At 58.4% G+C, this 56705-nt stretch carries 59 protein-coding genes, 5 tRNA genes and 2 rRNA genes (2 of these 66 only partly in view); 3 read left to right on the top strand and 63 right to left on the bottom strand.

Features of this window, described 5'->3' with window-relative positions:
- Positions 1-355, top strand: the final stretch of a protein-coding gene (locus QCL51_RS02335) for an asparaginase (protein WP_021783908.1). It extends 644 nt beyond the left edge of the window; the window shows 355 of its 999 coding nt (coding positions 645-999); its start codon lies off the left edge, out of view; its stop codon occupies positions 353-355.
- Between the two features lie 83 nt (positions 356-438).
- Here QCL51_RS02335 and QCL51_RS02330 read toward each other — a convergent pair.
- The 9 genes from QCL51_RS02330 to QCL51_RS02290 all read right to left on the bottom strand — a co-directional run bounded on the left by QCL51_RS02330 (position 439) and on the right by QCL51_RS02290 (position 11344).
- Positions 439-534: transfer RNA gene (locus QCL51_RS02330), tRNA-Sec, on the bottom strand.
- A gap of 6 nt (positions 535-540) precedes the next feature.
- Positions 541-2463, bottom strand: a complete 1923-nt coding sequence (gene selB / locus QCL51_RS02325) for a selenocysteine-specific translation elongation factor (RefSeq protein ID WP_021783907.1) — start codon at positions 2461-2463, stop codon at positions 541-543.
- Positions 2460-3887 carry an L-seryl-tRNA(Sec) selenium transferase gene (selA, locus tag QCL51_RS02320; RefSeq protein ID WP_021783906.1) on the bottom strand — a complete coding sequence of 476 codons (1428 nt, stop codon included), beginning with the start codon at positions 3885-3887 and terminating at the stop codon, positions 2460-2462. Before selA ends, selB begins: the two co-directional genes overlap by 4 nt.
- Positions 3888-4025: 138 nt before the next feature.
- Positions 4026-4952 carry a formate dehydrogenase accessory protein FdhE gene (gene fdhE, locus QCL51_RS02315; protein ID WP_021783905.1) on the bottom strand — a complete coding sequence of 309 codons (927 nt, stop codon included), beginning with the start codon at positions 4950-4952 and terminating at the stop codon, positions 4026-4028.
- 4 nt (positions 4953-4956) lie between these two features.
- Positions 4957-5613 carry a formate dehydrogenase subunit gamma gene (locus tag QCL51_RS02310; RefSeq protein WP_021783904.1) on the bottom strand — a complete coding sequence of 219 codons (657 nt, stop codon included), beginning with the start codon at positions 5611-5613 and terminating at the stop codon, positions 4957-4959.
- Entirely contained in the window at positions 5610-6560 is a 951-nt protein-coding gene (gene fdxH, locus QCL51_RS02305; RefSeq protein WP_021783903.1) for a formate dehydrogenase subunit beta, read from the bottom strand. The genes QCL51_RS02310 and fdxH overlap by 4 nt, the downstream gene beginning before the upstream one ends.
- Positions 6560-9628: a formate dehydrogenase-N subunit alpha gene (gene fdnG, locus QCL51_RS02300; RefSeq protein ID WP_338444574.1), complete on the bottom strand. Its 3069-nt coding sequence runs from the start codon at positions 9626-9628 to the stop codon at positions 6560-6562. Before fdnG ends, fdxH begins: the two co-directional genes overlap by 1 nt.
- Before the next feature lie 147 nt (positions 9629-9775).
- Positions 9776-10537, bottom strand: coding sequence for an SDR family NAD(P)-dependent oxidoreductase (locus QCL51_RS02295; RefSeq protein WP_103443401.1), 762 nt, complete (start codon positions 10535-10537; stop codon positions 9776-9778).
- A gap of 21 nt (positions 10538-10558) precedes the next feature.
- On the bottom strand, positions 10559-11344 hold the full coding sequence (locus QCL51_RS02290; RefSeq protein ID WP_103443400.1) for a TSUP family transporter: 786 nt from the start codon (positions 11342-11344) through the stop codon (positions 10559-10561).
- A 200-nt stretch (positions 11345-11544) separates the two neighbouring features.
- Between QCL51_RS02290 and QCL51_RS02285 the strand changes: the two genes are divergently transcribed.
- The gene (locus QCL51_RS02285; protein WP_103463376.1) at positions 11545-12927 is read left to right on the top strand and encodes a PLP-dependent aminotransferase family protein; all 1383 of its coding nucleotides are present in this window, start codon (positions 11545-11547) and stop codon (positions 12925-12927) included.
- A 90-nt stretch (positions 12928-13017) separates the two neighbouring features.
- Here the strand turns inward: QCL51_RS02285 and QCL51_RS02280 are convergent, their stop codons facing one another.
- Positions 13018-13560, bottom strand: coding sequence for a single-stranded DNA-binding protein (locus QCL51_RS02280; RefSeq protein WP_021783897.1), 543 nt, complete (start codon positions 13558-13560; stop codon positions 13018-13020).
- A gap of 9 nt (positions 13561-13569) precedes the next feature.
- A complete protein-coding gene (locus tag QCL51_RS02275) occupies positions 13570-14964 on the bottom strand; it encodes an MFS transporter (protein WP_021783896.1) in 1395 nt (464 codons plus the stop codon).
- A 129-nt stretch (positions 14965-15093) separates the two neighbouring features.
- Between QCL51_RS02275 and uvrA the strand changes: the two genes are divergently transcribed.
- Positions 15094-17928 carry an excinuclease ABC subunit UvrA gene (uvrA, locus tag QCL51_RS02270; RefSeq protein ID WP_028697804.1) on the top strand — a complete coding sequence of 945 codons (2835 nt, stop codon included), beginning with the start codon at positions 15094-15096 and terminating at the stop codon, positions 17926-17928.
- A 72-nt stretch (positions 17929-18000) separates the two neighbouring features.
- Here the strand turns inward: uvrA and bfr are convergent, their stop codons facing one another.
- The 52 genes from bfr to QCL51_RS02010 form a co-directional block, all read right to left on the bottom strand.
- A complete protein-coding gene (gene bfr / locus QCL51_RS02265; RefSeq protein ID WP_003255449.1) occupies positions 18001-18465 on the bottom strand; it encodes a bacterioferritin in 465 nt (154 codons plus the stop codon).
- Between the two features lie 163 nt (positions 18466-18628).
- Positions 18629-20068 (bottom strand): catalase, encoded by a 1440-nt coding sequence (locus tag QCL51_RS02260; protein ID WP_021783894.1) that lies wholly within the window; start codon positions 20066-20068, stop codon positions 18629-18631.
- 172 nt (positions 20069-20240) lie between these two features.
- On the bottom strand, positions 20241-20627 hold the full coding sequence (rplQ, locus tag QCL51_RS02255; protein WP_003255451.1) for a 50S ribosomal protein L17: 387 nt from the start codon (positions 20625-20627) through the stop codon (positions 20241-20243).
- Between the two features lie 42 nt (positions 20628-20669).
- The gene (rpoA, locus tag QCL51_RS02250; protein ID WP_003255452.1) at positions 20670-21671 is read right to left on the bottom strand and encodes a DNA-directed RNA polymerase subunit alpha; all 1002 of its coding nucleotides are present in this window, start codon (positions 21669-21671) and stop codon (positions 20670-20672) included.
- Positions 21672-21693: 22 nt separating this feature from the next.
- Entirely contained in the window at positions 21694-22314 is a 621-nt protein-coding gene (gene rpsD / locus QCL51_RS02245; protein ID WP_003255453.1) for a 30S ribosomal protein S4, read from the bottom strand.
- A 15-nt stretch (positions 22315-22329) separates the two neighbouring features.
- A complete protein-coding gene (rpsK, locus tag QCL51_RS02240) occupies positions 22330-22719 on the bottom strand; it encodes a 30S ribosomal protein S11 (protein WP_003255454.1) in 390 nt (129 codons plus the stop codon).
- An 18-nt stretch (positions 22720-22737) separates the two neighbouring features.
- Positions 22738-23094 (bottom strand): 30S ribosomal protein S13, encoded by a 357-nt coding sequence (gene rpsM / locus QCL51_RS02235; RefSeq protein WP_012316515.1) that lies wholly within the window; start codon positions 23092-23094, stop codon positions 22738-22740.
- A 131-nt stretch (positions 23095-23225) separates the two neighbouring features.
- Entirely contained in the window at positions 23226-23342 is a 117-nt protein-coding gene (gene rpmJ / locus QCL51_RS02230; protein ID WP_002555468.1) for a 50S ribosomal protein L36, read from the bottom strand.
- Between the two features lie 28 nt (positions 23343-23370).
- Positions 23371-24702 carry a preprotein translocase subunit SecY gene (gene secY / locus QCL51_RS02225; protein WP_003255459.1) on the bottom strand — a complete coding sequence of 444 codons (1332 nt, stop codon included), beginning with the start codon at positions 24700-24702 and terminating at the stop codon, positions 23371-23373.
- The gene (gene rplO, locus QCL51_RS02220) at positions 24703-25137 is read right to left on the bottom strand and encodes a 50S ribosomal protein L15 (RefSeq protein ID WP_003255461.1); all 435 of its coding nucleotides are present in this window, start codon (positions 25135-25137) and stop codon (positions 24703-24705) included.
- 3 nt (positions 25138-25140) lie between these two features.
- Positions 25141-25317, bottom strand: coding sequence for a 50S ribosomal protein L30 (gene rpmD, locus QCL51_RS02215; protein WP_003255463.1), 177 nt, complete (start codon positions 25315-25317; stop codon positions 25141-25143).
- 2 nt (positions 25318-25319) lie between these two features.
- On the bottom strand, positions 25320-25820 hold the full coding sequence (gene rpsE, locus QCL51_RS02210) for a 30S ribosomal protein S5 (RefSeq protein ID WP_003255465.1): 501 nt from the start codon (positions 25818-25820) through the stop codon (positions 25320-25322).
- A gap of 3 nt (positions 25821-25823) precedes the next feature.
- Positions 25824-26174: a 50S ribosomal protein L18 gene (gene rplR / locus QCL51_RS02205; protein ID WP_003255467.1), complete on the bottom strand. Its 351-nt coding sequence runs from the start codon at positions 26172-26174 to the stop codon at positions 25824-25826.
- Positions 26175-26184: 10 nt separating this feature from the next.
- Entirely contained in the window at positions 26185-26718 is a 534-nt protein-coding gene (gene rplF, locus QCL51_RS02200) for a 50S ribosomal protein L6 (RefSeq protein ID WP_003255469.1), read from the bottom strand.
- Between the two features lie 12 nt (positions 26719-26730).
- On the bottom strand, positions 26731-27123 hold the full coding sequence (gene rpsH / locus QCL51_RS02195) for a 30S ribosomal protein S8 (RefSeq protein ID WP_003255471.1): 393 nt from the start codon (positions 27121-27123) through the stop codon (positions 26731-26733).
- Positions 27124-27331: 208 nt separating this feature from the next.
- Positions 27332-27637, bottom strand: a complete 306-nt coding sequence (gene rpsN, locus QCL51_RS02190) for a 30S ribosomal protein S14 (protein WP_003255472.1) — start codon at positions 27635-27637, stop codon at positions 27332-27334.
- A 13-nt stretch (positions 27638-27650) separates the two neighbouring features.
- Positions 27651-28190: a 50S ribosomal protein L5 gene (gene rplE, locus QCL51_RS02185; RefSeq protein ID WP_003255474.1), complete on the bottom strand. Its 540-nt coding sequence runs from the start codon at positions 28188-28190 to the stop codon at positions 27651-27653.
- A 20-nt stretch (positions 28191-28210) separates the two neighbouring features.
- A complete protein-coding gene (gene rplX / locus QCL51_RS02180; protein ID WP_003255476.1) occupies positions 28211-28525 on the bottom strand; it encodes a 50S ribosomal protein L24 in 315 nt (104 codons plus the stop codon).
- Between the two features lie 11 nt (positions 28526-28536).
- Positions 28537-28905 carry a 50S ribosomal protein L14 gene (gene rplN / locus QCL51_RS02175; protein ID WP_002555479.1) on the bottom strand — a complete coding sequence of 123 codons (369 nt, stop codon included), beginning with the start codon at positions 28903-28905 and terminating at the stop codon, positions 28537-28539.
- A 23-nt stretch (positions 28906-28928) separates the two neighbouring features.
- The gene (gene rpsQ, locus QCL51_RS02170; protein ID WP_003255478.1) at positions 28929-29195 is read right to left on the bottom strand and encodes a 30S ribosomal protein S17; all 267 of its coding nucleotides are present in this window, start codon (positions 29193-29195) and stop codon (positions 28929-28931) included.
- 2 nt (positions 29196-29197) lie between these two features.
- On the bottom strand, positions 29198-29389 hold the full coding sequence (gene rpmC, locus QCL51_RS02165; protein ID WP_002555481.1) for a 50S ribosomal protein L29: 192 nt from the start codon (positions 29387-29389) through the stop codon (positions 29198-29200).
- A complete protein-coding gene (gene rplP, locus QCL51_RS02160) occupies positions 29389-29802 on the bottom strand; it encodes a 50S ribosomal protein L16 (RefSeq protein WP_003255479.1) in 414 nt (137 codons plus the stop codon). The genes rpmC and rplP overlap by 1 nt, the downstream gene beginning before the upstream one ends.
- A gap of 12 nt (positions 29803-29814) precedes the next feature.
- Complete coding sequence (rpsC, locus tag QCL51_RS02155) at positions 29815-30501, bottom strand: 30S ribosomal protein S3 (protein ID WP_003255481.1); 687 nt, start codon at positions 30499-30501, stop codon at positions 29815-29817.
- A gap of 13 nt (positions 30502-30514) precedes the next feature.
- Positions 30515-30847, bottom strand: a complete 333-nt coding sequence (gene rplV / locus QCL51_RS02150) for a 50S ribosomal protein L22 (protein WP_003103908.1) — start codon at positions 30845-30847, stop codon at positions 30515-30517.
- A gap of 11 nt (positions 30848-30858) precedes the next feature.
- Positions 30859-31134 carry a 30S ribosomal protein S19 gene (gene rpsS, locus QCL51_RS02145; protein ID WP_003255482.1) on the bottom strand — a complete coding sequence of 92 codons (276 nt, stop codon included), beginning with the start codon at positions 31132-31134 and terminating at the stop codon, positions 30859-30861.
- Between the two features lie 16 nt (positions 31135-31150).
- Complete coding sequence (gene rplB / locus QCL51_RS02140) at positions 31151-31975, bottom strand: 50S ribosomal protein L2 (protein WP_003255483.1); 825 nt, start codon at positions 31973-31975, stop codon at positions 31151-31153.
- 14 nt (positions 31976-31989) lie between these two features.
- Positions 31990-32289 carry a 50S ribosomal protein L23 gene (rplW, locus tag QCL51_RS02135; protein WP_003255484.1) on the bottom strand — a complete coding sequence of 100 codons (300 nt, stop codon included), beginning with the start codon at positions 32287-32289 and terminating at the stop codon, positions 31990-31992.
- Positions 32286-32888, bottom strand: coding sequence for a 50S ribosomal protein L4 (gene rplD, locus QCL51_RS02130; RefSeq protein WP_003255485.1), 603 nt, complete (start codon positions 32886-32888; stop codon positions 32286-32288). Before rplD ends, rplW begins: the two co-directional genes overlap by 4 nt.
- A 12-nt stretch (positions 32889-32900) precedes the next feature.
- On the bottom strand, positions 32901-33536 hold the full coding sequence (gene rplC, locus QCL51_RS02125; protein ID WP_003255486.1) for a 50S ribosomal protein L3: 636 nt from the start codon (positions 33534-33536) through the stop codon (positions 32901-32903).
- 80 nt (positions 33537-33616) lie between these two features.
- The gene (gene rpsJ / locus QCL51_RS02120; RefSeq protein WP_003186070.1) at positions 33617-33928 is read right to left on the bottom strand and encodes a 30S ribosomal protein S10; all 312 of its coding nucleotides are present in this window, start codon (positions 33926-33928) and stop codon (positions 33617-33619) included.
- Positions 33929-34070: 142 nt separating this feature from the next.
- A complete protein-coding gene (tuf, locus tag QCL51_RS02115) occupies positions 34071-35264 on the bottom strand; it encodes an elongation factor Tu (protein WP_038411791.1) in 1194 nt (397 codons plus the stop codon).
- A 27-nt stretch (positions 35265-35291) separates the two neighbouring features.
- Positions 35292-37436 (bottom strand): elongation factor G, encoded by a 2145-nt coding sequence (gene fusA / locus QCL51_RS02110; protein WP_021784865.1) that lies wholly within the window; start codon positions 37434-37436, stop codon positions 35292-35294.
- Between the two features lie 30 nt (positions 37437-37466).
- A complete protein-coding gene (gene rpsG / locus QCL51_RS02105) occupies positions 37467-37937 on the bottom strand; it encodes a 30S ribosomal protein S7 (RefSeq protein WP_003246741.1) in 471 nt (156 codons plus the stop codon).
- Between the two features lie 106 nt (positions 37938-38043).
- A complete protein-coding gene (gene rpsL, locus QCL51_RS02100; RefSeq protein WP_003255492.1) occupies positions 38044-38415 on the bottom strand; it encodes a 30S ribosomal protein S12 in 372 nt (123 codons plus the stop codon).
- 211 nt (positions 38416-38626) lie between these two features.
- The gene (gene rpoC / locus QCL51_RS02095; RefSeq protein WP_021784866.1) at positions 38627-42826 is read right to left on the bottom strand and encodes a DNA-directed RNA polymerase subunit beta'; all 4200 of its coding nucleotides are present in this window, start codon (positions 42824-42826) and stop codon (positions 38627-38629) included.
- Between the two features lie 64 nt (positions 42827-42890).
- Entirely contained in the window at positions 42891-46964 is a 4074-nt protein-coding gene (gene rpoB, locus QCL51_RS02090; RefSeq protein WP_003255495.1) for a DNA-directed RNA polymerase subunit beta, read from the bottom strand.
- A 220-nt stretch (positions 46965-47184) separates the two neighbouring features.
- Positions 47185-47550: a 50S ribosomal protein L7/L12 gene (gene rplL / locus QCL51_RS02085; protein ID WP_003255496.1), complete on the bottom strand. Its 366-nt coding sequence runs from the start codon at positions 47548-47550 to the stop codon at positions 47185-47187.
- Positions 47551-47627: 77 nt separating this feature from the next.
- Positions 47628-48128, bottom strand: coding sequence for a 50S ribosomal protein L10 (gene rplJ, locus QCL51_RS02080; protein WP_016715872.1), 501 nt, complete (start codon positions 48126-48128; stop codon positions 47628-47630).
- 197 nt (positions 48129-48325) lie between these two features.
- A complete protein-coding gene (gene rplA / locus QCL51_RS02075; protein WP_003255499.1) occupies positions 48326-49021 on the bottom strand; it encodes a 50S ribosomal protein L1 in 696 nt (231 codons plus the stop codon).
- Entirely contained in the window at positions 49021-49452 is a 432-nt protein-coding gene (rplK, locus tag QCL51_RS02070; protein WP_003255500.1) for a 50S ribosomal protein L11, read from the bottom strand. Before rplK ends, rplA begins: the two co-directional genes overlap by 1 nt.
- 119 nt (positions 49453-49571) lie before the next feature.
- The gene (gene nusG, locus QCL51_RS02065) at positions 49572-50105 is read right to left on the bottom strand and encodes a transcription termination/antitermination protein NusG (protein ID WP_003255501.1); all 534 of its coding nucleotides are present in this window, start codon (positions 50103-50105) and stop codon (positions 49572-49574) included.
- 9 nt (positions 50106-50114) lie between these two features.
- Entirely contained in the window at positions 50115-50483 is a 369-nt protein-coding gene (gene secE / locus QCL51_RS02060) for a preprotein translocase subunit SecE (protein ID WP_003257081.1), read from the bottom strand.
- 44 nt (positions 50484-50527) lie between these two features.
- Positions 50528-50603: transfer RNA gene (locus QCL51_RS02055), tRNA-Trp, on the bottom strand.
- Positions 50604-50657: 54 nt separating this feature from the next.
- Positions 50658-51851, bottom strand: a complete 1194-nt coding sequence (gene tuf / locus QCL51_RS02050; protein WP_003255489.1) for an elongation factor Tu — start codon at positions 51849-51851, stop codon at positions 50658-50660.
- 78 nt (positions 51852-51929) lie between these two features.
- A tRNA-Thr gene (locus QCL51_RS02045) sits at positions 51930-52005 on the bottom strand.
- 29 nt (positions 52006-52034) lie between these two features.
- Positions 52035-52108: transfer RNA gene (locus tag QCL51_RS02040), tRNA-Gly, on the bottom strand.
- A 24-nt stretch (positions 52109-52132) separates the two neighbouring features.
- A tRNA-Tyr gene (locus QCL51_RS02035) sits at positions 52133-52216 on the bottom strand.
- A gap of 152 nt (positions 52217-52368) precedes the next feature.
- Complete coding sequence (locus QCL51_RS02030) at positions 52369-52794, bottom strand: hypothetical protein (protein ID WP_021785334.1); 426 nt, start codon at positions 52792-52794, stop codon at positions 52369-52371.
- Between the two features lie 7 nt (positions 52795-52801).
- Positions 52802-53551 carry a pantothenate kinase gene (locus QCL51_RS02025; protein ID WP_021785335.1) on the bottom strand — a complete coding sequence of 250 codons (750 nt, stop codon included), beginning with the start codon at positions 53549-53551 and terminating at the stop codon, positions 52802-52804.
- Positions 53541-54500, bottom strand: a complete 960-nt coding sequence (gene birA, locus QCL51_RS02020; RefSeq protein ID WP_021785336.1) for a bifunctional biotin--[acetyl-CoA-carboxylase] ligase/biotin operon repressor BirA — start codon at positions 54498-54500, stop codon at positions 53541-53543. Before birA ends, QCL51_RS02025 begins: the two co-directional genes overlap by 11 nt.
- 184 nt (positions 54501-54684) lie before the next feature.
- Positions 54685-54800 (bottom strand): 5S ribosomal RNA (gene rrf, locus QCL51_RS02015).
- A 130-nt stretch (positions 54801-54930) separates the two neighbouring features.
- Positions 54931-56705, bottom strand: a 23S ribosomal RNA gene (locus tag QCL51_RS02010) (it continues 1118 nt past the right edge of the window).

The raw sequence follows: 56705 nt of genomic DNA, 5'->3' as shown, positions 1-56705 counted from the left end.
GGGGCTGCAGGCCGGGCATTTGCAGGCCTTGATCGACAGCGGTGTGCAGGGTTTGCTGCTGGAGTGCTACGGCAGCGGTACCGGGCCGTCGGATGACCAGGCGCTGCTGAATGTGCTGAGCGCAGCGCGCCAGCGCGGCGTGATGCTGGCGGCTATCAGCCAGTGCCCGGAAGGCTCAGTGGTGTTCGACACCTATGCAGCGGGCAACCGCTTGCGCGGGGCCGGGCTGGTCAGTGGCGGTGGCATGACCCGTGAAGCGGCACTGGGCAAGATGGTGGCACTGCTGGGCGCTGGGTTGGATGCCGACGCAGCAGAGCACTGGTTTGCCCTGGATCTGTGTGGCGAGCGGGCTTGATCAGCGCCCTTGAGGGCCTACGACGATAGGGTTTCCTGTGTAGGAGCGGGTTCGCCCGCGAAGAGGCCCTAAAGCGTGAAAAATGGCGGAAGGCAGCGGGAGTCGAACCTGCCCGGGAACGGCTGCCGTCCCCAACCGGGTTTGAAGCCCGGCCGCGCCACCGGGCGCGATTGCCTTCCTTGAACTCAGTGCCTGACCTGCTGTTGGGCCAGGGCGCTGTCGGCGCGGATGTGACGCTGGTCGGCCACCCTCCGGGTCAGGCCGATGCGGTCGAAGTATTCCAGAATCTGCACACTGCGCTTGCGACCGATGCCCAACATATCGCGAAACGCGGAAACCTGCACTATCGTCGTTTCGCTGGCCTGCTCCAACATCAACGCTGCCATGCGCTGTAGCGTCGCCTCAGGGTAGAACAGGTCGCGCACTACCTGATGCACCAGGCCCAGCCGCGCCAACTTGCGCAGTAACAGGCGCACATCGGCTTCGGCACGGTTCTCCTCACTCGCCAGTGTCCTGACCCAGGGTGGGTCATATTGCCCTGCGATCAACTTCGGCTGCAGACGCGCCCACAATGCACTATCGGCTTCGCTCAACTGCACCTTGTGATCGGGCAGATGCAGCCATGGCCCGCTGCTGGCGATGGCGCTGTCGTCGAGCAGCTCATCCAGCAGACTGACGAATGCCGGCCGCTCCAGGGGCAAGGCTACAAAGCGCCGCAAGCGATCCCGGTCAGGGCCGAGCTGGTCGGGCTCTTGCTCGTGAAAGCGCGCCAACTGTTCCAGAACCTGCTGCTTGAGCGCCAGCCATTGGGCATTGGCGAACAACAGTTGGCCCTGCCGGGTGGCCACCACCCGCACATCGTCCGGTAACTGCCAGGTTTCCCGCAGGCGGTTGAACTGCCGTTCGAGTCGCTGCGGACTAATACCGCCCGGTGCACTGGCGAGCAGTGCTGGCAGCGCCTGCTCCAGATCCGCTGCATCGCGCAGTACCTGCAACTGCTGCAGACGGGCATCGCTGCGGCGTTGGCGGCTTGGTGCGAACGGGTCGAGCACCTTGCCGCCGCCCAATGTGCGCTGAGCGCGCTGATCGCGCAGCACCAGGCGGTCGCCGTGCACAGCCTGCAACGGCGCGTTGAGCAGCAACTGGGCAAACATGCGTTGGCCGGCAGCCAGGCTTTCGCCTTCGAGCAAGGCGACCCGGGCCGTGACATCTTGGGTGCCGAGGTGCACATGCACGGCGCTGAAATGTTCGAAAGTACGCGTCTCGTCAGGTAACAGGTGCAGCTCGATATCTACCCGAACACTGGGCGCATGCAACCATTCGGGCACCAGCCAGTCGCCCCGGCGCACCTGCTCCACGGCCAGGCGTTCGGCAGCGATATTCAGCGCCACCCGTTGGCCTGCTTCTGCCACCAACGCGGCCTGGTTCTGCGCATGCAGGCCACGCACGCGCACCACCTTGCCGGCCTTGCCCAGCAGCAACGTATCACCTGCACTGACCCGCCCGGCCAGTGCCGTGCCGGTGACCACCACACCCGCGCCGGTAACCGCAAAGGCACGGTCGACGGCCAGGCGAAAACCACCGTGCACACTGCGTTGCCGCGTACCTGCTTCGGCCTCCAGCAGGGCCTGGCGCAACGCTTCCACGCCCTCCCCGCTGATGCTCGACAGCGGAAACTGCCGCGCACCGGCATACGCCCCAGGCGCCAGCAGCTCACTGACTTGCATCTGCACCTCGGCCAGGCGCGACGGCTCGACCCGGTCGCATTTGCTGATCGCCACCAAGGCCTGGGGAATGCCCAGCAGCTCGATGATCGCCAGGTGCTCACGGGTCTGCGGCATGACCCCGTCGTCGGCAGCCACTACCAACAGCACCAGGTCGATGCCATGGGCGCCGGCCAGCATGTTGTGGATAAAACGCTCGTGGCCCGGCACATCGATGAAGCCGGTCAGCGGCGCGCCTTCGCTCAGCGCCGCATAGCGGTAACCAAGGTCGATGGTCATGCCACGGGAACGCTCCTCCTGCCGCTGGTCGCCGGCTTGGCCGGTTAGCGCCTGTAGCAGTGCGGTCTTGCCGTGGTCGATGTGGCCTGCAGTTCCAACGATCACTGCACTGGCCCCAGTTGCAGGGCTGGCAACTGGGCCAACCACTGGGCTTCGTCATCCAGTTGGCGCAGGTCCAGCCACAGGGCATCGTCGTCAATGCGGCCCAGCACCGGCACCGGCAGGTCGCGCAGGGCTCGTTCCAGTACATGCAGGCTGCGTCCACGCAGCTTCTTCGACACTTGCGGGCGCAGGCACAGCGCCGCACTGGGCAAGCGCGCAACCGGCTGGCTGCCACTGCCGATCATGCCCAACGCAGGCTCTACACTGATGGCCCATTGCTCACCGAGGCGCGCCTTGAGTTCAGGCGCCAGGCGCTCGGCCTGGGCCTGGATCTCGGCCTGGTTGCGAGTCAGCAGGCGCAGGCTGGGCAGGCGCTCGGCCAGGCGATCGGGGTTGCGGTACAGCGCCAGCACCGCTTCGAGTGCAGCAAGGGTGATCTTGTCGACGCGCAACGCACGCTTGAGCGGATTTTTCTTGATCCTGGTGATCAAGTCCTTGCGGCCGACGATGATCCCGGCTTGCGGACCACCCAGCAGTTTGTCGCCACTGAAGGTGACGATATCGGCACCATCGGCCAGGGCCTGGCGTACCGTGGGTTCGGCGGGCAGGCCCCAGCGGGTAAGGTCGAGCAGGCTGCCGCTGCCCAGGTCTTCAAGCAGCGGCAATTCATGTTGGTGGGCGATACGTGCCAGCTCGGCAGTAGGCACCTGGGTGGTGAAGCCCTGGATGCTGTAGTTGCTGCAATGCACCCGCATCAGCAGGCCAGTGCGCGGGCCGATGGCGGCCTCGTAGTCGCGGGCGTGAGTACGGTTGGTGGTGCCGACCTCGTGCAGCTTGACGCCGGCACGGGCCATGATGTCGGGAATCCGGAAGGCACCACCGATCTCGATCAGCTCGCCGCGAGAGATGATGCCTTCCTTGCGTGCGCCCAGGCTGTTGAGCGCTAGCAGCACGGCGGCGGCATTGTTGTTGACCACGGTGACGGCTTCGGCGCCGGTCAGCTCGCGGATCAAGCCCTCGATCAGGTCATCACGGTCGCCACGTTTGCCGGTGGCCAGGTCGAATTCCAGGTTGAGCGGATAACGAGCGGCGGTCTGCATGGCCTCGATGGCTTCTTCCGGTAGCAAGGCACGGCCCAGGTTGGTATGCAGCACGGTCCCGGTGAGATTGAACACGCGGCGGACCTGACTGCGTTGCTGGAGGGCGAGGCGTTCTGCGCTGCGGCCAAGGAGGATTTCCGGGGCCAGTTCGGCGCTGCCGAGTTCGCCATTACGGGCGGGCTGGCGCAGGTCGTCGAGCAACTGGCGCAGGGTAGTCAGCACGGCGTCGCGACCGTGGCGGTCGATCAGCGGGAGACAAGCCGGGTGGCGCAGGAGGTTATCGATGGACGGCAGGCGTGGGGTGTCGCTGGCTAGGCTGTTGGACATGCGGTACTACCTTGGACTGATCCGTTGTCTGTGCTGGCCCATTCGCGGTGAACCCGCTCCTACAAGTACAGCGTCATCCTGAAGGTTGGCGCAATTACCTGTAGGTACGAAGGCAAGTCGGTGTTTCAGTGTAGACCCTCAACCGCTACCCGGGGCGAGCATCAGGTTGGGCGCCAGGCGATGGAAACCCTCCCCGTCCAGGCGTATATCCAAGGCCAGGCTGGCCAGGTCGTCAGCCAGCGGCTCGGCCGCCGCATCGTTCTCCAGGTAGTTCTGCTTCAGGTAGCTGTCGCAACCAGGGCAGCACTCGGCGCGCAGCGGCGCTTTGCCTGGTGCATGGCGGTCATCCTCAAGGCTGGTGTAACGCAAATCCTTGCTCGACTCGCAGTACACGCACTTGACTCGCACAACATGCCACTCGCAGGCACACAACGAACAGGCCAGGTAACGCAAGCCGTTGTGCTTTCCACGGTTGCGCACCACCCCGGCCATCGCCGGCGAACCGCAAGCCGGGCATTGGGCCAGGCTGCCGGCTGGCTTGAGCTGGTGTGCGGGCAGCGCCAGCAACCAGCTGGACCAGGCTGCCTGCAACGCGGCCCCGAGGAAGGGCACCAGTGCTGCGGGCACACCATCGTACTGGCCTGCCAGCAAAGCAATGCCCCAGCCCTTGCGCTGATGGTCATCACTGCCTCGCAGCAGCTGCAGCGCCTCACCCAGCGGGCCACTGCTTTCGCTGTTGAGGTGCTCAAGCAGTGCCTGCAACCAGACCAGCCACGGCCCTTCACGCACCAGACTGTCAGCCGCCAGCGGCGGCAAACCATGATCCATGCACAGGCGCTGACGTTCCTCGGCCACCGGCAGACCGCCGGGCGGGTTATCCACAAGCTGCTGCTGGATGCGGCATAACCGCGCGATCAGCGTCAGGTAGTCGCCAAGCGCGTTGCCTTCAGCCAGATGCTCCAGGCGCGCGGCGCGCAGTTCAAACAGGTTGGCGGCAGGCAGGTGCAGAAATGGCGGCGTGACAGCCGACGCTTCGATCTGCCCGGGTTCGAGTATGCTGCTCAAGCGCTCATCCTTCTTTTCGTCCGTGATCACCCGGCGTCTTGTCGCCGGTCACTTCGCGGTACCACAACTCATGATGCTTGCGTGCCCAGGCGCGGCTGACCCAGCCATGCAGCATGGCGCTGATCGAGCCCTTGATCCAGATGCCGGCGTAGATGTGCACGATGATGCTGAGAATCAGCACGAAGGCCGCCAGCGCATGCAGCAGCGCAGACAAGCGAATGGCATCGATGCCAAACCAATGGCTGAAGTATGCCCGCCAGATCACCACGCCACTGACCAGCAGCACCAGCATGCACACCAGCAGGGTCCAGAACAGCAGCTTCTGCCCGGCATTGTACTTGCCGACCGGCGGCACACCCTCCTCCTCGTTGCGCATTACCCGGTCCACGCGGCGCAGCCACAGGCGGTCGTTGGCGGTGATGAAGTTGGCCCGCCAGAAGCGCAATACCAGGCCGAGGAAGAACACGAACATCGCTACCCCGAGGAAGGGATGCAGAATGCGCGTCCACGGCCCGCCGCCGAACAGGTTGCTGAGCCAGAATAGCGCCGGATGGAACAGCGCAAGCCCCGACAGCCCAGCCAGGATGAACAGGATCGCCACCACCCAGTGGTTGCTACGCTCGTTGGCGTTGTAGCGCAGTATGGGTTTGTTGTCGTTCATGGCCGCTGCTCCCCTTGCCCACCGGGCTGCTTCGGATCATAGACATGGACCGACGGGTCCACTTGATGCACGCTTTCGTCCGGCGGTGTCGGGTGCTCATCCTCCTCGACACGCTGAGGGCCGATCCGCACATAGTGGAAGAACCCCGCCAGCACCGCCGCGCCCATGGCCAACAGCGCCAGCGGCTTGGTGAAGCCCTTCCACAACCCCACCAACGGGCTGATCACTGGCTGGTCCGGCAGGCCGGCATACAGCTTCGGCGTGTCGGCATGGTGCAGCACGTACATCACGTGGGTGCCACCGACGCCGTCCGGGTCGTACAACCCGGCGTTGTCGTAGCCCCGCGATTTCAGATCGACGATGCGCTCGGCCGCATGCACTTTCATCTCGTCCTTGCTGCCGAACACGATCGCACCGGTCGGGCAGGTTTTCACGCACGCCGGCTCCAGCCCCACGCTCACGCGATCGGAACACAGGGTGCACTTGTACGCCTTGTGGTCTTTCTGCGAGATGCGCGGGATGTTGAACGGACAGCCGGTGATGCAGTAGCCGCAGCCGATGCAGTGGTCCTGGTTGAAGTCGACGATACCGTTGGCGTGTTTGATGATCGCACCAGGGCTTGGGCAGGCCTTCAGGCAACCTGGGTCGGCACAGTGCATGCAGCCATCCTTGCGGATCAGCCACTCCAGGTTGCCGTCGTCGCGCTCATGCTCGGTAAAGCGCATCAGGGTCCAGGTCTCGGCCGTGAGGTCCTGGGGGTTGTCGTAGGTGCCGTGGTTGTGGCCAACCTCGTCACGCAGTTCATTCCACTCCGAGCACGCCACCTGGCAGGCCTTGCAACCGATGCACTTGGTAGTGTCAATCAGCTTGGCGACTTCCTGCTGCTGACGCACCGAGGGCGGAACGGTAGTGGTGGCCGAGCGGGCGATGATGTCTTGGCTGGCCATCAGAGTTTCTCCACTTTGACGAGGAACGACTTGGACTCTGGCGTCTGCGTGTTGCCATCACCGAGGAACGGCACCAAGGTATTGGTCAGGTAGCCATGCCGGGTAACGCCGGTGAAGCCCCAGTGCAGCGGGATGCCGATCTGGTGCACGGTCTGATTGTTGACCTGCAGCGGGCGAATCCGCTTGGTCACCACCGCCACCGCATCGATATGCCCACGCTTGCTCGACACCCGTACCCGGTCGCCGGCCTTGATGCCTTTCTCGTTGGCCAGCACCTCGCCGATCTCGACGAACTGCTCGGGCTGGGCAATGGCGTTGAGCCGGCAATGCTTGCTCCAGAAGTGGAAGTGCTCGGTCAGCCGGTAGGTGGTCGCCGCATAGGGGAACTCGTCGTGCGTGCCGAGGGTGTCCCACACGGAATCGAAGATGCGCCCGGCCGGGTTGCTGGTGGCCTTCTTGTTCTGCGGGTGCAGCGGGTTGATGCCGATCGGTGTTTCGAATGGCTCATAGTGCTCGGGGAACGGGCCTTCGGCCATCTTGTCGATGGCAAAGAAACGCGCCACGCCTTCAGGGTTCATGATGAACGGATTCATCCCAGCCTCGGGCGGCGAGTCGACCTTGAAGTCCGGTACGTCGGTGCCGGTCCAGGCCTTGCCGCTCCACCACACCAGGCGCTTTTTCTCCGGGTCCCAAGGCTTGCCTTGCGGGTCGCTGGACGCACGGTTGTAGAGGATGCGGCGGTTGGCCGGCCAGGCCCAGGCCCAGTTCTGTACCTGGTGCATGCCATACGGGTCGCTGTTGTCGCGGCGAGCCATCTGGTTGCCCTGTTCGGTCCAGCAGCCGGCGAAGATCCAGCAGCCAGACGCGGTGCTGCCATCGTCCTTGAGCTGGCCGAAGCCCGCCAGTTGCTGGCCCGCCTTGATCACCGCGCCAGTCGGGTCGGTGACATCGGCCACCGCCCAGCCGTTCATCTCCTTGGCCAACTCCTCCGGGGATGGCTCCTCAGGTATCTTGTACGGCCAGCTGATGTTCATTATCGGGTCGGGATAGGTGCCGCCCTCGGCCTGGTAGCGTTGGCGCAGGCGCAGGAACAACTCGCTCATGATGTGCACGTCGGTACGGGTCTCGCCCGGGCCGTCTGCGCCCTTCCAGTGCCATTGCAGCCAACGGCTGCTGTTGACCAGCGACCCGTCTTCCTCGGCGAAGCAGGTAGTGGGCAAGCGGATCACTTCGGTCTGGATATTGGCCGTGTCGACGTCGTTGAACGGCCCGGCATTGCGCCAGAACTCCGATGTCTCGGTAGCTAGCGGGTCCATGACCACCAGCCACTTGAGCTTACTCAGCGCCGCAGTGACACGGTTCTTGTCCGGCAGCGCTGCAATCGGATTGAAACCTTGGCACATATAGCCGTTGACCTTGCCCTGGTCCATCATCTCGAACATGCGCAGCACGTCGTAGCCCGGCACGTCGAGCTTGGGTAGCCACTCGTAGCCCCAGTTGTTTTCTACCGTGGCGTTGGCCCCGTACCAGGCTTTCATCAGGCTGACGTGGAACTTGCCGTAGTTCTGCCAGTACGACAGCTGGCCCGGGCGCAGTGGCTTGGAGGCGCGTTTGTCGATGTAGGCGGCGTAATCCTGCTCGGCATCGCCGGGTAAGGTCAGGTAACCCGGCAGCAAGTTGGACAACAGGCCGAGGTCGGTCAGGCCCTGGATGTTGGAGTGTCCACGCAACGCGTTGACCCCTCCACCCGGCATGCCGACGTTGCCCAGCAGCAACTGAACCATGGCCGCGCTACGAATGATCTGCGCGCCGATCGAATGCTGCGTCCAGCCGAGCGCATAGAGGATCGTCATGGTCTTGCCCGGTACCGAGCAGGAGGCGATCTCTTCCCAGACCTTCATCATGGCGTCCTGTGGCATGCCACAGGTCATGCTCGCCAGTTCCGGGGTATAGCGGCTGTAATGCTGTTTCATCAGCTGGAACACGCAGCGAGGGTGCTGCAGTGTCGGGTCGACCTTGGCATAGCCGTCCTCGCCCAGCTCGTAACCCCAGCCGGACTTGTCGGCGTACACACGCTTGGCCTCGTCGTAGCCGCTGAACAACCCGTCCTCGAAGCCGTAGTTCTCTTTGACGATGAACGACACGTCAGTGTAGTTGCGCACGTACTCGTGCTGGATCTTGTCTGTGCTAAGCAGATAGTTGATCAGCCCGCCCATGAAGGCGATGTCGGTACCAGTACGGATCGGTGCATAGTAATCCGCCACCGAAGCGGTACGGGTAAACCGCGGGTCGACCACAATCAGCCGCGCCTTGTTGTGCGCCTTGGCCTCGGTCACCCACTTGAAGCCGCACGGGTGCGCTTCTGCTGCGTTGCCACCCATCACCAGGACCAGATTCGCGTTGGCGATATCGGACCAGTGGTTGGTCATGGCGCCACGGCCGTACGTCGGGGCAAGACTTGCCACCGTCGGGCCATGTCAGACACGTGCCTGGTTATCGAACCCCAGCATGCCTGTTGCGCGGATGACCTTGTGGGTCAGGTAGCCAGCCTCGCTGGAAGCGGCGGAAGCGGCAAGAAAACCGGTGGAGAGCCAGCGGTTGACTGTTTGTCCTTGGGCGTTCTTTTCGATGAAGTTGGCATCGCGGTCCTGCTTCATCAGGTCGGCGACGCGGTCGAGCGCCTCGTCCCAGCTGACCCGCACCCATTCTTTGCTGCCCGGCTTGCGAACCTCGGGGTACTGCAGGCGGCTCGAGCTGTGGATAAAGTCCAGCAGGCCGGCGCCTTTCGGGCAGAGGGTGCCCCGGTTGACCGGGTGGTCGGCGTCCCCTTCGATATGAATGATGTTCTGTTTGACGTTTTTTCCCGCATCACCCTGGCTGTACATGATCAGGCCGCAGCCGACCGAACAGTAGGGGCAGGTGTTACGGGTTTCTTTGGTATGCGCCAGCTTGAAGTGACGCACCTGCTCGGCGAATGCCGGCGTCGGGGCCATGCCCAACGCTGCAAGGCTCGAGCCTCCAAGGCCGACGGCGGCGGCCTTGAAGAACTGCCGACGGTTCAGGTCCATCGTGCACTCCTGATCAGGTGGTGGACGCACGGAACATTGCCGGCGCCTCTTGGTAGTCACGGTGGCGGCCAATTGATAGCCGCCAAAGGATAAGACTAGTCAAGAATCCAGAAGGTGCGATGACCTGAGTCAGCGGTACAGCACCAATCAGGTACGTGGCAGGTTGCGCACCACATTCAGCGCCGCACTGCTCTGCGCCACAGGCATGATCTCGATGGTGTTGATGTTTACATGCGCCGGCTGCTCGGCAACCCAGGCTACCGTTGCTGCAATGTCCTCCGGCAGGAGGGCCTCTACATCCCGATACAGGGCCTGCACGGCATCCACGTCGCCATTCAGGCGCACCATCGAGAAGTCAGTGCCTGAGCACAGCCCCGGCTCGATGTTGCTTACCCGCACGCGGGTGCCAGCCAGGTCGGCACGCAGGTTGAGGCTGAACTGGCGGACGAACGCCTTGCTGGCGCCATACACGTTACCGCCCGGGTAGGGGTAAGTACCGGCGATCGAGCCGATGTTGATGATCATGCCGCTATCGGCTTCCACCATCTGCGGCAGAATCTTGTGGGTGACCATGGCCAGGCCGGTGATGTTGGTGTCGATCATCTGCTGCCAGTTTGCGGCACTGCTGGCTTGGGCACGGTCCACGCCCAGCGCCAGCCCCGCGTTGTTGACCAGCAGATCGATCTGCAGCGACGCCTCACGCATCTGCTCGACCGCCTTCTCGAGCGATACTGAATCAGTGACATCCAGCGCCATCGGAATGAAATTGGCGCCCAGTTCAGCCTCCAGTGCTTTCAGTTTGTCCATGCGCCTGGCACCACCGACCACGCGGTAGCCTTTGCCGATCAGGGTGCAGCAGATGGCGCGGCCAAAGCCTGAGGAAGCACCGGTTACAAATGCGGTTTTCATTCGTTATCTCCTATCAATGGATCAAGTCAGGTACTTCACGCCCAGGCTGGTGAACAGGCAGAGCATCGAGAACACCAACACCTTGCGCACCACTTCGTTGCCTTTACGCAAGGCCAGGGAACTGCCCAGGTGGTTACCGAGGATGTTGCAGGCCACAAGTGGCAATGCCAGCAGGTAGACGACCTTGCCTGCGCTGACGAAGGCGACCAACGCACCGATGTTGGAAGCGAAGTTGAAGGTTTTGGAGTTGGCCGAACTGGAGACCAGGTCCATGCGCAACAGGTAATGGAAAGCGATGATGAACATGCTGCCGGTACCGGGGCCGAAGAAGCCGTCATAGAAGCCAATGGCCAGGCAGGTCAGCGGGACCACGGTGAACAGCATGCGCGATGACAGTTCGCGCTCCTCGACCGGGCGGTCCTTGGGGGTAAGGAAAATGAGAATACCGAGCGGGATCAGTGCCAGGATGATCTTGCCCACAGTTTCCTGCGAGATCGACACGATCAGGTGAGCCCCCAGGTAGGCGCCTAGCAGCGAAAACGGCACTCCGACCAACGCTACCTGCCAGACCATCTTGCTGTTGGCCAGGAAGTTTCGGATAGCCGCCAGTGTGCCAAGGGTACTGACCAGTTTTTCCTGGCCCAGTGCCACCTGCGGCGGCATGCCAACCAGCAGAAAGCCCGGTACCAGAAACAAGCCACCACCACCGGCAATGCTGTCGACGAAACCCGCAACGAAGGCGATCGCGCCAAGCATGAGGATGGCCAGCAACCAGTGCTCCGCCCAGTAAGAACCCAGAATTTCCATAGCAATGTCCATCCAGTGGAGCGTTTAAGCCAGGCACAGCGCGAGTGCGGCTGGCCTGATCGGGCGATGATTGTAATTTCAAAAATTGAATCGATTCAATCTAAAATAAAATCAACTCAATCAAACCAATTACCATCATTACCTGCATCCGAGCTTTCATGCTAGGCTTTCGCGCTCTTGCAGCGTCTGGTGCCATTTCCATGTGGGTCCCTCAATTCAGCCATCAAACACAGCCGGTTTACCTGATGATCGCTGATGCCCTTGAACAGGACATCGAAGGTGGTCGGCTTGCAGAAGGCGATCGCTTACCCACACTCAAGGACCTCGCCGAGGCGCTGAATGTAACCCCCGGCACTGTTGGCAGGGCCTACGACGAAGCAGCCAAGCGTGGTTTGGTGGCGGGCGAGGTAGGCCGAGGCACGTTTGTCAGGCAATTGCGACAGCCATTAACCCCCCCGTCGGTGCCCGCGCCCGTGGCCGGCGAAAGCAGCCAGATCGATCTCTCGATCATCAAGCCCAACGACGCTCACATGAGCGAATGGCTAGGCGCGGCTATCAGCGAAATGGCCGCCTCCTCGGACTTGGGGCAGGTACTCGACTATGTGACAGAGGGTGGCCACACGTCCCACAAACAAGCCGGTGCGACCTGGATACAGCGCTGGCTGCCTGATGCGCGTTGGCAGCAGGTAGTACTGACCGCTGGCGCCCAGCATGGGCTGCTGGTGACCATCAGCAGCCTGTCGAAGAGTGACGATGTGGTGCTGTGCGAGTCGCTTTGCTACCCCGGCATCATATCCCTGGCCCACAGCATGGGCCGGCGCCTGCGCGGCGTAGCCATGGACGAACACGGGATCATCCCGGAGGCATTGCGCGCGGCCTGCCTGGAACACCGCCCTTCCCTGCTGGTGTGCGTCACCACGCACCAGAACCCGACCAACTCGATCATGCCCCCTGCAAGGCGCCAGGCCATCGCCGAGATCGCCCGGGAGTTCGACCTGTACATCGTGGATGACGATATCTACGGTTTTCTCGAGCCCAACCCGGACTACAAGCCGCTTGCAGCGTATGCGCCTGAACGCTCGGTGTACCTCACCAGCCTGTCCAAAAGCGTGCTGCCGGCACTGCGCATCGGCTACCTGTACGCCCCGCCGCAAACCCTGTCACGGTTATCATCGATGGTACGCAGCAGCGTGTGGATGCCATCGCCACTGATGGCGCAACTGGCCAGCAACCTGATCAACAGCGGCAAGGCCGACCAGTTGGTGCGTATGCAACAAGATGAGGCGGCAGCACGCCAGCACCTGGCCCGGGAGATTCTTGGCCGATACAAGGTCCGCACTCAGCCTCACAGCTTCCATATCTGGCTGGAGCTGCCAGAACCGTGGACCAGCGACGAGTTTGCCAACCTTGCGCGTGACAACGGCGTAACGGTAGTCAGCGGCAGCCAGTTCCTGCCAGAACGCAGCCACGCCACCAGCGGTGTGCGCATCGCCCTGATGGCACCCAGCCGCCAGGAACTGGCCTTTGCCCTGACCAAGCTGGCAAGCCTGCTGGATTCGCCGGAGCCGCGATTGTTCTACTGACCGCGATGCCAGATATGCGGTGCTGCCCATAAAAAAACCCAGGGCAACTGCCCCGGGTTTCTGGTCCTGCTGAACGCCTTACCGCTCTGATCAGAACGGAATATCGTCATCGAAGCTGTCGAAATCAGCAGCCGGCTGCGGCGCAGGCTGTTGCGGCGCTGGGCGCTGGGGGGCCTGTTGCGGGCGCTGGGCCTGCTGGCGTGGCGGTGCCTGGTTGTATTGCTGCTGGCCACCACCGTAATTGCCGCCACCCTGGTTGTACGGGTCACCGCCCTGCTGCTGGCCCTGCGGACGACCGCCGAGCAGCTGCATGGTGCCGTTGATGTCGACGATGATCTCGGTGGTGTAGCGCTTGATGCCGTCTTTTTCCCACTCGCGGGTCTGCAGCTTGCCTTCGATGTAGCACTGCGAACCCTTGCGCAGGTATTCGCCAGCGATTTCGGCAACCTTGCCGAACAACGACACACGGTGCCACTCGGTACGCTCGACCTTCTGGCCCGACTGCTTGTCAGTCCACTGCTCGCTGGTGGCCAGGCTCAGGTTGGTCACGGCGTTACCGTTGGGCAGGTAGCGGACTTCGGGATCCTGGCCACAGGTACCGACCAGAATGACTTTGTTAACCCCACGGGCCATAACGTTCTCCTAGGCTTCGCACGCCGAAGAGGCTGGATTCACCAGTCGCTCGAGGGTCGCACGGTCCAAAATTTTCGTATCCAGTTTGATATAGATGGCGGCTTCTTCTGCAACCACCACAGCGTCGGTCACACCCGGCACGGCCATCAGGCGCTCGGTCAGGCCGGCTTCCCGGACCGCCTCAGGCGTCAGGGGCAAGCGCAGGCTGGTCACATATGGCGGCTCGTTCATGCGCAAGGCAACGATCAGCCAGATAGCACACAGCGCCGCACTACCGAGGAACACCGTGTCCAGCCCACCGTGCTGGAACAGCCAGCCACCAAGAATCCCGCCTAACGCTGCGCCGAGGAACTGGCTGGTGGAATACACCCCCATTGCCGTCCCCTTGCCACCGGCAGGCGACACCTTGCTCACCAGAGAAGGCAGCGAAGCCTCCAGCAGGTTGAATGCGGTAAAGAATACCACGGTGCCAATCACCAGTCCGCGCAAACCGTCAGCCCACTCCCAGAAGTATATCTCTGTCAGCAGCAGGACACTGACCGCGCCGGCCAACACACGTTTCATCTTGCGCTTTTTTTCGCCGTAGATGATGAACGGGACCATTGCAAAAAATGAGATGAACAGCGCGGTCAGGTACACCCACCAGTGCTGCTCCTTGGGCAGGCCGCCACGCTCGACGAACGCCAGCGGCAGCGCAACGAAGCTGGCCATGAGGATGGCGTGCAGGATGAAAATGCTTACGTCCAGGCGCAGAAGGTCCGGATGGCGCAGGGTTGGGCCGATGGCCTGGCGTGCCACACCCGACTCGCGGTGCTGCAGGATGCTGTGGGTGTTGGGCACGACAAACGCGATCAACAGGATGCCTACCAGGGCAAGCCCAGCCGTGACCAGGAACAAACCTGACAAACCAAAGGCACTTGTCAGCAGTGGACCAACGACCATGGCGACAGCGAACGACAGGCCGATGCTCATGCCGATCATGGCCATGGCCTTGGTCCGGTGTTGCTCGCGGGTGAGGTCGGACAGCAGCGCCATGACCGCAGCAGAAATTGCCCCGGCGCCCTGCAGGATGCGCCCGGCAATCACGCCCCAGATAGAGTCGGCCTGGGCCGCCAGCACGCTGCCAAGGGCAAAGATCACCAGCCCCAGATAAATCACCGGCCGGCGACCGATGCGGTCGGAAATCATCCCGAACGGAATCTGAAATACCGCCTGTGTAAGGCCATAGGCCCCAATGGCCAGGCCGATCAGCGCAGGCGTGGCGCCAGCCAGGTCCATGCCGTAGGTGGCCAGTACCGGCAAGACCATGAACATGCCCAGCATACGAAAGGCAAAGACCAGGGCAAGGCCGCCAGCGGCGCGGGTTTCGCCGCCACTCATGCGCTCGTTGTGGGTGTCGTGCATGGATTAACCTCGTGTGAACCGGCGGCGATTCTATCAGTCCGACAGCTTGACGGCATCTACGCGACGCTTTGCCGCGTACTGGCAGGGCGCCGTATACTTCCTTGTTTATGCCCGCCGAGCGAGGCCGTAGTGGACAAGATCCTGATTCGTGGGGCACGTACCCACAACCTGAAGAACATCGACCTGACCCTGCCCCGGGACAAGTTGATCGTGATCACCGGCCTGTCCGGTTCCGGCAAGTCGTCCCTGGCGTTCGATACCTTGTACGCCGAAGGCCAGCGCCGCTACGTGGAGTCGCTGTCGGCCTACGCCCGGCAGTTCCTGTCGATGATGGAAAAACCCGACGTCGACACCATCGAAGGCCTGTCGCCGGCGATTTCGATCGAGCAGAAATCGACCTCGCACAACCCGCGTTCCACGGTCGGCACCATCACCGAAATCTATGACTACCTGCGCCTGCTGTACGCCCGCGTCGGTACGCCACGCTGCCCGGACCACGATATTCCGCTGGAGGCGCAAACGATCAGCCAAATGGTCGACCTGGTGCTGGAAAACCCGGAAGGCAGCAAACTGATGCTGCTCGCGCCGGTAGTGCGCGAGCGCAAAGGTGAGCATCTGGCAGTGTTTGACGAGCTGCGCGCCCAGGGCTTCGTGCGGGCCAGGGTCAACGGCAAACTCTACGAACTCGATGAGTTGCCCAAGCTGGACAAGCAGAAGAAGCACAGCATCGATGTGGTGGTGGACCGTTTCAAAGTGCGCGCCGACCTGCAACAGCGCCTGGCCGAATCGTTCGAGACCGCGCTGAAGCTGGCCGATGGTATTGCCTTGGTGGCACCGATGGACGGCGAACAAGGCGAAGAGACGATATTCTCCGCGCGCTTCGCCTGCCCAGTGTGCGGCCACGCGATCAGTGAGCTGGAACCGAAGCTGTTCTCCTTCAACAACCCGGCTGGCGCCTGCCCGACCTGCGACGGCCTGGGGGTCAAACAGTTCTTCGACACCAAACGCCTGGTCAACACCGAGCTCACCTTGGCCGAAGGCGCGATCCGCGGCTGGGACCGCCGTAACGTGTACTACTTCCAGATGCTTGGTTCGTTAGCCGCGCACTATGGCTTCAGCCTGGAGGAGCCTTTCGGCGAGCTGTCGGCCGAACACCAGAAGGTGATCCTGCAGGGCAGCGGCAAGCAGAGTGTCGACTTCAAGTACCTCAACGACCGAGGCGACATCGTCAAGCGATCGCACCCGTTCGAAGGCATTGTGCCGAACCTTGAGCGCCGCTACCGCGAAACCGAATCGGCCACGGTGCGTGAAGAACTGGCCAAGTTCCTTGGCACACAACCGTGCCCGGATTGCCGGGGTACGCGCCTGCGCCGCGAGGCGCGCCATGTGTGGGTGGGCGAGAAGACCCTGCCGGCGGTAACCAATATGCCGATCGGTGAAGCCAGCAACTACTTTGGCGAACTGACCCTGACCGGCCGGCGTGGCGAAATCGCGGCAAAAATCCTCAAGGAAATCTGCGAACGACTTCAGTTCCTGGTCAACGTCGGCCTCGACTACCTGACCCTGGATCGTAGCGCCGACACCCTGTCCGGTGGTGAAGCGCAACGTATCCGCCTGGCCAGCCAGATCGGCGCCGGTCTTGTGGGGGTGATGTACATCCTCGATGAACCGTCCATCGGCCTTCATCAACGCGACAACGACCGCCTGTTGGCCACCCTCAACCATTTGCGCGACCTGGGCAACACGGTGATCGTGGTGGAGCACGACGAGGACGCCATCCGGCTGGCCGACTACGTGGTCGACATCGGCCCTGGCGCTGGTGTGCACGGCGGACAGATCGTCGCCGAGGGCTCGCCCCAGGAGGTCATGGACCACCCCGATTCGCTGACTGGCAAGTACCTGTCCGGGCGCAAGAAGATCGTTGTGCCGGCCAAGCGCACGCCGCGCAACAAGAAGCTGCAACTCAAGCTCAAGGGCGCGCGTGGCAACAACCTGCAGAACGTCGACCTGGAAGTGCCGATCGGCCTGCTGACCTGCGTGACCGGTGTATCCGGCTCGGGTAAGTCGACGCTGATCAACAACACCCTTTACCCCTTGGCCGCCACCGCCCTAAATGGCGCAAGCAGCCTGGAAGCCGCACCACACCACAGCATGGATGGCCTGCAGCACCTGGACAAGGTGGTGGATATCGACCAGAGCCCGATAGGCCGGACCCCGCGCTCCAACCCGGCGACCTACACGGGTATCTTCACACCGATCCGCGAGCTGTTCTCTGGTGTACCGGAGTCACGCTCGCGTGGTTATGGCCCGGGACGTTTCTCGTTCAACGTCAAGGGTGGCCGTTGCGAGGCCTGCCAGGGCGATGGCCTGATCAAAGTGGAAATGCACTTCCTGCCGGACATCTACGTGCCGTGTGACGTGTGCAAGAGCAAGCGCTACAACCGCGAAACCCTGGAGATCAAGTACAAGGGCAAGAACATCCACGAAGTGCTGGAAATGACCATCGAGGATGCCCGAGAGTTCTTCGATGCGGTGCCGGCGCTGGCGCGCAAGCTGCAAACGTTGATGGATGTGGGCCTGTCGTACATCAAACTGGGGCAGTCAGCGACCACGCTGTCAGGGGGTGAGGCACAGCGCGTGAAGCTGTCACGCGAACTGTCCAAGCGCGATACCGGCAAGACTTTGTACATCCTCGACGAACCTACCACCGGCCTGCACTTTGCCGATATCCAGCAACTGCTCGACGTATTGCATCGCCTGCGCGACCACGGCAATACCGTGGTGGTGATCGAGCATAACCTGGATGTGATCAAGACCGCCGACTGGCTGGTTGACCTGGGGCCGGAAGGTGGCTCCAAGGGTGGCCAGATCATTGCCTGCGGTACGCCAGAAGAGCTGAGCGAGATGAAGCAGTCATATACCGGCCATTACCTGAAACCATTGCTGGAGCGGGATCGAGCCTGAGTGTTGCCAGCGCAATGAAAAAGCCCCTGGTACCTATGGTGCCAGGGGCTTTTATTTGAGCCTGTGGATAACTTACATCTGCGACTGCAGGTAGTTTTCCAGCCCGATGGCCTTGATCAGGCCCTGCTGCTTCTCAAGCCAGTAGGTGTGATCTTCTTCGGTGTCGGCCAGCTGAGCACGCAGGATGTCACGGCTGACGTAGTCCTTGTGCAGTTCGCACAGCTCGATACCTTTGCAAAGCGCACCGCGCACCTTGTATTCGAGCTTGAGGTCTGCCTCGATCATTTCCGGCACAGTGCTGCCGACCTCCAGGTCATCCGCACGCATGTCAGGGGTACCTTCGAGCATGAGGATACGACGCATCAGGGCATCGGCGTGCTGCGTCTCTTCCTCCATCTCGTGGTTGATGCGCTCGTAGAGCTTGGACAGGCCCCAGTCTTCGTACATGCGCGAATGAATGAAGTACTGGTCGCGTGCCGCCAGTTCGCCCTTCAGCAGCGTGACGAGATAGTTGATTACGTCCGGGTGGCCTTGCATCGCCCTGATTCTCCATGTGAAAACGTCTATGCCACATAGTGTGAACCAGCTTTTGTCTACGGTCACTGAAAAACGCGCAATCAGACGCAAAAAAACGGTTAAACAGTAGTGATATTCATTGAAAAACCGCCCAAATGAGGGCGGTTCTACTTATCACTTCGACTTAGGCGAAATTGATGCCCAAAGCCTTCGCAATCCCTTCGCCGTAGGCCGGATCCGCCTTGAAGAAGTACTGCAACTGACGCTGGATCACGTCTTCGCTGACGCCCGCCATGGTGCCAGCGATGTTGCTGATCAGCAGGGCCTTCTGCTCATCGCTCATCAAACGGAACAAAGCGCCGGCGTGGCTGAAATAGTCAGTGTCCTCGCGGTGATCGTAGCGATCAGCCGAACCATTCATGGCCAATGCTGGCTCAGCATGGCGTGGGGACTGTTTCGGGGCGTCGCTGTAGCTGTTTGGTTCATAGTTCGGTGCACTACCGTAGCCGCCGGTAGCCATGGAGCCGTCGCGCTGATAGCTGTTTACCGGGCAGCGTGGCGCATTGACTGGCAATTGCTGGTGATTGGTACCCACGCGATAGCGGTGCGCGTCGGCGTAGGCGAATACGCGGCCTTGAAGCATCCGGTCTGGCGAAAGACCGACGCCGGGCACCATATTGCTAGGCCCGAACGCGGCCTGCTCGACCTCTGCGAAATAGTTGAGCGGGTTACGATTGAGTTCCAGCACACCCACCTTGATGAGCGGATAGTCCTTCTGCGACCACGTCTTGGTCACGTCGAATGGGTTCTCGTCACGGCTGGCAGCCTCGGCTTCGCTCATCACCTGAATGCAGACCGTCCAGCGCGGGTAGTCGCCACGCTCGATAGCCTCAAACAGATCTCGCTGAGCGTAATCCGGGTCGGTACCTGCCAGGCGTGCAGCGTCTGCCGGGGTGAGGTTCTTGATGCCTTGTTGAGTCTTGAAGTGCCACTTGACCCAGGTACGCTCACCCTTTGCATTGATCAGGCTGTAGGTGTGGCTGCCAAAACCATGCATATGGCGGTAGCCGTCCGGAATGCCACGGTCGGAAAAGAGGATGGTGACCTGATGCAGCGCTTCAGGGGAGTGCGACCAGAAATCCCACATCATCTGGGCGTTCTTCAGGTTGGACTGCGGGTGGCGCTTCTGGGTGTGGATAAAGTCCGGGAACTTCAGTGGGTCGCGAATGAAGAATACTGGCGTGTTGTTACCGACAATGTCCCAGTTGCCTTCCTCGGTGTAGAACTTCACCGCGAAGCCGCGCGGGTCACGCTCGGTATCAGCCGAACCGCGCTCGCCACCAACGGTGGAGAAACGTAAGAAAGTCTCAGTTTGTTTACCGATCTCTTCGAACAGTTTGGCGCTGGTATAGCCGGTAATATCGTGAGTAACGGTAAAGGTGCCATAGGCACCCGAACCTTTGGCATGGACACGGCGCTCTGGAATGTTCTCGCGGTTGAAATGGGCGAGCTTCTCGATCAGGTGGAAGTCGTCGAGCAGCAGCGGACCGCGCGGGCCGGCGGAGCGGGAGTTCTGGTTGTCGGCTACAGGTGCACCGCTAGCGGTGGTGAGAATCTTGCTCATGGGCTCTCCTTATCGGTCTACAAGCGCCGGCTTATCGGCTGTAAAGAGAGTATTGCCGAGCGAGATTACAGGTACAAATTTATTACATAACTTATATCAATAGAAATAAACAATAGGTATACAAACAAAAAACCGGGCACTAGGCCCGGTTCTTTGTAGCAGACAGAACGTCTTACTCAGCAGCTTCTACAGCACCGCCGACCGGACGATCAACCAGCTCGACGTACGCCATAGGCGCGTTGTCGCCAGCGCGGAAACCGCACTTCAGGATGCGCAGGTAGCCGCCCTGACGGGTGGCGTAACGCTTGCCCAGGTCGTTGAACAGTTTGCCAACAGCGGACTTCGAACGGGTACGGTCGAAGGCCAGACGACGGTTAGCAACGCTGTCTTCCTTGGCCAGGGTGATCAGCGGCTCGGCAACGCGGCGCAGTTCCTTGGCTTTCGGCAGGGTGGTTTTGATCAGCTCGTGCTCGATCAGCGACACTGCCATGTTCTGGAACATAGCCTTGCGGTGAGAGCTGGTACGGCTCAGGTGACGTCCACTTTTACGATGACGCATGATTCATTCCTTACCAAACACTACGTTCGGTGATTACGACGATCAGGCGGTCGCCTTGTCGTCTTTCTTAAGACTTGCAGGCGGCCAGTTGTCGAGGCGCATGCCGAGAGACAGACCACGAGAGGCCAGAACGTCCTTGATTTCAGTCAGGGACTTCTTACCCAGGTTAGGAGTCTTCAACAGCTCTACTTCGGTACGCTGAATCAGGTCGCCGATGTAGTAGATGTTCTCCGCCTTGAGGCAGTTGGCCGAACGTACAGTCAGTTCCAGGTCGTCAACCGGACGCAGCAGGATCGGGTCGATCTCGTCTTCCTGCTCGACTACGACAGGCTCACTGTCACCTTTGAGGTCGACGAACGCGGCCAACTGCTGTTGCAGAATGGTCGCAGCGCGGCGGATAGCCTCTTCAGGATCCAGGGTGCCGTTGGTTTCCAGATCAATGACCAGTTTGTCCAAGTTGGTACGCTGTTCAACACGGGCGTTCTCGACCACATAGGCGATACGACGCACCGGGCTGAACGAAGCGTCCAACTGCAGACGGCCAATGCTACGGCTTTCGTCTTCGTCGGTTTGACGGGAGTCGGCCGGCTCGTAACCACGACCACGAGCTACAGTGAGCTTCATGTTCAGAGCGCCGTTCGACGCCAGGTTCGCGATTACGTGATCGGGGTTGACGATCTCGACATCGTGATCCAGCTGAATATCGGCAGCGGTAACCACCCCCGAACCCTTTTTCGACAAGGTCAGCGTAACTTCGTCACGACCATGCAGTTTGATAGCCAGGCCTTTCAGGTTCAACAGGATTTCAATTACGTCTTCCTGAACACCTTCGATCGCGGAGTACTCATGGAGTACGCCATCGATCTCGGCCTCGACTACTGCACAGCCAGGCATGGAGGACAACAGGATGCGGCGCAGCGCGTTGCCCAGGGTATGGCCGAAACCACGCTCGAGAGGCTCGAGCGTAATCTTGGCGCGGGTCGGACTGACTACCTGCACATCAATATGGCGGGGAGTCAGGAACTCATTTACCGAAATCTGCATGGATGCACCTATTTTCTAGCCCTTACTTGGAGTAGAGCTCGACAATCAGGTTTTCGTTGATGTCGGCAGACAGGTCGCTGCGAGCAGGAACGTTCTTGAAAACGCCCGACTTTTTAGCAGCATCCACGTCAACCCACTCAACGCGGCCACGCTGGGCGCACAGTTCAAGGGCTTGAACAATGCGCAACTGGCCCAGCGATTTCTCGCGGACTGCGACCACGTCACCCGGACGAACTTGGTAGGATGGAATGTTTACAGTCTTACCGTTGACGCTGATCGCTTTGTGCGAAACCAGCTGACGGGACTCGGAACGAGTCGAGCCGAAGCCCATACGGTAAACGACGTTATCCAGACGGCACTCGAGCAGTTGCAGCAGGTTCTCACCGGTTGCGCCTTTTTTCGAGGCAGCAGCTTGGTAGTAACCGCGGAACTGACGCTCCAGAACACCGTAGATACGACGGACTTTTTGTTTCTCACGCAGCTGGGTGCCGTAGTCGGACTGACGGCCACGGCGCTGGCCGTGGATACCTGGGGCTGCTTCGATATTGCACTTCGATTCCAGAGCGCGAACGCCGCTCTTCAGGAACAGATCAGTGCCTTCACGACGAGACAGTTTGCATTTTGGACCAATGTAACGTGCCATTCTTCTGTCTCCTGATTACACGCGACGCTTCTTCGGCGGACGGCACCCGTTGTGCGGGATTGGCGTCACGTCGGTGATGCTGGCGATCTTGTAGCCGCAGCTGTTCAATGCACGAACGGCGGACTCACGACCTGGACCTGGACCCTTGACGTTAACGTCGAGGTTCTTCAGACCGTATTCCAGCGCAGCTTGACCAGCACGCTCAGCAGCGATCTGGGCTGCGAACGGGGTGGATTTGCGCGAACCACGGAAACCCGAACCACCGGAAGTCGCCCAGGACAAAGCATTGCCCTGACGATCGGTGATGGTCACGATGGTGTTGTTGAAAGAAGCGTGGATGTGGGCGATGCCATCAACCACTGTCTTTTTGACTTTCTTACGAGGACGAGCAGCAGGTTTTGCCATGTCTATATTCCTGGGCGATTACTTGCGGATCGGCTTACGCGGGCCCTTACGGGTGCGTGCGTTGGTCTTGGTGCGCTGACCGCGAACCGGCAGACCTTTACGATGACGCAGGCCGCGGTAGCAACCCAGGTCCATCAAGCGCTTGATCTTCATGTTGACGTCACGACGCAGGTCACCTTCGGTGGTGAACTTCGCGACTTCGCCACGCAGGGTTTCGATTTGCTCGTCGCTCAGATCCTTGATCTTAGCGGCTGGGTTTACACCAGCGTCTGCACAAATCTTCTGTGCAGTTGTGCGACCGACACCATAGATGTAGGTCAGCGAGATAACAGTATGCTTGTTATCTGGAATGTTGACGCCTGCAATACGGGCCATTCAGTGGGACTCCAATTGACAGCTACCTACGCCCCGGAAGCCAAGAAATAGGGCGCGAGATAATATCGCTGTAGAAACGAATAATCAACCCAGCAGCACACTAGCTGCTGGGTTTGAAGCGCAGATCACACTCAGCCTTGGCGCTGTTTGTGACGCGGTTCCGCGCTGCAGATCACTCGTACGACGCCTTCGCGACGGATGATCTTGCAGTTACGGCACAGCTTTTTCACCGATGCACGAACTTTCATTACCGACTCCTCGAACCTTAGGGGCGTATCAGCGCAGCAGACCGCTGCCACCGTAGCCTTTCAGGTTGGCTTTCTTCATCAGGGATTCGTACTGGTGCGAAACGAGGTGCGATTGTACTTGGGACATGAAGTCCATCACAACCACTACCACAATCAGCAACGAGGTCCCGCCAAGGTAGAACGGCACATTTGCTGCCACCACCAGGAACTGGGGCAGAAGGCAGACGGCCATCATGTAAAGAGCACCGAACATGGTCAAACGGGTCAGAACGCCATCAATGTAGCGCGCCGACTGCTCACCAGGACGGATACCCGGAATAAAGGCACCGGACTTCTTCAGGTTTTCCGCTACGTCTTTCGGATTGAACATCAACGCTGTGTAGAAGAAGCAGAAGAAAATGATCCCTGCACTAAACAGCAGAATGTTCAACGGCTGACCAGGAGCGATCGACTGCGAGATGTCCTGCAGCCAGCCCATACCTTCAGACTGACCAAACCAGGCACCCAGCGAAGCCGGGAACAGCAGAATGCTGCTCGCGAAAATGGCCGGGATAACCCCTGCCATGTTCACCTTCAGCGGCAAGTGGCTGGTCTGCGCAGCGAAGACCTTGCGGCCCTGCTGACGCTTGGCGTAATGAACGGCGATACGACGCTGACCACGCTCAATGAACACCACAAAACCGATAATCGCTACTGCCAGCAGACCGATAGCGACCAGGGCGAAAATGTTGATATCGCCTGTGCGTGCAGACTCGAAAGACTGCCCGATTGCTCTCGGAAGACCGGCAACGATACCTGCGAAGATCAACATCGAGATACCGTTGCCCACACCGCGCTCGGTGATCTGCTCGCCCAGCCACATCATGAACATCGCGCCAGCCACGAAAGTGGAAACAGCGACGACATGGAAGCCCAGGCCTGCAGAAAACGCCACGCCCTGGTTGGCCAAGCCAATGGACATGCCAATGGCTTGGACCAGTGCCAGGATAACGGTGCCGTAGCGGGTGTACTGGCTGATCTTGCGACGGCCAGCTTCACCTTCCTTCTTCAACTGCTCCAGTTGCGGGCTGACCGCCGTCATCAACTGCATGATGATCGATGCCGAAATGTACGGCATGATCCCCAGTGCAAAGATGCTCATGCGCTCAAGCGCGCCACCGGAAAACATGTTGAACAAGCTAAGAATGGTCCCCTCATTCTGCCGAAACAGATCCGCCAGACGGTCCGGATTGATGCCGGGAACCGGGATATGTGCACCTATCCGATAGACGATGATCGCCATGAACAGAAAGCGCAGACGAGCCCAGAGTTCCGACATCCCGCCCTTACCGAGCGAAGAGAGAGCACCTTGCTTAGCCATTTATTCCTCGAATTTGCCGCCAGCTGCTTCGATAGCCGCACGCGCACCCTTGGTGGCTGCGATACCCTTGATGGTGACTGCGCGAGTAACTTCGCCAGACAGCATGATTTTCACACGCTGAATGTGCTGGTTGATCACGTTGGCATCCTTCAGGGATTGCACGGAGATCACGTCGCCTTCCACTTTGGCCAGCTCGGACAGACGCACTTCAGCGCGGTCCATGGCTTTCAGGGAAACGAAGCCGAACTTCGGCAGGCGACGGTGCAGCGGCTGTTGACCGCCTTCGAAGCCAGGAGCGATCGAACCACCCGAACGGGAAGTCTGACCTTTGTGGCCACGGCCGCCGGTCTTACCCAGACCGCTACCGATACCACGACCTGGACGATGCTTCTCGCGACGGGAACCCGGCGCTGGACTCAGATCATTGAGTTTCATCGATTAGCCCTCGACCTTCAGCATGTAGTAAGCCTTGTTGATCATCCCGCGATTCTCGGGAGTATCCTGGACTTCTACAGTGTGACCGATGCGACGCAGACCCAGGCCTTTAACACACAGCTTGTGGTTAGGCAGACGGCCCGAGACGCTCTTGATCAGCGTTACTTTTACGGTTGCCATGATCAGAAGATCTCCTCGACGCTCTTGCCACGCTTGGCGGCAATGGATTCAGGAGATTGCATGGCTTTCAGACCCTTGAAGGTGGCGTAAACCACGTTCACTGGGTTGGTCGAACCGTAGCACTTGGCCAGAACGTTCTGAACACCAGCAACTTCCAGGACAGCACGCATTGCGCCACCGGCGATGATACCGGTACCTTCCGAGGCAGGCTGCATGTAAACCTTCGAGGCGCCGTGGGCAGCCTTGGTGGCGTACTGCAGGGTGGTGCCCTTCAGGTCAACCTGAATCATGTTGCGGCGAGCAGCTTCCATGGCTTTCTGGATCGCGGCTGGTACTTCGCGCGACTTGCCACGGCCGAAGCCAACACGACCTTTACCATCACCCACCACGGTCAGCGCGGTGAAGGTGAAGATACGGCCGCCTTTTACGGTTTTGGCAACGCGGTTAACTTGAACCAGCTTCTCGATGTAGCCTTCGTCGCGCTTTTGATCGTTATTTGCCATAACTTAGAACTCCAGCCCGCCTTCACGAGCAGCATCAGCCAGCGCTTTGACGCGGCCATGGTACTTGAAGCCGGAACGGTCAAAGGCAACTTGAGATACACCGGCGGCTTTCGCACGCTCAGCTACCAGCTTGCCAACCTTAGTGGCCGCGTCGATGTTGCCAGTGGCGCCATCACGCAGGTCTTTGTCCAAGGTCGAGGCGCTTGCCAGAACCTTGCTGCCGTCGGCCGAAATGACCTGGGCGTAGATGTGCTGCGAGGAGCGGAACACGCACAGGCGCACGACTTCGAGTTCGTGCATCTTGAGACGTGCTTTGCGAGCGCGACGCAGTCGAATAACTTTTTTGTCGGTCATTTACTAGGCCCTACTTCTTCTTGGCTTCTTTACGACGGACTACTTCGTCCGCGTAACGCACACCTTTACCTTTGTAAGGCTCTGGCGGACGGAAGTCGCGGATTTCAGCGGCCACCTGACCTACCAGCTGCTTGTCGATACCCTTGATCAGGATGTCGGTCTGGCTAGGCGTTTCAGCGGTGATACCGGCTGGCAGTTCGTAGTCCACTGGGTGAGAGAAGCCCAGGGCCAGGTTCAGGACGGTGCCTTTAGCCTGTGCCTTGTAACCAACACCGACCAGCTGGAGCTTGCGCTCGAAGCCTTGGCTTACGCCTTGGACCATGTTGTTGACCAGAGCGCGGGTGGTACCGGCCATGGCACGAGCTTGCTGGTCACCATTGCGAGCGACGAAACGCAGCTCACCAGACTCTTCGGTAACTTCAACAGACGAGTGAACGTTCAGTTCGAGAGTACCTTTGGCACCCTTCACCGAAAGCTGCTGACCGGCGAATTTGACTTCGACACCGGATGGCAGCTTAACGGGGTTCTTAGCGACGCGAGACATGTCTATCCCCCCTTAGAACACTGTGCACAGAACTTCGCCGCCGACACCGGCAGCGCGCGCAGCGCGATCAGTCATCACACCTTTGTTGGTGGAGACGATAGACACGCCCAGACCGCCACGTACTTTCGGCAGATCGGTGACGGCCTTGTACTGGCGCAGGCCTGGACGGCTGGAGCGCTTCAGTTCCTCGATGACCGGACGGCCTTCGAAGTACTTCAGTTCGATCGACAGGGAAGGCTTGGCCTCACCAGTTACCTGGTAGCCAGCGATGTAACCTTCGTCCTTCAGAACTTTGGCAACCGCGACCTTCAGGGTAGAGGAAGGCATGCTTACGACGGACTTTTCAGCCATCTGGGCATTACGGATGCGAGTTAGCATGTCCGCTAACGGGTCCTGCATACTCATGGGCTAGATGCTCCTGATACAAGAATTATTAGCCTTGCGGCTATGACAACCACCCGAACGGTTTGGGCAAAAACCCAGGCTCAGGTGAGCCGGTCATTCTAGACACAAGGCAGAAACGAAACAAGCCCCATATAGGGGCTTGTTTGTTGGCAAGGTCACCGGCGGTCGGAAGATTACTCCCCTTCCACCCGTGCCTTGCCTGCAGCGATTACCAGGAGGCCTTGACCAGACCTGGTACGTCACCGCGCATTGCAGCTTGACGCAGCATGTTACGGCCCAGGCCGAACTTACGGTATACACCGTGAGGACGACCGGTCAGGCGGCAACGGTTGCGCAGGCGCGAGGCGCTAGCGTCGCGTGGCTGCTTCTGCAGAGCGACAACGGCAGCGAAACGCTCTTCTGGAGAGGCGTTCAGGTTGACGATGGTCGCTTTCAGCTCAGCACGCTTCTTAGCGAACTTTGCTACCGTGAGCTGACGCTTCAGCTCGCGGTTTTTCATGCTCTTCTTGGCCATTTTCCTACTCCAATCAGTTGCGGAACGGGAACTTGAAAGCACGCAGCAGAGCGCGGCCTTCGTCGTCCGAACGAGCAGTGGTGGTCAGGGTGATGTCCAAACCGCGCAGAGCATCGATCTTGTCGTAGTCGATTTCCGGGAAGATGATCTGCTCTTTCACGCCCATGCTGTAGTTGCCACGACCATCGAAGGACTTGGCATTCAGGCCGCGGAAGTCGCGAACCCGAGGCAGGGAGATCGCCAGCAGGCGGTCCAGGAATTCGTACATCTTGTCGCTACGCAGGGTCACCTTGACGCCGATCGGCCAGCCTTCGCGGACTTTGAAGCCAGCGATGGATTTGCGAGCGAAAGTCACGACCGGCTTTTGACCGGTGATCTTTTCCAGGTCGGCAACAGCGTGCTCGATGACTTTCTTGTCGCCGATCGCTTCGCCCAGACCCATGTTCAGGGTGATCTTGGTAACGCGCGGAACTTCCATCACGTTCGACAGCTTAAGTTCTTCCTTAAGCTTAGGAGCGATTTCGTTCCGGTAAATCTCTTTCAGTCGTGCCATGGTCTTCTACCTAGCAGTGTTCAAGCATCAACCGCTTTTTGGGTCGACTTGAAGACACGAATTTTTTTACCGTCTTCTACTTTGAAACCAACGCGGTCAGCCTTGTTGGTTTCACCGTTGAAGATGGCAACGTTGGAAGCGTGCAGAGGCGCTTCTTTCTCGACGATACCGCCCTGTACGCCCGCCATCGGGTTAGGCTTGGTATGACGCTTGACCAGGTTCACGCCACCGATAACCAGACGGTCATCAGCCAGAACCTTCAGCACCTTACCGCGCTTACCTTTGTCTTTGCCGGCGATCACGATGATCTCGTCGTCACGACGAATCTTTTGCATGTCGGATCTCCTTACAGCACTTCAGGGGCGAGCGAGACGATCTTCATGAACTTCTCAGTACGAAGCTCACGGGTCACTGGCCCGAAGATGCGAGTGCCGATCGGCTCTTGCTTGTTGTTCAGCAGAACAGCAGCGTTGCCGTCGAAACGAATGATGGAACCGTCAGCGCGACGAACACCGTGACGGGTACGTACGACAACAGCGGTCATCACTTGGCCTTTTTTGACCTTACCGCGCGGAATTGCTTCCTTGACGGTAACCTTGATGATGTCACCGATGCCGGCGTAACGGCGGTGCGAACCGCCGAGTACCTTGATGCACATGACGCGACGAGCGCCGCTGTTATCGGCCACATCGAGCATGGATTGAGTCTGAATCATAAAATTTCTCCGACCCCTAGCCCTTAGACTTCAACAGCGCGTTCGAGGACTTCAACCAGTGCCCAGGACTTGGTCTTGGCCAGCGGACGGGTTTCACGGATGGAAACCTTGTCGCCGATCTTGCACTGGTTGGCTTCGTCGTGCGCGTGCAGCTTAGTCGAACGCTTAACGTATTTACCGTAGATCGGGTGCTTTACGCGACGCTCGATCAGAACGGTGATGGTCTTGTCCATTTTGTCGCTGACGACACGGCCAGTCAGCGTACGGACGGTTTTTTCAGCTTCAGCCATGATCACTTACCTGCCTGCTGGTTGAGCACAGTTTTCACGCGAGCGATGTCACGCTTAACTTGCGAGAGCAGGTGCGACTGCCCCAACTGGCCAGTTGCTTTCTGCATACGCAGATTGAACTGGTCGCGCAGCAAGCCGAGCAGTTGCTCGTTCAGTTGCTGTGCCGATTTTTCACGAAGTTCATTCGCTTTCATCACATCACCGTCCGCTTAACAAAGGAGGTGGCGAGAGGCAGCTTTGCAGCAGCCAGGGCGAAAGCTTCGCGCGCCAGCTCTTCAGAAACACCCTCGATCTCGTACAGGACTTTGCCTGGCTGAATCTGGGCAACCCAGTACTCCACGGAACCCTTACCTTTACCCATACGAACCTCGAGAGGTTTCTTGGAGATCGGCTTGTCCGGGAACACACGGATCCAGATCTTACCGCCACGCTTAACGTGACGGGTCAGCGCACGACGTGCGGACTCGATCTGGCGAGCGGTGAGGCGACCGCGAGCAACAGCTTTCAGGGCGAATTCGCCGAAGCTGACTTTGCTACCGCGCAGTGCCAGACCACGGTTGTGGCCAGTCATCTGCTTGCGGAATTTTGTACGCTTTGGTTGCAACATTTGGCGTACCCCTTACTTAGCAGCTTTTTTACGAGGCGCTGGTGCTTGTGGTTTCAGTTCTTCTTGGCGACCACCAATAACTTCGCCTTTGAAGATCCAAACCTTCACACCGATCACACCGTAAGTGGTGTGAGCTTCGTAGGTGTTGTAGTCGATATCGGCACGCAGGGTGTGCAGAGGCACACGACCTTCGCGATACCACTCGGTACGAGCAATCTCAGCACCGCCGAGACGACCGCTCACCTGGATCTTGATGCCCTTGGCACCAATACGCATGGCGTTCTGTACCGCGCGCTTCATGGCGCGACGGAACATTACACGGCGTTCCAGCTGCTGAGCTACGCTCTGCGCAACCAGCATAGCGTCGAGTTCCGGCTTGCGGATCTCTTCGATGTTGATGTGCACAGGCACACCCATCTGCTTGGTCAGGTCCTGACGCAGCTTCTCGACATCTTCACCTTTCTTACCGATAACGATACCGGGACGAGCGGTGTGGATGGTGATGCGTGCAGTTTGAGCCGGACGATGAATATCGATACGGCTTACGGACGCGCTTTTTAGTTTGTCTTGGAGGTACTCACGCGTTTTCAGATCCTTCAACAGGTAATCTGCGTAAGTAGCACCGTCTGCGTACCAGACGGAGGTGTGCTCCTTGACGATTCCCAGGCGAATGCCAGTGGGATGTACTTTCTGACCCATCTGATCGACTCCGTTACTTGTCCGCAACCTTGACAGTGATATGGCAAGACCGCTTGACGATGCGATCAGCACGGCCTTTGGCACGTGGCATGATGCGCTTCAGCGAACGCCCTTCGTTGACGAAGACGGTGGAGACCTTCAGGTCATCAACGTCTGCGCCTTCGTTGTGTTCGGCGTTGGCTACGGCCGACTCGAGGACTTTCTTCATGATTTCAGCGGCTTTTTTGCTGCTGAAGGCCAACAGGTTGAGCGCTTCGCCCACCTTCTTCCCGCGGATCTGGTCGGCGACCAAGCGGGCTTTCTGGGCGGAGATGCGAGCGCCCGACAACTTAGCGGCTACTTCCATTTCCTTACCCCTTAACGCTTGGCTTTCTTGTCAGCCACGTGCCCGCGATAGGTGCGGGTACCGGCGAACTCGCCCAGTTTGTGGCCGACCATGTCTTCGTTCACGAGAACTGGAACATGCTGGCGACCGTTGTGAACCGCGATGGTCAGACCGACCATTTGTGGCAGGATCATCGAACGGCGCGACCAGGTTTTAACTGGCTTGCGATCGTTCTTCTCCACCGCCACTTCGACCTTCTTCAACAGGTGAAGATCGATAAAAGGACCTTTTTTCAGAGAACGTGGCACTGTCGTATCCCTCTAGTTACTTGCGACGACGGACGATCATGTTGTCGGTACGCTTATTACCACGGGTTTTAGCACCCTTGGTTGGGAAGCCCCATGGCGATACCGGATGACGACCACCGGAGGTACGACCTTCACCACCACCGTGTGGGTGGTCAACCGGGTTCATGGCAACACCACGAACGGTTGGGCGAACGCCGCGCCAGCGTTTGGCACCAGCTTTACCCAGCGAACGCAGGCTGTGCTCGGAGTTCGAGACTTCGCCCAGGGTCGCACGGCACTCAGCCAGGACTTTACGCATTTCACCAGAGCGCAGACGCAGGGTCACGTAGACACCTTCGCGAGCGATCAGCTGAGCCGAAGCACCAGCGGAACGAGCGATCTGAGCACCTTTACCCGGCTTCAGTTCGATGCCGTGAATGGTGCTACCTACTGGAATGTTGCGCAGCTGCAGGGAGTTACCGGCCTTGATTGGGGCCAGGGCACCTGCGATCAGCTGGTCGCCAGCGCTCACGCCCTTAGGCGCGATGATGTAGCGACGCTCACCGTCTGCGTAGCACAGCAGGGCGATGTGAGCAGTACGGTTTGGATCGTATTCGATACGCTCGACAGTGGCTGGAATGCCATCTTTGTCGTTGCGACGGAAGTCGACCAGACGGTAATGCTGCTTGTGACCACCACCAACGTGACGAGTGGTAATGCGGCCATTGTTGTTACGACCACCAGACTTCGATTTTTTCTCGATCAGCGGTGCGTGAGGAGCGCCTTTGTGCAGCTCCTTGTTGACCACCTTGACCACGAAACGGCGGCCAGGGGAAGTCGGTTTGCATTTAACGATTGCCATGATGCACCCCTTCCTTACTCAGCACTGCTGCTGAAATCGAGATCTTGGCCTGGCTGAAGGGAGACGATCGCCTTCTTCCAGTCATTACGCTTGCCCAGACCACGTGCGGTACGCTTGGTTTTACCCAGAACGTTAACAGTCGACACGTTTTCAACTTTTACGTTGAACAGGCCTTCGACAGCTTTCTTGATTTCCAGCTTGGTTGCATCAGTAGCAACCTTGAATACGAACTGGCCTTTTTTCTCAGCCAGAACGGTAGCCTTCTCGGAAACGTGCGGGCCAAGGAGGACTTTGAATACGCGTTCCTGGTTCATCCCAGCAGCTCCTCGAATTTCTTCACGGCCGAGACAGTGATCAACACTTTCTCGTATGCGATCAGACTGACCGGGTCGGAACCTTGTACGTCACGTACATCGACGTGCGGCAGGTTACGAGCAGCCAGGTACAGGTTCTGATCAACAGCGTCGGAAACGATCAATACATCGCTCAGACCCATGCCGTTCAGCTTGTTCAGCAGATCTTTGGTTTTCGGTGCTTCAACAGCGAAGTCCTGAACCACGACCAGACGGTCGCTACGCACCAGCTCAGCGAGGATGGAGCGCAGAGCTGCGCGATACATCTTCTTGTTGAGCTTTTGCGAGTGATCTTGAGGGCGAGCTGCGAAGGTTACACCACCGCCACGCCAGATCGGACCACGAGTGGTACCAGCACGAGCACGGCCAGTACCCTTCTGACGCCATGGGCGCTTACCGCCACCAGCCACGTCGGAACGGGTCTTCTGCTGCTTGGTGCCCTGACGGCCGCCAGCCATGTAGGCCACGACTGCTTGGTGAACCAGCGTCTCGTTGAATTCGCCACCGAAAGTCAGTTCGGAAACTTCGATCGCCTGAGCGTCATTTACATTAAGTTGCATGTCAGTTTCCCCTTAACCGCGAGCCTTGACAGCTGGACGTACAACCACGTCGCCGCCAGTAGCGCCAGGTACGGCACCCTTGATCAGCAGCAGGTTGCGTTCAGCGTCTACGCGAACTACTTCCAGGGACTGAACAGTCACGCGCTCGGCGCCCATGTGACCGGACATTTTCTTGCCCTTGAACACACGACCAGGAGTCTGGCACTGGCCGATGGAACCAGGAACACGGTGCGACACGGAGTTACCGTGGGTGTTGTCCTGACCACGGAAGTTCCAGCGCTTGATGGTACCGGCGAAGCCTTTACCTTTGGACTGACCAGTAACGTCAACCAGCTGGCCTGCAGTGAAGAGTTCAGCTTTGATCAGATCGCCAGCCTGGAAATCGCCTTCTTCAAGACGGAACTCCCAAACACCGCGACCAGCGGCAACGTTGGCCTTGGCGAAGTGGCCTGCCTGAGCGGCAGTCACACGCGAAGCACGACGCTCGCCGACAGTGACTTGCACTGCACGGTAGCCATCGGTTTCTTCAGTTTTGAACTGGGTGACGCGATTCGGCTCGATCTCAATGACCGTGACCGGAATGGAGACACCTTCTTCGGTGAAAATGCGGGTCATACCGCATTTGCGACCGATTACACCAATAGTCATGTTGTAAACCTCATGAGTGTACGGGGCTTTCACCCGCTATGGCCGCCCATTTCAGAGCGTTACACGACTAGACCGAAGTCTTAGCCGAGGCTGATCTGTACTTCCACACCTGCCGCCAGATCAAGCTTCATCAGCGCGTCAACGGTTTTATCCGTTGGCTGGACGATGTCCAGAACACGCTTATGAGTGCGAATCTCGTACTGGTCACGCGCGTCTTTGTTGACGTGCGGGGAAACCAGAACGGTGAAACGCTCTTTGCGGGTAGGCAGTGGAATAGGACCACGCACTTGTGCACCAGTACGTTTCGCGGTTTCCACGATTTCCTGGGTGGATTGGTCGATCAGGCGATGGTCGAAAGCCTTCAACCTGATACGGATTTGCTGATTTTGCATTGGATTTCAGACTCCAGGCTGTTCCCAACGGACGCACTACGCCCGCTAAAAGGAGGCGTGATTCTATAGACGCCCCCATTTAGTGTCAACCCAATAAAAAAAACCCCCGCTGAGCGGGGGTTTTTTTCAATCGGTCGAGTGATTACTCGATGATTTTGGCCACAACGCCGGCGCCGACGGTACGACCGCCTTCACGGATAGCGAAGCGCAGACCGTCTTCCATTGCGATGGTCTTGATCAGGGTAACAGTCATCTGAATGTTGTCACCTGGCATTACCATTTCAACGCCTTCCGGCAGTTCGCAGTTACCGGTCACGTCAGTGGTACGGAAGTAGAACTGTGGACGGTAGCCTTTGAAGAACGGAGTGTGACGGCCGCCTTCTTCCTTCGACAGAACGTAGACTTCTGCGGTGAACTTGGTGTGCGGCTTGACCGAACCTGGCTTGACCAGAACCTGGCCACGCTCAACGTCGTCACGCTTGGTACCACGCAGCAGAACGCCGCAGTTCTCGCCAGCACGACCTTCGTCCAGCAGCTTGCGGAACATCTCAACACCGGTGCAGGTGGTGGTGGTGGTGTCACGCAGACCAACGATTTCCAGCGGATCCTGAACGCGGACGATACCACGCTCGATACGACCGGTAACAACGGTACCACGACCCGAGATCGAGAACACGTCTTCGATCGGCATCAGGAACGGCTGGTCGATGGCACGAACTGGCTCAGGAATGTAGCTGTCCAGAGTTTCTACCAGCTTCTTGACAGCGGTAGTACCCATTTCGTTGTCGTCTTTGCCTTCCAGCGCCATACGAGCCGAACCGATGATGATCGGAGTGTCGTCGCCTGGGAAGTCATAGGTGGACAGCAGGTCGCGAACTTCCATCTCGACCAGTTCCAGCAGCTCAGCGTCGTCTACCAGGTCAGCCTTGTTCAGGAAGACCACGATGTACGGAACGCCTACCTGACGGGACAGCAGGATGTGCTCACGGGTTTGTGGCATCGGACCATCGGCGGCCGAGCAAACCAGGATCGCGCCGTCCATCTGGGCAGCACCGGTGATCATGTTCTTCACGTAGTCAGCGTGACCTGGGCAGTCAACGTGAGCGTAGTGACGAATGGTCGAGTTGTACTCAACGTGAGCGGTGTTGATGGTGATACCGCGCGCTTTTTCTTCCGGAGCCGAGTCGATCTTGTCGAACTCAACGACTGCCGAACCGAAAACTTCGGAGCAAACGCGAGTCAGAGCTGCGGTCAGAGTGGTCTTACCGTGGTCAACGTGGCCGATGGTGCCGACGTTAACGTGGGGAAGGGAACGATCAAATTTTTCTTTAGCCACGACAGTGAACCTCTTGCCTAAAGGGGATTAGCCTTGTTTTTTAACGAGTGCTTCGACGATGTTCGACGGAGCTTCGGCGTATTTGGAGAATTCCATGGAGTAGCTTGCGCGACCCTGAGACATGGAACGAACGTCGGTTGCGTAACCGAACATCTCTCCGAGCGGTACTTCAGCACGGACGACACGGCCAGAGACCGACTCATCCATACCCTGGACCAGACCACGACGACGGTTCAGGTCACCCATCACGTCACCCAGGTAGTCTTCCGGGGTTACAACTTCGACCTTCATGATCGGCTCGAGAACCACGCCACCGCCCTTCTGGGCCAGTTGCTTGGTCGCCATCGAAGCGGCGATCTTGAACGCCATTTCGTTGGAGTCGACGTCGTGGTACGAACCGTCGAATACCGCGGCCTTCAGGCCGATCAGAGGATAACCGGCAACAACGCCGTTTTTCATCTGTTCTTCGATACCCTTCTGGATCGCAGGGATGTATTCCTTAGGAATCACACCACCAACGACTTCGTTGGAGAACACCAGACCTTCGGTGATGTTGCCCTTGTCGTCCACGTCTGGCTCGGAGAAACGAACCCAGCAGTGACCGAACTGACCACGACCACCCGACTGACGAACGAACTTGCCTTCGATCTCGACGTTGGATTTGGTGATCTTCTCGCGGTACGAAACCTGCGGCTTGCCGATGTTGGCTTCGACGTTGAACTCGCGCTTCATGCGGTCAACGAGAATGTCCAGGTGCAGCTCACCCATACCGGAGATGATGGTCTGACCGGTTTCTTCATCAGTCTTGACGCGGAACGACGGGTCTTCCTGAGCCAGCTTGCCCAGTGCGATGCCCATCTTCTCCTGGTCGGCCTTGGTTTTCGGCTCGACGGACAGGGAGATTACAGGCTCCGGGAAGTCCATACGCTCAAGGATGATTGGCTTGTCGGCGTTGCACAGGGTTTCACCCGTAGTCACGTCCTTCATGCCGATCAGGGCCGCGATGTCACCAGCGCGTACTTCCTTGATCTCTTCACGCTGGTTGGCGTGCATTTGCACCATACGACCAACGCGCTCTTTCTTGCCCTTGACCGAGTTGATCACGGAGTCGCCGGAGCTCAGAACGCCCGAGTAGACGCGAACGAAGGTCAGAGTACCTACGAACGGGTCGGTCGCGATCTTGAACGCCAGTGCCGAGAACGGCTCGTCATCATCAGCATGACGCTCGTCCTTGCGAACGGCCGGGTCGTCTTTTGCCAGATCCTTGTCGTCCGGGTTGATACCCTGGATAGCAGGAATCTCGGTCGGAGCAGGCAGGAAGTCGATGACGGCATCCAGAACCAGGGGAACACCCTTGTTCTTGAACGACGAACCGCAGACAGCCGGAACGATCTCGCTGGCCAGGGTGCGCGCACGCAGGCCTGCCTTGATCTCTTCGACAGACAGCTCACCTTCTTCAAGGTACTTGTTCATCAGCTCTTCGTTGGCTTCGGCGGCGGCTTCAACCATGTTGTTGCGCCATTCGTTAGCCAGCTCGACCATATCCGCAGGAATTTCTTCCTCACGGTAGGTAGTGCCCTTGTCGTCTTCGTTCCAATAGATAGCCTTCATCTTGATCAGGTCAACCTGACCCTGGAAGTTATCTTCCGAACCGATGGCCAGCTGAACAGGAACTGGGGTGTGACCCAGACGGTTCTTGATCTGACCTACGACGCGCAGGAAGTTAGCACCAGCACGGTCCATCTTGTTCACGTAAACAACACGTGGAACGCCGTACTTGTTGGCCTGACGCCATACGGTTTCGGACTGCGGCTCAACGCCGGAGGTGCCGCAGAACACAACGACCGCGCCGTCGAGTACACGCAGCGAACGCTCTACTTCAATGGTGAAGTCAACGTGGCCAGGGGTATCGATAACGTTTACGCGGTAGTTGTCATACTGACCACGGGAACCTTTCCAGAAGGTGGTAACGGCAGCGGAGGTAATGGTGATACCCCGCTCCTGCTCCTGCACCATCCAGTCGGTGGTCGCGGCGCCGTCATGCACCTCGCCCATTTTGTGGCTCAGACCTGTGTAGAACAGGATCCGCTCGGTAGTGGTGGTCTTGCCCGCGTCAACGTGGGCACAGATACCAATGTTACGGTAGCGGTTAATTGCTGTAGTACGAGCCATAAAGCCCTCGCAAAAAGATTGATGCTTGAATTAGAAGCGGTAGTGCGAGAACGCTTTGTTGGCTTCAGCCATACGGTGAACGTCTTCACGCTTCTTGACTGCAGCACCCTTGCCTTCGGCAGCATCCAGCAGTTCGCCGGCCAGACGCAGAGCCATCGACTTCTCGCCGCGCTTGCGGGCGTAGTCTACGAGCCAGCGCATTGCCAGAGCGTTACGACGGGATGGACGAACTTCAACCGGGACCTGGTAAGTGGCACCGCCGACACGACGGGACTTTACTTCGACCAGCGGAGCGATGGCGTCGAGAGCTTTCTCGAAGATTTCCAGGGGGTCGCTGTTCTTGCGTGCTTTGACGGTATCCAGGGCACCGTAAACGATGCGCTCGGCTACGGCCTTCTTGCCGCTTTCCATCACGTGGTTCATGAACTTGGCGAGAATCTGGGATCCGTACTTCGGATCGTCAAGGATCTCACGTTTTGCTGCTACACGACGTCTTGGCATGATAAGCCCTCAAACGGTCTTCAGGTTAGCCCGGGACCAGGTCATTCGACCCACGCCCGACCTTACTCTTATCGACTCAAAAAAATGGATGTCTGCAAACGACCGATTACTTCGGACGCTTGGTACCGTACTTCGAACGACCCTGGTTACGGCCTTTGACGCCCGAAGTATCCAGAGAGCCGCGAACGGTGTGGTAACGAACACCTGGCAAGTCTTTTACACGGCCGCCACGAATCAGGACGACGCTGTGCTCTTGCAGGTTGTGGCCTTCACCACCGATGTACGAGGAAACCTCGAAACCGTTGGTCAGACGCACACGGCATACTTTACGCAGTGCCGAGTTAGGTTTTTTCGGCGTGGTGGTGTACACACGGGTGCACACGCCACGACGCTGCGGGCAGTTCTGCAGCGCAGGAACGTCGGACTTCTCGACCGAACGCTTACGCGGCTGACGTACCAGCTGGTTGATAGTTGCCATCTACTAGCTCCACTGATTGTCTTGCGACTCTATTGTCTTGCAAGAAAGCCAAAAATTGGCGAGACGGAGCCTCACCAAATTTAAGGGTACAAAAGTCTAAAGAGGATCTTGCACCCAGTCAAGACGAGGCCCCGGCCCTCCCCGCCCGATCATCGGCAACATTTCATGTCACCGATGATCGCCCGAGGCTTGCCGGGGCCTTGCCCTGTACTTAGTTACCGCTGGAATTCAGCGCTTCGGTCAGTGCAGCTTCCACTTCACTGGCGCTTACACGCAGCGGTTTGTCGGCATCACGGCGACGCTTGCGCTCGCTGTGGTAGGCCAGACCAGTACCAGCCGGGATCAGACGACCCACGACCACGTTCTCTTTCAGGCCGCGCAGGTAGTCGCGCTTGCCGGTTACCGCCGCTTCGGTCAGTACGCGGGTTGTTTCCTGGAAGGAAGCCGCGGAGATGAACGACTCGGTAGACAGCGAGGCCTTGGTGATACCCAGCAGCACACGGGTGAACTTGGAGATGAACTTGTCCTCGCCAGCGAGACGCTCGTTCTCTACCAGCACCTGAGTCAGTTCCATCTGGTCGCCCTTGATGAAGCTGGAATCGCCCGACTCGGAGATCTCGACCTTGCGCAGCATCTGACGCAGGATGGTCTCGATGTGCTTGTCGTTGATCTTCACGCCTTGCAGACGGTAAACGTCCTGGATCTCGTTGACGATGTACTTCGCCAGCGCGCTCACACCCAGCAGACGCAGGATGTCATGCGGATCGCTTGGGCCGTCGGAGATAACCTCGCCGCGGTTGACCTGCTCACCTTCGAAGACGTTCAGGTGGCGCCACTTTGGAATCAGCTCTTCGTACGGATCGCTACCGTCGGTCGGAGTGATCACCAGGCGACGCTTGCCCTTGGTCTCTTTACCGAATGCGATGGTGCCGCTGACTTCAGCCAGAATCGAGGCTTCTTTCGGACGACGCGCTTCGAACAGGTCGGCAACGCGCGGCAGACCACCGGTGATGTCACGGGTCTTCGACGTCTCTTGCGGGATACGCGCGATAACGTCACCAACACCGATCTGCGCACCGTCAGCCACACCGACAAGGGCGTTGGCCGGCAGGAAGTACTGGGCAGGTACGTCTGTACCTGGCAGGTACAGGTCCTTGCCAGCGGCATCGACCATCTTGATTGCCGGACGGATTTCCTTGCCTGCGGCAGGGCGATCCTTGACGTCCAGCACTTCAATGTTGGTCAAGCCGGTCAGTTCGTCGGTCTGACGCTTGATGGTGATGTTTTCTTCCATGCCCACGAAGGTCACGGTACCTTTCAGCTCGGTAACGATCGGGTGGGTGTGCGGGTCCCACTTGGCGACGATGGCGCCAGCTTCGACCTTTTCACCTTCCTTGACCGAAATCACCGCACCGTAAGGCAGCTTGTAGCGCTCACGCTCACGACCGAACTCGTCGGCAATCGCCAACTCACCGGAACGCGATACGGCAACCAGGTTACCGTCGGCACGCTCAACCTGCTTCAGGTTGTGCAGACGCACCATACCGCCATTCTTCACCTGGACGCTGTCGGCAGCCGAGGTACGGCTTGCAGCACCACCGATGTGGAACGTACGCATGGTCAGCTGAGTACCCGGCTCACCGATCGACTGTGCAGCGATAACGCCGACAGCTTCACCGATGTTCACCTGGTGACCGCGAGCCAGGTCACGACCGTAGCACTTGGCGCAGATGCCGTAGCGGGTTTCGCAGTTGATCGGCGAACGCACGATCACTTCGTCGATGCTGTTCAGCTCGATGAACTCAACCCACTGCTCGTCGACCAAGGTACCGGCCGGAACGATAACGTCCTCGGTGCCTGGCTTGAACACGTCACGGGCGATGACACGACCCAATACACGCTCACCCAGCGGCTCTACAACGTCGCCGCCTTCGATGTGTGGAGTCATCACCAGGCCCTGATCGGTGCCGCAGTCGATCTCGGTCACAACCAGATCCTGGGCAACGTCCACCAGACGACGAGTCAGGTAACCGGAGTTAGCGGTTTTCAGTGCGGTATCCGCCAGACCCTTACGAGCACCGTGAGTCGAGATGAAGTACTGAAGTACGCTCAGACCTTCACGGAAGTTCGCGGTGATCGGCGTCTCGATGATGGAGCCGTCCGGCTTGGCCATCAGACCACGCATACCAGCCAGCTGACGGATCTGGGCTGCGGAACCCCGCGCACCCGAGTCAGCCATCATGTACATCGAGTTGAAGGACTCTTGCTCGACTTCCTTGCCTTCGCGGTCGATGACCTTCTCTTTCGAGAGGTTGGCCATCATCGCCTTGGACACTTCGTCGTTCGCCTTCGACCACAAGTCGATGACCTTGTTGTACTTCTCGCCCTGGGTTACCAGGCCGGAGGCGTACTGGCTCTCGATTTCCTTCACTTCGTCGGTAGCGTTACCGATGATGCGGGCTTTCTCGTCCGGGATAACGAAGTCGTTAACACCGATGGAAACGCCGGAAATGGTCGAGTAAGCGAAACCGGTGTACATCAGCTGGTCGGCGAAGATAACGGTCTCTTTCAGACCAACCACGCGGTAGCACTGGTTGATCAGCTTGGAGATCGCCTTTTTCTTCATCGGCTGGTTGACCACGTCGTACGGCAGACCTGCTGGCACAACCTGGAACAGCAGCGCACGGCCGACGGTGGTGTCGACAATACGGGTGTTCTTGACCACCGAACCATCACGCTCTTTCACGGTTTCGTTGATACGAACCTTGATTTTCGCGTGCAGCGCGGCTTCGCCGGCGCGGAATACGCGGTCGACTTCCTGCAGGTCGGCGAACACGCGACCTTCGCCCTTGGCGTTGATGGCTTCACGGGTCATGTAGTACAGACCCAGTACAACGTCCTGCGACGGTACGATGATTGGCTCACCGTTGGCTGGCGACAGGATGTTGTTGGTCGACATCATCAACGCACGCGCTTCGAGCTGGGCTTCCAGGGTCAGCGGCACGTGAACGGCCATCTGGTCACCGTCGAAGTCGGCGTTGTACGCAGCACAGACCAGCGGGTGCAGCTGGATAGCTTTACCTTCGATCAGTACCGGTTCAAACGCCTGAATCCCCAGACGGTGAAGGGTCGGTGCACGGTTGAGCAGTACGGGGTGTTCGCGAATTACTTCGGCGAGAACGTCCCACACCTCTGGCAGCTCGCGCTCGACCATCTTCTTGGCAGCCTTGATGGTGGTCGCCAGACCACGCATTTCCAGCTTGCCGAAAATGAACGGCTTGAACAGCTCGAGGGCCATCTTCTTCGGCAGACCGCACTGGTGCAGACGCAGGGTCGGACCTACGGTAATTACCGAACGGCCGGAGTAGTCAACACGCTTACCGAGCAAGTTCTGACGGAAGCGACCTTGCTTACCTTTGATCATGTCGGCCAGGGACTTCAGCGGACGCTTGTTCGAGCCAGTGATGGCGCGACCACGACGGCCGTTGTCCAGCAGGGCGTCGACCGCCTCCTGCAGCATGCGCTTTTCGTTGCGCACGATGATGTCAGGCGCGGACAGATCCAGCAGGCGCTTCAGACGGTTGTTACGGTTGATCACCCGACGATACAGGTCGTTCAGGTCGGAAGTCGCGAAACGGCCACCATCCAGCGGCACCAGCGGACGCAGGTCCGGCGGCAGCACTGGCAGAACGGTCAGGACCATCCACTCAGGCAGGTTGCCCGAGCCCTGGAAAGCCTCCATCAGCTTCAGGCGCTTGGAAAGCTTCTTGATCTTGGTTTCCGAGTTGGTCTGCGGAATCTCTTCGCGCAGGCGGCCGATCTCGTGCTCCAGATCGATAGCGTGCAGCAGCTCGCGAACAGCCTCGGCACCCATACGGGCATCGAAGTCGTCACCGAACTCTTCCAGCGCTTCGAAGTACTGCTCGTCGTTCAGCAACTGCCCCTTTTCCAGGGTGGTCATGCCCGGATCGATAACGACATAGCTCTCGAAGTAGAGCACACGTTCGATATCACGCAGGGTCATGTCCATCAGCAGGCCGATACGGGACGGCAGCGACTTCAGGAACCAGATGTGGGCAACCGGCGAGGCCAGTTCGATGTGCGCCATGCGCTCACGACGAACCTTGGCCAGGGCGACTTCAACGCCGCACTTCTCGCAGATCACACCGCGGTGCTTGAGGCGCTTGTACTTGCCGCACAGGCACTCGTAGTCCTTGACTGGGCCAAAGATCTTGGCGCAGAACAGGCCGTCACGCTCAGGTTTGAACGTACGGTAGTTAATGGTTTCCGGCTTCTTAACTTCACCGAACGACCACGAACGGATCATTTCAGGCGACGCCAGACCGATGCGGATGGCGTCGAACTCTTCGACTTGACCCTGGTTTTTCAGCAAATTCAGTAGGTCTTTCAAGGCCTTTCCTCCTGGCGGAGCAGGGAGCGGGCATTACCTGCCCCACTCCCCTTCGCGTCACGTGTTATTCGGTTTCCAGATCGATATCGATACCGAGCGAACGGATCTCTTTGATCAACACGTTGAAGGACTCGGGCATGCCCGGCTCCATACGGTGATCGCCATCCACGATGTTCTTGTACATCTTGGTACGGCCGTTCACGTCGTCCGACTTCACTGTGAGCATTTCTTGCAGGGTGTATGCCGCGCCGTATGCTTCCAGCGCCCACACTTCCATCTCCCCGAAACGCTGACCACCGAACTGCGCCTTACCACCCAGCGGCTGCTGGGTAACCAGGCTGTAGGAACCAGTGGAACGCGCGTGCATCTTGTCGTCCACCAAGTGGTTCAGCTTGAGCATGTACATGTAACCAACGGTCACAGGACGCTCGAACTTGTTGCCGGTACGGCCATCGAACAGCACCATCTGGCCGCTCTCTGGCAGGTCGGCCAGCTTCAGCATGGCCTTGATCTCGCGCTCCTTGGCACCATCGAAGACCGGGGTAGCCATAGGCACGCCTTTCTTCAGGTTGTTAGCCAGGGCCAGGATTTCTTCGTCGGTGAACTCGTCGAGGTTTTCCTGACGACCGCCGATCTCGTTGTAGACCTCGGTCAGGAACACGCGCAGTTCAGCGGCTTTGCGCTGCTCTTCGAGCATGCGGTCGATCTTCTCGCCCAGGCCCTTGGCCGCGAGGCCCAGGTGGGTTTCAAGGATCTGACCAACGTTCATACGCGAAGGTACACCCAGCGGGTTCAGTACGACATCAACCGGAGTACCGTTGGCATCGTGCGGCATGTCTTCAACCGGCATGATGACCGAGACAACACCCTTGTTACCGTGACGACCGGCCATCTTGTCACCCGGCTGGATGCGGCGGCGGATTGCCAGGTAAACCTTGACGATCTTCAGTACGCCCGGTGCCAGGTCATCGCCCTGCTGCAACTTGCGCTTCTTGTCTTCGAACTTGTCGTCCAGCAGACGGCGACGGTCGACGATGTACTGCTGAGCCTTTTCCAACTGCTCGTTCAGTGCATCTTCAGCCATGCGCAGTTTGAACCACTGGCCGTGCTCCAGACCGTCCAGCACTTCGTCAGTGATCACGGTGCCTTTCTTCAGGCCCGCACCACCGTCAACCACCTGGCCGTTCAGAGCCGAACGCAGACGCTCGAAGGTTGCACCTTCGACAATGCGGAACTCTTCGTTGAGGTCCTTGCGGATCTCGTCGAGCTGCATCTTCTCGATGGCCAGTGCGCGGCTATCGCGCTCCACGCCATCACGGGTGAAGACCTGTACGTCGATGACAGTACCCTTGGTGCCGGTTGGCACACGCAGGGAGGTGTCCTTAACGTCGCTGGCCTTCTCACCGAAGATTGCGCGCAACAGTTTTTCTTCCGGAGTCAGCTGGGTTTCGCCTTTTGGCGTGACCTTGCCGACCAGGATGTCGCCAGCGCCAACTTCAGCACCTACGTAAACGATACCGGCTTCGTCCAGCTTGTTCAGTGCAGCTTCACCCACGTTCGGGATGTCCGCAGTGATTTCCTCTGGGCCAAGCTTGGTGTCACGCGCCACACAGGTCAGTTCCTGAATGTGGATGGTGGTGAAGCGATCTTCCTGAACAACACGTTCGGACAGGCAGATGGAGTCTTCGAAGTTGAAGCCGTTCCACGCCATGAACGCGATGCGCATGTTCTGACCCAGAGCCAGCTCACCCATGTCGGTGGACGGGCCGTCGGCCATGATGTCACCACGCTGAACCTTGTCACCTTTGCTCACCAGCGGACGCTGGTTGATGCAGGTGTTCTGGTTCGAACGGGTGTACTTGGTCAGGTTGTAGATATCCACACCCGCTTCGCCAGTTTCCACTTCGTCGTCGGCAACGCGAACAACGATACGGCTGGCGTCGACCGAGTCGATCACACCACCGCGGCGAGCAACCACGCAGACACCGGAGTCACGCGCAACGTTGCGCTCCATGCCGGTACCTACCAGCGGCTTGTCGGCACGCAGGGTCGGTACAGCCTGACGCTGCATGTTCGAACCCATCAACGCACGGTTGGCGTCGTCGTGCTCGAGGAACGGAATCAGCGACGCTGCAACGGAAACAACCTGCTTCGGCGAAACGTCCATCAGGGTGACGTCTTCCGGCGCCTTGACAGTGAATTCGTTCAGGTGACGAACTGCTACCAGTTCATCGATCAGTTGCTTCTTATCGTTCATCGCGGCCGAAGCCTGTGCGATGACGTGATCTGCCTCTTCGATTGCCGACAGGAACACGATGTCGTCGCTGACAACGCCTTCCTTTACAACACGGTACGGGCTTTCCAGGAAGCCGTACTGGTTGGTACGGGCATAGGCCGCCAGGGAGTTGATCAGACCGATGTTCGGACCTTCAGGAGTCTCGATCGGGCACACACGGCCATAGTGGGTCGGGTGTACGTCACGAACTTCGAAGCCGGCACGCTCACGGGTCAGACCGCCAGGGCCGAGTGCGGAGACGCGACGCTTGTGGGTAATCTCCGAGAGAGGGTTGTTCTGGTCCATGAACTGGGACAGCTGGCTGGAACCGAAGAACTCTTTCACCGCCGCCGCTACCGGCTTGGCGTTGATCAGATCTTGCGGCATCAGGCCTTCGCTTTCCGCCATCGACAGGCGTTCCTTGACCGCGCGCTCGACACGCACCAGGCCAACACGGAACTGGTTCTCGGCCATCTCGCCGACGCAACGTACGCGACGGTTACCCAGGTGGTCGATGTCGTCGACGATGCCTTTACCGTTACGGATATCGACCAGGGTCTTCAGAACCTCGACGATGTCTTCCTTGCTCAGCACGCCCGAACCCTCGATCTCGGTACGACCGATACGACGGTTGAACTTCATGCGGCCGACGGCGGACAGATCGTAACGCTCGGCGCTGAAGAACAGGTTGTTGAACAGGGTCTCGGCTGCATCCTTGGTTGGCGGCTCGCCTGGACGCATCATCCGATAGATTTCGACCAGCGCTTCCAGTTGGTTGCTGGTGGTATCGATCTTCAGGGTGTCAGAGATGAACGGACCGCAATCGATGTCGTTGGTGTACAGGGTCTCGATACGGACAACCTGCGCCTTGGCGACCTTGATCAGCAGCTCGGTGGTCATCTCGGTGTTGCATTCGGCGAGAATTTCGCCGGTAGCCGGATGCACGATTGCCTTGGCGGTAGTGCGACCCAGGACGTATTCCATTGGTACGTCCAGCTGCTTGACGCCGGCCTTCTCGAGCTGATTGATGTGGCGCGCGGTAATACGGCGGCCTTGCTCGACGATGACTTTGCCGGTTTCGTCATGGATGTCCATGACTGCAACTTCACCACGCAGACGCTGCGGCACCAGTTCCAGGCTGAGTTTTTCGCCGGAAATGTGGAACACGTTGGTGGTGTAGAAGGTATTCAGCACTTCTTCAGTGCTGTAACCCAGCGCGCGCAGCAGCACCGAGGCCGGCAGTTTGCGGCGACGGTCGATACGCACGAACACGCAGTCCTTCGGGTCGAACTCGAAGTCCAGCCAGGAACCGCGGTAAGGGATGATGCGAGCGGAGTACAGCAGCTTGCCCGAGCTGTGGGTCTTGCCACGGTCGTGGTCGAAGAACACACCAGGCGAACGGTGCAGCTGGGAAACGATCACACGCTCGGTACCGTTGATAACGAAGGTACCGTTCTCAGTCATCAGGGGAATTTCACCCATGTAGACTTCTTGCTCTTTGATGTCCTTGATCGCTTTGTTCGACGATTCCTTGTCGAAGATGATCAGGCGCACCTTGACCCGCAGTGGGACCGCGAAGGTCACGCCACGCAGGACACATTCCTTCACATCGAAGGCGGGTTCGCCCAGGCGATAGCCTACGTACTCCAGGGCAGCATTGCCGGAGTAGCTGATGATCGGGAATACCGATTTGAAGGCCGCGTGCAGGCCGACGTCGCGGAAGTGATCCTTGGATGCTCCCGCTTGCAGGAATTCGCGATACGAATCCAGCTGGATGGCCAGGAGGTAAGGCACATCCATGACGTCCGGCAACTTGCTAAAGTCCTTGCGGATACGTTTTTTCTCAGTGTATGAGTAAGCCATCAGCGTTCCCCAGCTTGGTCACCTGCTTGTTTGGCTTCTCCCGGCGGGAGCAGCCAGAAAATCGTGCAAACCCCTTGGTTTGCGCCACCCACATGGGTGTCTTGCAGCTCGTTATCGGGACCGGCCTAACCGGCCACCAATAACGGAAAAAGGCCGGTGGCATAAGCCACCAGCCATCAGCCTTTCGCTCAACGCTCAGGCTGGCATCGCAAGGTCGAGATTACTTCAGCTCGACTTTAGCGCCTGCTTCTTCCAGCTTCTTCTTAGCGTCTTCAGCGGCTTCTTTCGAAACGCCTTCAGCTACAACCTGAGGAGCGCCGTCGACTTTCTCTTTGGCTTCTTTCAGGCCCAGACCGGTCAGTTCGCGAACGGCTTTGATCACGTTCACTTTCTTGTCGCCGGCTTCAACCAGAACAACGTTGAACTCGGTCTGCTCTTCAACAACGGCAGCAGCAGCAGCTGGGCCAGCAGCGGCAACAGCAGCGGTAACGCCGAAGGTTTCTTCCATTGCTTTGATCAGCTCAACAACTTCCAGAACGGTTTTCTGGCCGATTGCTTCGATGATTTGTTCGTTAGTCAGAGACATGACTTAAATCCTGTATTGGGGTGACAGCCTACGCAGCCATCAAATTAAACGTATGATTTTGAAAGAATTCGCGTGCCTTAGGCAGCGGTAGCTTCTTTCTGGTCGCGAATGGCTGCCAGAGTACGAGCCAGCTTGCTGGTGGCGCCTTGAATAACGCTCATCAGTTTTGCGATAGCTTCGTCGCGGGTCGGCAGGGTAGCCAACACGTCGATCTGGTTCGCTGCAATGAAATTGCCGTCAAACGCAGCTGCCTTGATCTCGAACTTGTCCTGACCCTTGGCGAACTCTTTGAACAGACGAGCAGCAGCGCCCGGGTGTTCGTTGGAGAAAGCAATCAGGGTCGGGCCTTTGAACGCGTCGTTGAGGATCGAAAATTCGGTGCCTTCAACAGCGCGCTTGAGCAGGGTGTTACGCACTACACGTACGTATACGCCAGCTTCGCGGGCCTCTTTACGGAGTCCGGTCATTGCGCTTACAGTCACACCACGGGCATCAGCCACGACAGCGGACAGAGCGACTTTGGCAGCCTCGTTGACTTCAGCGACGATGGCCTTCTTGTCTTCGAGTTTAATTGCCACGGGTTTACTCCTGGTTTTTACCGTTTCATCTGGCCGAAGCCGGATGTCGTTTTGGTGTCTGATTCGGTAACGAATCGGGAGCACCATCTGCGTGGGCTGATATTTTAAGGCTTACGCCGCCTACGGTCTTGGATAGCCCCCGCCAGGCAGGGACCCCAATTTTTGCTGGCGGCGCGACTGGTCGCGCCGCCATGTTCTTACACGTTCAGCGAGCTCTGATCGATGACCAGACCTGGGCCCATGGTGGTGCTCAGGGTAACGCGCTTAACGTAGATACCTTTCGAGGAAGCCGGCTTGATACGCTTCAGATCAGCGATCAGGGCTTCAACGTTTTCCTTCAGCTTGTCAGCTTCAAAGCCGATCTTGCCAACGGAGGTGTGGATAATACCGTTTTTGTCGGTACGGTAGCGAACCTGACCAGCCTTGGCGTTTTTCACGGCAGTGGCTACGTCTGGGGTCACGGTACCAACTTTCGGGTTAGGCATCAGGCCGCGAGGACCCAGCACCTGACCCAGCTGACCTACAACGCGCATGGCATCAGGCGATGCGATAACGACGTCATAGTTCAGGTCGCCGCCTTTCATTTCGGCAGCCAGATCGTCCATACCTACGCGATCAGCGCCGGCAGCCAGAGCAGCTTCAGCAGCTGGACCCTGGGTGAAGACAGCAACGCGAACGGTCTTGCCAGTGCCGTGTGGCAGCACGGTAGCGCTACGTACGACCTGGTCGGATTTACGCGGGTCAACACCGAGGTTAACGGCGATGTCGTAGGATTCGACGAACTTGGCAGCGGGCAGCGAGGCCAGCAGAGTTGCCGCTTCTTCGAAGTTGTAGGCCTTGCCTGCTTCGATTTTCTCGGCGATTGCCTTTTGGCGTTTGGTCAGCTTAGCCATTACACACCCTCCACGTTCAGGCCCATGCTGCGGGCAGAGCCAGCGATGGTGCGTACAGCAGCGTCCAGGTCAGCGGCAGTCAGATCAGCCTGTTTAGCTTTGGCGATGTCTTCCAGCTGAGCACGGGTAACGGTACCGACTTTAACGGTGTTCGGGCGAGCCGAACCACTGGTCAGGCCAGCAGCTTTCTTCAACAGAACCGAGGCAGGGGTGCTCTTGGTCTCGAAGGTGAAGCTACGGTCGCTGTAGACAGTGATGATCACTGGAGTCGGCAGGCCGGCTTCTTGACCCTGGGTACGGGCGTTGAAGGCCTTGCAGAATTCCATGATGTTCACACCATGTTGACCCAGCGCTGGACCAACGGGTGGGCTTGGGTTGGCCTGGCCGGCCTTAACTTGCAGCTTGATGTAAGCCTGAATCTTCTTAGCCATGAGCTACTCCAAAATCGGGTACGAACGCCTGATGGCTCCCCGGATGACTTGCGTTTTATCCCAGTGACGACAAAACCCCGCAGCACACAGGGCTGCGGGGTATGGGATGCTTCGTCCGCCTAGACCTTCTCGACCTGGCTGAACTCGAGCTCTACCGGAGTAGAGCGACCGAAAATGAGCACAGCAACCTGCAGGCGGCTCTTTTCGTAGTTAACCTCTTCGACACTACCATTGAAGTCAGCGAACGGACCATCAATGACTCGAACCACTTCACCCGGCTCGAACAGTGTCTTGGGCTTCGGCTTATCGCTACCGTCGGCAACGCGACGCAGGATGGCCTCAGCTTCTTTATCTGTAATCGGCGCAGGCTTGTCAGCAGTACCGCCAATAAAGCCCATCACGCGAGGAGTGTCCTTGACCAAGTGCCAAGTCCCTTCGTTCATTTCCATCTGGACCAATACATAGCCAGGGAAGAACTTACGCTCACTCTTGCGCTTCTGGCCGTTGCGCATTTCGACGACTTCTTCGGTCGGAACCAAGATCTCGCCGAAACCGTCTTCCATGCCAGCCAGCTTGACGCGCTCGATCAGAGAGCGCATTACATGCTTCTCGTAACCCGAGTAAGCATGCACAACATACCAACGCTTAGCCACGGGACACCTTTAGCCAACGATCAAGGAGACCGCCCAGCCGAGCAGGGAATCGAGCCCCCACAGCAGCAGTGCCATAACCAGCACGACAGCCACGACAATCAGCGTGGTCTGGGTGGTTTCCTGGCGGGTCGGCCACACGACTTTACGAATCTCGGTACGAGCTTCCTTCGCCAGCGCAAAGAACGACTTGCCCTTCGCAGTCTGCAGAGCTACAAAGCCCGCGACAGCAGCCAGAACGAGAAGTGCAAGAACGCGGTACAGGATTGGAGAGGCGGAGTAATATTGATTACCCACAACACCAACAACCACCAAAGCCACTACAGCCAGCCACTTGAACAGATCAAAACGCGATTCTTGGGCTTCAGTTTTGGGGGTCATCGAGGAGGATCCTGTAAGAAGAAAGCCATCACACCGAGGTGAAATGGCAGGTCAGGAGGGAATCGAACCCCCAACCTACGGTTTTGGAGACCGTCGCTCTGCCAATTGAGCTACTGACCTGTAACGCTGTATCAGGCCGGCCATTATACCGGCCTGATCAAGTAAATCAACTACTTATTCAATAATTTTTGCTACGACACCGGCGCCGACGGTACGACCGCCTTCACGGATAGCGAAGCGCAGACCGTCTTCCATTGCGATGGTCTTGATCAGGGTAACAGTCATCTGAATGTTGTCACCTGGCATTACCATTTCAACGCCTTCCGGCAGCTCGCAGTTACCGGTCACGTCAGTGGTACGGAAGTAGAACTGTGGACGGTAGCCTTTGAAGAACGGAGTGTGACGGCCGCCCTCTTCCTTCGACAGAACGTAGACTTCTGCGGTGAACTTGGTGTGCGGCTTGACCGAACCTGGCTTGACCAGAACCTGGCCACGCTCAACGTCGTCACGCTTGGTACCACGCAGCAGAACGCCGCAGTTCTCGCCAGCACGACCTTCGTCCAGCAGCTTGCGGAACATCTCAACACCGGTGCAGGTGGTGGTGGTGGTGTCACGCAGACCAACGATTTCCAGCGGATCCTGAACGCGGACGATACCACGCTCGATACGACCGGTAACAACGGTACCACGACCCGAGATCGAGAACACGTCTTCGATCGGCATCAGGAACGGCTGGTCGATGGCACGAACTGGCTCAGGAATGTAGCTGTCCAGAGTTTCTACCAGCTTCTTGACAGCGGTAGTACCCATTTCGTTGTCGTCTTTGCCTTCCAGCGCCATACGAGCCGAACCGATGATGATCGGAGTGTCGTCGCCTGGGAAGTCATAGGTGGACAGCAGGTCGCGAACTTCCATCTCGACCAGTTCCAGCAGCTCAGCGTCGTCTACCAGGTCAGCCTTGTTCAGGAAGACCACGATGTACGGAACGCCTACCTGACGGGACAGCAGGATGTGCTCACGGGTTTGTGGCATCGGACCATCGGCGGCCGAGCAAACCAGGATCGCGCCGTCCATCTGGGCAGCACCGGTGATCATGTTCTTCACGTAGTCAGCGTGACCTGGGCAGTCAACGTGAGCGTAGTGACGAATGGTCGAGTTGTACTCAACGTGAGCGGTGTTGATGGTGATACCGCGCGCTTTTTCTTCCGGAGCCGAGTCGATCTTGTCGAACTCAACGATTGCCGAACCGAAAACTTCGGAGCAAACGCGAGTCAGAGCTGCGGTCAGAGTGGTCTTACCGTGGTCAACGTGGCCGATAGTGCCGACGTTAACGTGGGGAAGGGAACGATCAAACTTTTCCTTAGCCATCGATACAATCCTCCGCAGAAGAAATAGTCTTGCGCTGATAAAACAAAGGCAGATATTTTCATATCTGCCTTGTTTATATGGAGCTCTTGAGCGGACTTGAACCGCTGACCTCACCCTTACCAAGGGTGTGCTCTACCAACTGAGCTACAAGAGCGAAACACTTTGTGCAAAATCCGGCAAACTTGGAGCGGGTAGCGGGAATCGAACCCGCATCATCAGCTTGGAAGGCTGAGGTTCTACCACTAAACTATACCCGCGGAGCTTACGGCTCTCGCTAAAACTGGTGGAGGGAGAAGGATTCGAACCTTCGAAGCTCTCGCAACGGATTTACAGTCCGTCCCCTTTGACCGCTCGGGAATCCCTCCAGATGTGGCCGGCATTCTATTTGTCTGCCGTCCTAGTGTCAAGCGTTTTTTCAAATTTTTTCAATCAAATCTGAAACTTAGCTGCTTTGACACCGCTTCCAGCTCTACCACCTGAGTGGTGTTCCCTGTGAAGCGGGCGCCATTCTATCAAGCTATTCGCCAGTTGCAATACCCTGGCAGAAAATAATTTTATGTTTTAAGTCTTTGAAATCATTAGAAAGAGCCAGAAGCACCGTTTGATCCAGCAAACGCTCGCTTTCCGGAGCAACCTTGAGCCAGCGACCATCCACCCCAGGCAGCTGTCCTGCCACCGGCAAGGTGGCAATATCCAGACTCAGCAGGCGCTGACGCAGCGCATCCAACTGCTCCCGTCCCATCACACCCCCAACTACCAGGCACTCATCACGACGCTTGGGTGGTGCGGACACACCTGTTTCACGCAACAGACGGATTTCTTGCTGATTCCCCTTGTACAGCGACAACGGGGCGACTTCCTTGACCTTCAGCGGGGCTTCCTGCTGATGCCATACGTAATAAAAGACGTTGAGCACCAGTAACAGCAGAAACAACCAGCGCATAGGCACCTCAATCCAATGGGCAGGCCATTGCCAGGCCAACGAAAACCAGATCAGGCACGACACGCGCCTGTGGCAGGGCCTCCCTCACCAGCGGCGCATCACCGCCAGTGAGGAACACGGTAAATTCCTCACCCCATAGCACACGAGCCTGCTCAAGCTGGGTGGAGGCAAAGCCCTGGAGCATCAATACGCAACCGCGCTCTACCGCTTCGACAGTAGAGCGACCGGGTGACAAGCTGGCCAATGCGCGCTCCGCGGAGGCATCGTCATAGCGGATACGCCGGGTGTGAGTACGCAGTTGGCTACGCATCAATGGCATACCCGGGCAGATGTAACCTCCCAGATGCTCGCCGTCCGCGGACACATAGTCCGCTTTTGCCGCAGTACCCAGGTCAATCACAAGGCACGCGCCCTTGGCCAGGTGAAATGCACCCAGCGCTGCCAGCCAACGATCCATACCCAGACGCTGATAGTCGTCATAGCCATTGCGCACACCGGCCATTTCACGGACAGGGTGAGCAACTCGCGCCTGCACGGCAAATGCCTCAGCGATCACCGCGCAAAGCGCATCGGTTTCTTCTTCGCTGCGCACACTGACAATACGACAACCCGTAAGGTGAACTGATGCAAGCGCAGCCACTTCGGCCACTAGCGCCTGGTCGGAATCGACGATCCCGCCACCTTCAATCACAGCGTCGGCGACATGGATCACACGCCACTTTATGAAGCTGTTACCGCAATCGAGCTCAAGAATCATCACGCAACCTCAAACTGAGCTCACCACCACTGAAGCTCTTTTCCATCCCGTCCACCTCAAGGCGCAAACCACCCTGCCCGTCGACGCCAAGAACCACACCATCAATACGTGTAGTACCAGCAACCAGCGATACATTGCGGCCCTGCCACAAGTGCGCCTGCTCCCACTCCTCCTGGAATGCAGCAAAGCCGTAGCGGCGATGGCGCGCCAATTCGTGCTGCAACTGCTGGCTGAGCAGCGCTACCAAGTGATTACGATCTATGGCTGCCCCTACCTCACGCAGCATAGAGGTCCACTGCTGATCGACCTGCTCGTTTACCTGCATGTTTACATTGATACCAATGCCTAGCACTACATGACACACATCTGCAGGATCGCCCACCAATTCCAGGAGAATCCCGGTGATCTTATGCCCACGAACCAACACATCGTTAGGCCATTTAAGCCCGACATCCTTTACCCCGAACGCCTGCAAGGTGCGCATTACGGCCAACCCCACTACCAGGCTCAACCCCTCAAGCTGACGCATGCCGCCATCGACACGCAGCACCAGACTGTAATAGAGATTTTCTGCAAATGGGCTGACCCACTGCCGGCCGCGCCGACCTCGCCCGGCGCTCTGGCGCTCGGCCAGAACCAGGAATGGAGCCGCCTGCCCTTCACTGGCAAGGCGCAAGCCTTCGGCGTTGGTGGAATCGATGGTTTCGTGGATGAACATCGGCCACTGTTCACCTGCGGCAAACCCAGCGATTGCCTGCGTCTCAAGCAAAGCCAGTGGCGCGGCCAACTGGTAACCGCGCCCACGAACCTTGTGAATGGTGAGGTTCAGCTCACTTTCCAGATGCTGCAGCTGCTTCCAAACTGCGCTGCGACTCACCCCTAGGGCTGCCCCCAGAGCTTCTCCGGAATGGAACCGACCATCCTTGAGGAGATTCAACAACTTCAGCATGCCAGTCTCAACTTGGAATTAGGCAGGCATGATAGCCATGGGCTGTTGGCTTGCATAGGAAAAGGGCCTGCAGGATGGGCCGCGCATCGTAATCACATAGAGAGATACTGCCAGGCCCGGAATTTTCGGCCCACAAAGACAAAACCCCTACCTGCATGCGCAGATAGGGGTTTTGCGAAATGAATCTTGACGATGACCTACTCTCACATGGGGAAACCCCACACTACCATCGGCGATGCATCGTTTCACTACTGAGTTCGGGATGGGATCAGGTGGTTCCAATGCTCTATGGTCGTCAAGAAATTCTGTAGCCAGAATGTCCAGATGGACAGCCCAGCGAATTCGGATATGCGATATTTGTGGTCTTACGAATTTTCGGGTCTTTCGTCTTCACCACCACAATCTGCGTAGCAGATTGCTTGGGTGTTATATGGTCAAGCCTCACGGGCAATTAGTATTGGTTAGCTCAACGCCTCACAGCGCTTACACACCCAACCTATCAACGTCGTAGTCTTCGACGGCCCTTTAGGGGATTCAAGATCCCAGTGAGATCTCATCTTGAGGCAAGTTTCCCGCTTAGATGCTTTCAGCGGTTATCTCTTCCGAACATAGCTACCCGGCAATGCCACTGGCGTGACAACCGGAACACCAGAGGTTCGTCCACTCCGGTCCTCTCGTACTAGGAGCAGCCCCTCTCAAATCTCAAACGTCCACGGCAGATAGGGACCGAACTGTCTCACGACGTTCTAAACCCAGCTCGCGTACCACTTTAAATGGCGAACAGCCATACCCTTGGGACCGGCTTCAGCCCCAGGATGTGATGAGCCGACATCGAGGTGCCAAACACCGCCGTCGATATGAACTCTTGGGCGGTATCAGCCTGTTATCCCCGGAGTACCTTTTATCCGTTGAGCGATGGCCCTTCCATACAGAACCACCGGATCACTAAGACCTACTTTCGTACCTGCTCGACGTGTTTGTCTCGCAGTCAAGCGCGCTTTTGCCTTTATACTCTACGACCGATTTCCGACCGGTCTGAGCGCACCTTCGTACTCCTCCGTTACTCTTTGGGAGGAGACCGCCCCAGTCAAACTACCCACCATACACTGTCCTCGATCCGGATAACGGACCTGAGTTAGAACCTCAAAGTTGCCAGGGTGGTATTTCAAGGATGGCTCCATGAGAACTGGCGTCCCCACTTCAAAGCCTCCCACCTATCCTACACAAGCAAATTCAAAGTCCAGTGCAAAGCTATAGTAAAGGTTCACGGGGTCTTTCCGTCTAGCCGCGGATACACTGCATCTTCACAGCGATTTCAATTTCACTGAGTCTCGGGTGGAGACAGCGCCGCCATCGTTACGCCATTCGTGCAGGTCGGAACTTACCCGACAAGGAATTTCGCTACCTTAGGACCGTTATAGTTACGGCCGCCGTTTACCGGGGCTTCGATCAAGAGCTTCGCTTGCGCTAACCCCATCAATTAACCTTCCGGCACCGGGCAGGCGTCACACCCTATACGTCCACTTTCGTGTTTGCAGAGTGCTGTGTTTTTAATAAACAGTCGCAGCGGCCTGGTATCTTCGACCGGCATGAGCTTACGGAGCAAGTCCTTCACCCTCGCCGGCGCACCTTCTCCCGAAGTTACGGTGCCATTTTGCCTAGTTCCTTCACCCGAGTTCTCTCAAGCGCCTTGGTATTCTCTACCTAACCACCTGTGTCGGTTTGGGGTACGGTTCCCAGTTATCTGAAGCTTAGGAGCTTTTCTTGGAAGCATGGTATCAACCACTTCGTCGCCTAAAGGCAACTCGTCATCAGCTCTCGGCCTTGAAATCCCGGATTTGCCTAAGATTTCAGCCTACCACCTTAAACCTGGACAACCAACGCCAGGCTGGCCTAACCTTCTCCGTCCCTCCATCGCAATAACTGGAAGTACAGGAATATTAACCTGTTTTCCATCGACTACGCTTTTCAGCCTCGCCTTAGGGACCGACTAACCCTGCGTCGATTAACGTTGCGCAGGAAACCTTGGTCTTTCGGCGTGCGAGTTTTTCACTCGCATTGTCGTTACTCATGTCAGCATTCGCACTTCTGATACCTCCAGCAAGCTTCTCAACTCACCTTCACAGGCTTACAGAACGCTCCTCTACCGCATCATCGTAAGATGATACCCGTAGCTTCGGTGCATGGTTTGAGCCCCGTTACATC

Origin of the sequence: Pseudomonas sp. LTR0, from assembly GCF_036630035.1 — a bacterium.
GTDB classification, from domain to species: domain Bacteria; phylum Pseudomonadota; class Gammaproteobacteria; order Pseudomonadales; family Pseudomonadaceae; genus Aquipseudomonas; species Aquipseudomonas putida_Y.
This window is presented reverse-complemented; position numbering and strand designations above follow the sequence as displayed.

Excerpts from the sequence above, each read along its gene's own strand:
- selA (WP_021783906.1), bottom strand. The coding sequence starts at position 3,887 with ATGTCCAACAGCCTAGCCAGCGACACCCCACGCCTGCCGTCCATCGAT.
- QCL51_RS02310 (WP_021783904.1), bottom strand. The coding sequence starts at position 5,613 with ATGAACGACAACAAACCCATACTGCGCTACAACGCCAACGAGCGTAGC.
- fdxH (WP_021783903.1), bottom strand. The coding sequence starts at position 6,560 with ATGGCCAGCCAAGACATCATCGCCCGCTCGGCCACCACTACCGTTCCG.
- QCL51_RS02295 (WP_103443401.1), bottom strand. The coding sequence starts at position 10,537 with ATGAAAACCGCATTTGTAACCGGTGCTTCCTCAGGCTTTGGCCGCGCC.
- QCL51_RS02290 (WP_103443400.1), bottom strand. The coding sequence starts at position 11,344 with ATGGAAATTCTGGGTTCTTACTGGGCGGAGCACTGGTTGCTGGCCATC.
- QCL51_RS02285 (WP_103463376.1), top strand. The coding sequence starts at position 11,545 with ATGTGGGTCCCTCAATTCAGCCATCAAACACAGCCGGTTTACCTGATG.
- QCL51_RS02280 (WP_021783897.1), bottom strand. The coding sequence starts at position 13,560 with ATGGCCCGTGGGGTTAACAAAGTCATTCTGGTCGGTACCTGTGGCCAG.
- QCL51_RS02275 (WP_021783896.1), bottom strand. The coding sequence starts at position 14,964 with ATGCACGACACCCACAACGAGCGCATGAGTGGCGGCGAAACCCGCGCC.
- bfr (WP_003255449.1), bottom strand. The coding sequence starts at position 18,465 with ATGCAAGGCCACCCGGACGTAATCAACTATCTCGTCACGCTGCTGAAG.
- QCL51_RS02260 (WP_021783894.1), bottom strand. The coding sequence starts at position 20,068 with ATGAGCAAGATTCTCACCACCGCTAGCGGTGCACCTGTAGCCGACAAC.
- rplQ (WP_003255451.1), bottom strand. The coding sequence starts at position 20,627 with ATGCGTCATCGTAAAAGTGGACGTCACCTGAGCCGTACCAGCTCTCAC.
- rpoA (WP_003255452.1), bottom strand. The coding sequence starts at position 21,671 with ATGCAGATTTCGGTAAATGAGTTCCTGACTCCCCGCCATATTGATGTG.
- rpsD (WP_003255453.1), bottom strand. The coding sequence starts at position 22,314 with ATGGCACGTTACATTGGTCCAAAATGCAAACTGTCTCGTCGTGAAGGC.
- rpsK (WP_003255454.1), bottom strand. The coding sequence starts at position 22,719 with ATGGCAAAACCTGCTGCTCGTCCTCGTAAGAAAGTCAAAAAGACAGTG.
- rpsM (WP_012316515.1), bottom strand. The coding sequence starts at position 23,094 with ATGGCCCGTATTGCAGGCGTCAACATTCCAGATAACAAGCATACTGTT.
- rpmJ (WP_002555468.1), bottom strand. The coding sequence starts at position 23,342 with ATGAAAGTTCGTGCATCGGTGAAAAAGCTGTGCCGTAACTGCAAGATC.
- secY (WP_003255459.1), bottom strand. The coding sequence starts at position 24,702 with ATGGCTAAGCAAGGTGCTCTCTCTTCGCTCGGTAAGGGCGGGATGTCG.
- rplO (WP_003255461.1), bottom strand. The coding sequence starts at position 25,137 with ATGAAACTCAATGATCTGAGTCCAGCGCCGGGTTCCCGTCGCGAGAAG.
- rpmD (WP_003255463.1), bottom strand. The coding sequence starts at position 25,317 with ATGGCAACCGTAAAAGTAACGCTGATCAAGAGCGTCTCGGGCCGTCTG.
- rpsE (WP_003255465.1), bottom strand. The coding sequence starts at position 25,820 with ATGGCAAATAACGATCAAAAGCGCGACGAAGGCTACATCGAGAAGCTG.
- rplR (WP_003255467.1), bottom strand. The coding sequence starts at position 26,174 with ATGACCGACAAAAAAGTTATTCGACTGCGTCGCGCTCGCAAAGCACGT.
- rplF (WP_003255469.1), bottom strand. The coding sequence starts at position 26,718 with ATGTCTCGCGTCGCTAAGAACCCCGTTAAGCTGCCATCCGGTGTCGAA.
- rpsH (WP_003255471.1), bottom strand. The coding sequence starts at position 27,123 with ATGAGTATGCAGGACCCGTTAGCGGACATGCTAACTCGCATCCGTAAT.
- rpsN (WP_003255472.1), bottom strand. The coding sequence starts at position 27,637 with ATGGCCAAGAAGAGCATGAAAAACCGCGAGCTGAAGCGTCAGCTCACG.
- rplE (WP_003255474.1), bottom strand. The coding sequence starts at position 28,190 with ATGGCACGACTGAAAGAGATTTACCGGAACGAAATCGCTCCTAAGCTT.
- rplX (WP_003255476.1), bottom strand. The coding sequence starts at position 28,525 with ATGCAAAAGATTCGTCGTGACGACGAGATCATCGTGATCGCCGGCAAA.
- rplN (WP_002555479.1), bottom strand. The coding sequence starts at position 28,905 with ATGATTCAGACTCAATCCATGCTCGATGTGGCCGATAACAGCGGCGCT.
- rpsQ (WP_003255478.1), bottom strand. The coding sequence starts at position 29,195 with ATGGCTGAAGCTGAAAAAACCGTCCGTACGCTGACTGGCCGTGTCGTC.
- rpmC (WP_002555481.1), bottom strand. The coding sequence starts at position 29,389 with ATGAAAGCGAATGAACTTCGTGAAAAATCGGCACAGCAACTGAACGAG.
- rplP (WP_003255479.1), bottom strand. The coding sequence starts at position 29,802 with ATGTTGCAACCAAAGCGTACAAAATTCCGCAAGCAGATGACTGGCCAC.
- rpsC (WP_003255481.1), bottom strand. The coding sequence starts at position 30,501 with ATGGGTCAGAAAGTACATCCCACTGGCATTCGCCTGGGAATCGTCAAG.
- rplV (WP_003103908.1), bottom strand. The coding sequence starts at position 30,847 with ATGGAAGTAGCCGCTAAGTTGTCGGGCGCTCGCATCTCCGCCCAGAAA.
- rplB (WP_003255483.1), bottom strand. The coding sequence starts at position 31,975 with ATGGCAATCGTTAAATGCAAACCGACTTCCCCTGGCCGCCGTTTCGTG.
- rplW (WP_003255484.1), bottom strand. The coding sequence starts at position 32,289 with ATGAACCAGGAACGCGTATTCAAAGTCCTCCTTGGCCCGCACGTTTCC.
- rplD (WP_003255485.1), bottom strand. The coding sequence starts at position 32,888 with ATGCAACTTAATGTAAATGACGCTCAGGCGATCGAAGTTTCCGAACTG.
- rplC (WP_003255486.1), bottom strand. The coding sequence starts at position 33,536 with ATGACTATTGGTGTAATCGGTCGCAAATGCGGTATGACCCGCATTTTC.
- rpsJ (WP_003186070.1), bottom strand. The coding sequence starts at position 33,928 with ATGCAAAATCAGCAAATCCGTATCAGGTTGAAGGCTTTCGACCATCGC.
- fusA (WP_021784865.1), bottom strand. The coding sequence starts at position 37,436 with ATGGCTCGTACTACAGCAATTAACCGCTACCGTAACATTGGTATCTGT.
- rpsG (WP_003246741.1), bottom strand. The coding sequence starts at position 37,937 with ATGCCAAGACGTCGTGTAGCAGCAAAACGTGAGATCCTTGACGATCCG.
- rpsL (WP_003255492.1), bottom strand. The coding sequence starts at position 38,415 with ATGGCAACTATCAACCAGCTGGTACGTCAGCCGCGTAAGCGTTCGGTC.
- rpoB (WP_003255495.1), bottom strand. The coding sequence starts at position 46,964 with ATGGCTTACTCATACACTGAGAAAAAACGTATCCGCAAGGACTTTAGC.
- rplL (WP_003255496.1), bottom strand. The coding sequence starts at position 47,550 with ATGTCTCTGACTAACGAACAAATCATCGAAGCAATCGGCCAGAAAACC.
- rplA (WP_003255499.1), bottom strand. The coding sequence starts at position 49,021 with ATGGCTAAGCTGACCAAACGCCAAAAGGCAATCGCCGAGAAAATCGAA.
- rplK (WP_003255500.1), bottom strand. The coding sequence starts at position 49,452 with ATGGCTAAGAAGATTCAGGCTTACATCAAGCTGCAAGTTAAGGCCGGC.
- secE (WP_003257081.1), bottom strand. The coding sequence starts at position 50,483 with ATGACCCCCAAAACTGAAGCCCAAGAATCGCGTTTTGATCTGTTCAAG.
- tuf (WP_003255489.1), bottom strand. The coding sequence starts at position 51,851 with ATGGCTAAGGAAAAGTTTGATCGTTCCCTTCCCCACGTTAACGTCGGC.
- QCL51_RS02030 (WP_021785334.1), bottom strand. The coding sequence starts at position 52,794 with ATGCGCTGGTTGTTTCTGCTGTTACTGGTGCTCAACGTCTTTTATTAC.
- QCL51_RS02025 (WP_021785335.1), bottom strand. The coding sequence starts at position 53,551 with ATGATTCTTGAGCTCGATTGCGGTAACAGCTTCATAAAGTGGCGTGTG.
- birA (WP_021785336.1), bottom strand. The coding sequence starts at position 54,500 with ATGCTGAAGTTGTTGAATCTCCTCAAGGATGGTCGGTTCCATTCCGGA.